Annotated in this window: 51 protein-coding genes and 1 tRNA gene (2 of these 52 only partly in view); 12 read left to right on the forward strand and 40 right to left on the reverse strand. The window is 70.2% G+C overall.

Annotated features, from left to right (window positions below; translation table 11 throughout):
* The 5 genes from ABEA10_RS05675 to rsmA all read right to left on the reverse strand — a co-directional run.
* Positions 1 to 1046, reverse strand: partial view of a S8 family serine peptidase gene (locus ABEA10_RS05675; protein ID WP_345458365.1) — the 5' portion only. It extends 145 nt beyond the left edge of the window; 1046 of the gene's 1191 nt are visible here — the first part of the coding sequence; the start codon lies at positions 1044 to 1046; its stop codon lies beyond the left edge, outside the window.
* Positions 1047 to 1072: 26 nt separating this feature from the next.
* A complete protein-coding gene (locus tag ABEA10_RS05680) occupies positions 1073 to 2344 on the reverse strand; it encodes a hypothetical protein (protein WP_345458367.1) in 1272 nt (423 codons plus the stop codon).
* A gap of 34 nt (positions 2345 to 2378) precedes the next feature.
* Complete coding sequence (locus tag ABEA10_RS05685; RefSeq protein WP_345458369.1) at positions 2379 to 2756, reverse strand: hypothetical protein; 378 nt, start codon at positions 2754 to 2756, stop codon at positions 2379 to 2381.
* A 267-nt stretch (positions 2757 to 3023) separates the two neighbouring features.
* Positions 3024 to 3914 (reverse strand): 4-(cytidine 5'-diphospho)-2-C-methyl-D-erythritol kinase, encoded by an 891-nt coding sequence (locus ABEA10_RS05690; RefSeq protein ID WP_345458371.1) that lies wholly within the window; start codon positions 3912 to 3914, stop codon positions 3024 to 3026.
* The gene (rsmA, locus tag ABEA10_RS05695) at positions 3911 to 4768 is read right to left on the reverse strand and encodes a 16S rRNA (adenine(1518)-N(6)/adenine(1519)-N(6))-dimethyltransferase RsmA (protein WP_345458373.1); all 858 of its coding nucleotides are present in this window, start codon (positions 4766 to 4768) and stop codon (positions 3911 to 3913) included. The genes ABEA10_RS05690 and rsmA overlap by 4 nt, the downstream gene beginning before the upstream one ends.
* Positions 4769 to 4835: 67 nt before the next feature.
* On the opposite strand from rsmA, the gene ABEA10_RS05700 reads away from it, so the two are divergent.
* The gene (locus tag ABEA10_RS05700) at positions 4836 to 5339 is read left to right on the forward strand and encodes a SigE family RNA polymerase sigma factor (protein ID WP_345458375.1); all 504 of its coding nucleotides are present in this window, start codon (positions 4836 to 4838) and stop codon (positions 5337 to 5339) included.
* Positions 5336 to 6532 carry a hypothetical protein gene (locus ABEA10_RS05705; protein ID WP_345458377.1) on the forward strand — a complete coding sequence of 399 codons (1197 nt, stop codon included), beginning with the start codon at positions 5336 to 5338 and terminating at the stop codon, positions 6530 to 6532. The genes ABEA10_RS05700 and ABEA10_RS05705 overlap by 4 nt, the downstream gene beginning before the upstream one ends.
* Before the next feature lie 42 nt (positions 6533 to 6574).
* On the opposite strand, the gene ABEA10_RS05710 is transcribed toward ABEA10_RS05705, so the two are convergent.
* The 6 genes from ABEA10_RS05710 to ABEA10_RS05735 form a co-directional block, all read right to left on the reverse strand.
* Entirely contained in the window at positions 6575 to 7390 is an 816-nt protein-coding gene (locus ABEA10_RS05710) for a TatD family hydrolase (RefSeq protein ID WP_345458379.1), read from the reverse strand.
* A gap of 52 nt (positions 7391 to 7442) precedes the next feature.
* Positions 7443 to 9233 carry a methionine--tRNA ligase gene (metG, locus tag ABEA10_RS05715; RefSeq protein ID WP_345458381.1) on the reverse strand — a complete coding sequence of 597 codons (1791 nt, stop codon included), beginning with the start codon at positions 9231 to 9233 and terminating at the stop codon, positions 7443 to 7445.
* 69 nt (positions 9234 to 9302) lie between these two features.
* Entirely contained in the window at positions 9303 to 10103 is an 801-nt protein-coding gene (locus ABEA10_RS05720) for a CDP-alcohol phosphatidyltransferase family protein (RefSeq protein WP_345459002.1), read from the reverse strand.
* Positions 10104 to 10353: 250 nt separating this feature from the next.
* A complete protein-coding gene (locus ABEA10_RS05725) occupies positions 10354 to 11523 on the reverse strand; it encodes a hypothetical protein (RefSeq protein WP_345458383.1) in 1170 nt (389 codons plus the stop codon).
* Between the two features lie 35 nt (positions 11524 to 11558).
* Complete coding sequence (locus ABEA10_RS05730) at positions 11559 to 12098, reverse strand: RNA polymerase sigma factor (RefSeq protein WP_345458385.1); 540 nt, start codon at positions 12096 to 12098, stop codon at positions 11559 to 11561.
* Positions 12099 to 12228: 130 nt separating this feature from the next.
* Complete coding sequence (locus ABEA10_RS05735) at positions 12229 to 13599, reverse strand: glycosyltransferase family 2 protein (protein ID WP_425550873.1); 1371 nt, start codon at positions 13597 to 13599, stop codon at positions 12229 to 12231.
* Between the two features lie 316 nt (positions 13600 to 13915).
* Here ABEA10_RS05735 and ABEA10_RS05740 point away from each other — a divergent pair, with 316 nt between their 5' ends.
* Entirely contained in the window at positions 13916 to 15433 is a 1518-nt protein-coding gene (locus tag ABEA10_RS05740) for a hypothetical protein (protein WP_345458389.1), read from the forward strand.
* 18 nt (positions 15434 to 15451) lie between these two features.
* Here the strand turns inward: ABEA10_RS05740 and ABEA10_RS05745 are convergent, their stop codons facing one another.
* Positions 15452 to 15751, reverse strand: a complete 300-nt coding sequence (locus ABEA10_RS05745; protein ID WP_345458390.1) for a hypothetical protein — start codon at positions 15749 to 15751, stop codon at positions 15452 to 15454.
* A gap of 110 nt (positions 15752 to 15861) precedes the next feature.
* Complete coding sequence (gene rsmI, locus ABEA10_RS05750; RefSeq protein WP_425550878.1) at positions 15862 to 16719, reverse strand: 16S rRNA (cytidine(1402)-2'-O)-methyltransferase; 858 nt, start codon at positions 16717 to 16719, stop codon at positions 15862 to 15864.
* 125 nt (positions 16720 to 16844) lie between these two features.
* On the opposite strand from rsmI, the gene ABEA10_RS05755 reads away from it, so the two are divergent.
* On the forward strand, positions 16845 to 18404 hold the full coding sequence (locus tag ABEA10_RS05755) for a dolichyl-phosphate-mannose--protein mannosyltransferase (protein ID WP_345458394.1): 1560 nt from the start codon (positions 16845 to 16847) through the stop codon (positions 18402 to 18404).
* Entirely contained in the window at positions 18395 to 19375 is a 981-nt protein-coding gene (locus tag ABEA10_RS05760; protein WP_345458396.1) for a magnesium transporter CorA family protein, read from the forward strand. The genes ABEA10_RS05755 and ABEA10_RS05760 overlap by 10 nt, the downstream gene beginning before the upstream one ends.
* Here ABEA10_RS05760 and ABEA10_RS05765 read toward each other — a convergent pair.
* A complete protein-coding gene (locus tag ABEA10_RS05765) occupies positions 19372 to 19977 on the reverse strand; it encodes a Uma2 family endonuclease (protein WP_345458398.1) in 606 nt (201 codons plus the stop codon). The genes ABEA10_RS05760 and ABEA10_RS05765 overlap by 4 nt on opposite strands.
* Before the next feature lie 90 nt (positions 19978 to 20067).
* Positions 20068 to 20982: a threonine/serine dehydratase gene (locus tag ABEA10_RS05770; RefSeq protein ID WP_345458400.1), complete on the reverse strand. Its 915-nt coding sequence runs from the start codon at positions 20980 to 20982 to the stop codon at positions 20068 to 20070.
* 160 nt (positions 20983 to 21142) lie between these two features.
* On the opposite strand from ABEA10_RS05770, the gene ABEA10_RS05775 reads away from it, so the two are divergent.
* Complete coding sequence (locus tag ABEA10_RS05775) at positions 21143 to 21544, forward strand: luciferase domain-containing protein (RefSeq protein ID WP_329242511.1); 402 nt, start codon at positions 21143 to 21145, stop codon at positions 21542 to 21544.
* On the opposite strand, the gene ABEA10_RS05780 is transcribed toward ABEA10_RS05775, so the two are convergent.
* Both ABEA10_RS05780 and ABEA10_RS05785 read right to left on the reverse strand, forming a co-directional pair.
* Positions 21545 to 22651: a glycosyltransferase gene (locus ABEA10_RS05780; RefSeq protein ID WP_345458404.1), complete on the reverse strand. Its 1107-nt coding sequence runs from the start codon at positions 22649 to 22651 to the stop codon at positions 21545 to 21547. It lies immediately after the preceding gene.
* The gene (locus ABEA10_RS05785; RefSeq protein ID WP_345458406.1) at positions 22644 to 25466 is read right to left on the reverse strand and encodes a bifunctional glycosyltransferase/CDP-glycerol:glycerophosphate glycerophosphotransferase; all 2823 of its coding nucleotides are present in this window, start codon (positions 25464 to 25466) and stop codon (positions 22644 to 22646) included. The genes ABEA10_RS05780 and ABEA10_RS05785 overlap by 8 nt, the downstream gene beginning before the upstream one ends.
* Positions 25467 to 25587: 121 nt before the next feature.
* Here ABEA10_RS05785 and ABEA10_RS05790 point away from each other — a divergent pair, with 121 nt between their 5' ends.
* On the forward strand, positions 25588 to 26259 hold the full coding sequence (locus tag ABEA10_RS05790) for a response regulator transcription factor (RefSeq protein ID WP_425550879.1): 672 nt from the start codon (positions 25588 to 25590) through the stop codon (positions 26257 to 26259).
* A gap of 4 nt (positions 26260 to 26263) precedes the next feature.
* Here ABEA10_RS05790 and ABEA10_RS05795 read toward each other — a convergent pair whose 3' ends face one another.
* The 3 genes from ABEA10_RS05795 to ABEA10_RS05805 form a co-directional block, all read right to left on the reverse strand.
* Complete coding sequence (locus ABEA10_RS05795; RefSeq protein WP_345458410.1) at positions 26264 to 27562, reverse strand: sensor histidine kinase; 1299 nt, start codon at positions 27560 to 27562, stop codon at positions 26264 to 26266.
* Positions 27563 to 27632: 70 nt separating this feature from the next.
* Positions 27633 to 29147 carry an LCP family protein gene (locus ABEA10_RS05800; protein WP_345458412.1) on the reverse strand — a complete coding sequence of 505 codons (1515 nt, stop codon included), beginning with the start codon at positions 29145 to 29147 and terminating at the stop codon, positions 27633 to 27635.
* Positions 29148 to 29362: 215 nt separating this feature from the next.
* The gene (locus tag ABEA10_RS05805) at positions 29363 to 30931 is read right to left on the reverse strand and encodes an LCP family protein (RefSeq protein WP_345458414.1); all 1569 of its coding nucleotides are present in this window, start codon (positions 30929 to 30931) and stop codon (positions 29363 to 29365) included.
* Between the two features lie 233 nt (positions 30932 to 31164).
* On the opposite strand from ABEA10_RS05805, the gene ABEA10_RS05810 reads away from it, so the two are divergent.
* Positions 31165 to 33882, forward strand: a complete 2718-nt coding sequence (locus tag ABEA10_RS05810; protein WP_345458416.1) for a DEAD/DEAH box helicase family protein — start codon at positions 31165 to 31167, stop codon at positions 33880 to 33882.
* 36 nt (positions 33883 to 33918) lie between these two features.
* Here ABEA10_RS05810 and ABEA10_RS05815 read toward each other — a convergent pair whose 3' ends face one another.
* The 6 genes from ABEA10_RS05815 to ABEA10_RS05835 form a co-directional block, all read right to left on the reverse strand.
* The gene (locus ABEA10_RS05815) at positions 33919 to 34710 is read right to left on the reverse strand and encodes a sensor histidine kinase (RefSeq protein WP_345458418.1); all 792 of its coding nucleotides are present in this window, start codon (positions 34708 to 34710) and stop codon (positions 33919 to 33921) included.
* Positions 34707 to 35396: a response regulator transcription factor gene (locus ABEA10_RS05820; RefSeq protein WP_345458420.1), complete on the reverse strand. Its 690-nt coding sequence runs from the start codon at positions 35394 to 35396 to the stop codon at positions 34707 to 34709. Before ABEA10_RS05820 ends, ABEA10_RS05815 begins: the two co-directional genes overlap by 4 nt.
* A 5-nt stretch (positions 35397 to 35401) precedes the next feature.
* On the reverse strand, positions 35402 to 37552 hold the full coding sequence (locus ABEA10_RS05825; protein ID WP_345458422.1) for an MMPL family transporter: 2151 nt from the start codon (positions 37550 to 37552) through the stop codon (positions 35402 to 35404).
* Between the two features lie 133 nt (positions 37553 to 37685).
* Entirely contained in the window at positions 37686 to 37769 is an 84-nt protein-coding gene (locus ABEA10_RS51015) for a DUF397 domain-containing protein (protein WP_425550880.1), read from the reverse strand.
* Positions 37753 to 37854 carry a DUF397 domain-containing protein gene (locus ABEA10_RS05830; RefSeq protein ID WP_345458424.1) on the reverse strand — a complete coding sequence of 34 codons (102 nt, stop codon included), beginning with the start codon at positions 37852 to 37854 and terminating at the stop codon, positions 37753 to 37755. Before ABEA10_RS05830 ends, ABEA10_RS51015 begins: the two co-directional genes overlap by 17 nt.
* Positions 37847 to 38722, reverse strand: a complete 876-nt coding sequence (locus ABEA10_RS05835) for a helix-turn-helix domain-containing protein (RefSeq protein WP_345458426.1) — start codon at positions 38720 to 38722, stop codon at positions 37847 to 37849. The genes ABEA10_RS05830 and ABEA10_RS05835 overlap by 8 nt, the downstream gene beginning before the upstream one ends.
* Positions 38723 to 38860: 138 nt before the next feature.
* Here ABEA10_RS05835 and ABEA10_RS05840 point away from each other — a divergent pair, with 138 nt between their 5' ends.
* The 3 genes from ABEA10_RS05840 to ABEA10_RS05850 all read left to right on the forward strand — a co-directional run bounded on the left by ABEA10_RS05840 (position 38861) and on the right by ABEA10_RS05850 (position 40704).
* Positions 38861 to 39310, forward strand: a complete 450-nt coding sequence (locus tag ABEA10_RS05840; protein ID WP_345458428.1) for an ATP-binding protein — start codon at positions 38861 to 38863, stop codon at positions 39308 to 39310.
* 2 nt (positions 39311 to 39312) lie between these two features.
* Entirely contained in the window at positions 39313 to 39666 is a 354-nt protein-coding gene (locus tag ABEA10_RS05845) for a helix-turn-helix domain-containing protein (protein ID WP_345458430.1), read from the forward strand.
* Between the two features lie 303 nt (positions 39667 to 39969).
* Positions 39970 to 40704, forward strand: coding sequence for a nuclease-related domain-containing protein (locus ABEA10_RS05850; RefSeq protein ID WP_345458432.1), 735 nt, complete (start codon positions 39970 to 39972; stop codon positions 40702 to 40704).
* Between the two features lie 148 nt (positions 40705 to 40852).
* On the opposite strand, the gene ABEA10_RS05855 is transcribed toward ABEA10_RS05850, so the two are convergent.
* From ABEA10_RS05855 to ABEA10_RS05905, 11 genes are all read right to left on the reverse strand, one after another.
* Positions 40853 to 41887: a DUF4037 domain-containing protein gene (locus tag ABEA10_RS05855; RefSeq protein ID WP_345458434.1), complete on the reverse strand. Its 1035-nt coding sequence runs from the start codon at positions 41885 to 41887 to the stop codon at positions 40853 to 40855.
* A gap of 90 nt (positions 41888 to 41977) precedes the next feature.
* On the reverse strand, positions 41978 to 43267 hold the full coding sequence (locus ABEA10_RS05860) for an ATP-grasp domain-containing protein (RefSeq protein ID WP_345458436.1): 1290 nt from the start codon (positions 43265 to 43267) through the stop codon (positions 41978 to 41980).
* A gap of 31 nt (positions 43268 to 43298) precedes the next feature.
* A complete protein-coding gene (locus ABEA10_RS05865; RefSeq protein ID WP_345458438.1) occupies positions 43299 to 44558 on the reverse strand; it encodes an ATP-grasp domain-containing protein in 1260 nt (419 codons plus the stop codon).
* A gap of 25 nt (positions 44559 to 44583) precedes the next feature.
* Positions 44584 to 45846, reverse strand: coding sequence for an MFS transporter (locus ABEA10_RS05870; RefSeq protein ID WP_345458441.1), 1263 nt, complete (start codon positions 45844 to 45846; stop codon positions 44584 to 44586).
* Positions 45843 to 47105 carry an ATP-grasp domain-containing protein gene (locus ABEA10_RS05875; protein WP_345458443.1) on the reverse strand — a complete coding sequence of 421 codons (1263 nt, stop codon included), beginning with the start codon at positions 47103 to 47105 and terminating at the stop codon, positions 45843 to 45845. The genes ABEA10_RS05870 and ABEA10_RS05875 overlap by 4 nt, the downstream gene beginning before the upstream one ends.
* A 42-nt stretch (positions 47106 to 47147) precedes the next feature.
* Positions 47148 to 48248 carry a hypothetical protein gene (locus tag ABEA10_RS05880; protein ID WP_345458445.1) on the reverse strand — a complete coding sequence of 367 codons (1101 nt, stop codon included), beginning with the start codon at positions 48246 to 48248 and terminating at the stop codon, positions 47148 to 47150.
* Positions 48245 to 49660 carry an iron-containing redox enzyme family protein gene (locus tag ABEA10_RS05885; protein WP_345458447.1) on the reverse strand — a complete coding sequence of 472 codons (1416 nt, stop codon included), beginning with the start codon at positions 49658 to 49660 and terminating at the stop codon, positions 48245 to 48247. The genes ABEA10_RS05880 and ABEA10_RS05885 overlap by 4 nt, the downstream gene beginning before the upstream one ends.
* 8 nt (positions 49661 to 49668) lie before the next feature.
* The gene (locus ABEA10_RS05890) at positions 49669 to 50784 is read right to left on the reverse strand and encodes a 50S ribosomal protein L11 methyltransferase (protein WP_345458449.1); all 1116 of its coding nucleotides are present in this window, start codon (positions 50782 to 50784) and stop codon (positions 49669 to 49671) included.
* A gap of 49 nt (positions 50785 to 50833) precedes the next feature.
* The gene (locus tag ABEA10_RS05895) at positions 50834 to 51226 is read right to left on the reverse strand and encodes a Rieske 2Fe-2S domain-containing protein (protein WP_345458451.1); all 393 of its coding nucleotides are present in this window, start codon (positions 51224 to 51226) and stop codon (positions 50834 to 50836) included.
* Between the two features lie 77 nt (positions 51227 to 51303).
* Positions 51304 to 52623, reverse strand: a complete 1320-nt coding sequence (locus ABEA10_RS05900) for an iron-containing redox enzyme family protein (RefSeq protein WP_345458452.1) — start codon at positions 52621 to 52623, stop codon at positions 51304 to 51306.
* Positions 52624 to 53511: 888 nt separating this feature from the next.
* On the reverse strand, positions 53512 to 53985 hold the full coding sequence (locus ABEA10_RS05905; protein WP_345458454.1) for a carboxymuconolactone decarboxylase family protein: 474 nt from the start codon (positions 53983 to 53985) through the stop codon (positions 53512 to 53514).
* Between the two features lie 166 nt (positions 53986 to 54151).
* Between ABEA10_RS05905 and ABEA10_RS05910 the strand changes: the two genes are divergently transcribed.
* Positions 54152 to 54973: an SAM-dependent methyltransferase gene (locus ABEA10_RS05910; RefSeq protein WP_345458456.1), complete on the forward strand. Its 822-nt coding sequence runs from the start codon at positions 54152 to 54154 to the stop codon at positions 54971 to 54973.
* A gap of 200 nt (positions 54974 to 55173) precedes the next feature.
* On the opposite strand, the gene ABEA10_RS05915 is transcribed toward ABEA10_RS05910, so the two are convergent.
* The 3 genes from ABEA10_RS05915 to ABEA10_RS05925 form a co-directional block, all read right to left on the reverse strand.
* Positions 55174 to 55247: transfer RNA gene (locus ABEA10_RS05915), tRNA-Ala, on the reverse strand.
* Between the two features lie 150 nt (positions 55248 to 55397).
* Positions 55398 to 56027: a divisome protein SepX/GlpR gene (sepX, locus tag ABEA10_RS05920; RefSeq protein WP_345458458.1), complete on the reverse strand. Its 630-nt coding sequence runs from the start codon at positions 56025 to 56027 to the stop codon at positions 55398 to 55400.
* Between the two features lie 169 nt (positions 56028 to 56196).
* A protein-coding gene (locus ABEA10_RS05925; protein WP_345458460.1) for a GNAT family N-acetyltransferase crosses the window boundary here: on the reverse strand, positions 56197 to 56620 show its 3' portion. The gene runs 191 nt beyond the window's last position; the window shows 424 of its 615 coding nt (coding positions 192–615); its start codon lies off the right edge, out of view; the stop codon is at positions 56197 to 56199.

Raw genomic sequence — 56620 nt, forward strand, 5'->3', positions numbered from 1 at the left:
TGCGCCGACGACACCGGCGTTGGTTGCGCGGGAGTGCCATAACGGGTGCTGCGCCACTTGTCCAGCGCGGCGTACACCGGGTTCGGGGCACTCGCCGGTACCGGATGGCGCTCCGGGTTCATCGCGCTGGTGATCTGGATGGCCCCGTAGCCGGTCTGGTCGTTCCACCCCGGTCCGCCCAGCGGTCGTGCGGTCGCGATGAGGCGCTGCACCACCGTGCGCGCGGGCATCTGCGGGTTCCTCGACCGGATGAGCGCGACGGCGCCGGATGTCAACGCGGCCGAGGCGCTCGTTCCCTCCCCGTCCGGAAAGAGTTCGCCCTTCTTCCCAATGCTGGGGATCTTGGCTCCGGGAGCCGACACGGCAACGTACGGCTGCCGTTGCGTTCCCTTCCACGGCCGCAGCTCCGGATCGATCGCCCCGACCGCCAGCACACCGGCGCACGATCCCGGTAGCTGCGGCCAGTTCGACGTGTCACCGTTGTTGCCCGCACTCGCCACCACGACCACGTCGTGGTCGGCCGCGTACGAAATCGCGTCCTGGACGCCTGAGTCGCAGTGACCTTCCATCGCCGCCGACGTGATCCCTTGCGACATGTTGATGACCTTGGCGCCATAGTCGGTGGCGAAGCGGATCGCCTTGGCGTAGGACTCGAAGGCGCCGTTTCGGTCACCGAGCCGGGAGGTGTCGTGGATCGGCAGGATCTTCGCCTCCGGCGCTATGCCAACGAAGCCCGTCCTGCCTCCGCCCTGGCCGACGATCAGTGCCGCCATCGCGGTGCCGTGACCGCCATCGTGATCGTCGAGGTCACGGCGTCCGTCGGTCCTCTCCCCAGTGGTGTCCGTGCCCTTGACGACGGCCCCGGACAGCTCTGGAAGGGCGGCGTTCACTCCCGAGTCGAGAACGGCGACCGTTACGCCGGCGCCCCTCGTCACCGGCCAGACGTCACTCTCGACACCCCAGACCGAGAACCACCACTCGTCCGAGCGCGGGTGTGGCGTCGTCGCGGCGTCGGCCGGATGGGCGAACGTCAACAGCGTCATCATCACCGCGAAGGTATGGACGACCCGTCTCAAGCGTCGTCTCCCCCGGGCCAGTCACCGGCGGGATCCTCGTCACCGACCACGGACAGGCCGCGTTCGGCGTCACGCTGCCGCTCGAGTCTGGCCAGTTGGACTCGGAGCTCGCTGATCTGCGTTGAGACGTCCTTCACTTCGGAGTCGGCGGATTCGGCACTCGTATCGGCGTCCAGTCCGGCGAGGATCTCGCTGATCACGTCGCTGTCGGCGGAAAGGTCGATCTCCACAGGAGCGTCGACCGGCTCGGCCTCCTCCTGAGCGACGACCGGGTCGCCTTCGATCAGGCCGGGCGCGAACTCGACGCCGTCCGTCCAGACCTCTTCCTCTTCGGCGAGCCACGACCGCCGAGTACGCTCTCGTTCCTCTCTCGCAGCGCCGGCGCCCACCACCGAGCCCATGGCAGGAGCCTCGGCGGCCGCCTCGGCCGACTGTGCTTCGGCGACCGCCTGAGCTCTTACCGCCCCGCTCACCCTCCCGGCACCGCCGACGCCAGCCCCTTCCCCAAGAACACCACCAGGCGATATCAGTCCGAGCCCTGACGTTCCAACGCCTGATGGCGACGATCCCCTTACTCCGCCAGGCACGCCCAGGAGTGGCCCGCCGTCCAGCCCGTTGTCGCCACCGACCATGGTCGACGGTGTGGATCCGGCGAGGTTCGTCCCGAGTCCGGTGCCGTCGCCGCCGACGACATCGGGCTCGGTCGACGAATGGTGATGTCCCGAGTCGCCACCGTCGGTCAGACCCTCCGGCGTGGCGTCACTGCCACTCGCGTCGTAAGTGCCGCTCGACGGTTCGTCGCTCGCCGGCCTGCGCCTCAGATCGTGCTGACCGGGCGGGAGGGTTGTGGACAGGTCCTGGGGTAGGGAGCCCCACGCCTGGGCGACGCGTTCGTTGGCTCCGGTCATCCAGCTTTGCGCTTCTGACAGTGACTTGGACGGGGGCTTGTTGTACTTGTACCAGGCCAGGTGCTCCGAGCCGTGACGCTCGATCGTCACGCCGAACGTCTTCGCGGCCTCGCGGACCGCCCCGGCGGTGGACCACATCTCTCGCAGCTGTGACTGGGCGGCAGCCGCGTCCTTGCCAGCCCACGCGTCGTGGAGATCCGTTCGCATGTCGAGCAGGACGCCGGCGATCTTCTCGTACGCCTCGGCGAACTTCTGGTAGCCGCGGCCCGAGGCAGCGACCGCCTCGGGGTCGCTGGACTTCAGCAGGGCGTCGATGCTCTTGGGGTCGGTGTACTGCGACGGCGACCCCGTCGGGGCCATGGATCGCATCGGGGAGACATAGGAGTCGACCATCTCAGTCCCTCGCGTCCGGGTTCAGCGAGTTCGGAGACGCGGTCGGTGGCGGGGAGGCCGGCGAGCCGTGCTGGAACAGGTCGGTGGTCGGCACGGCGTGCAGGCGCTTGTCGACGGCGGCGATTCGCCGTTCGAGGTCGGCCTCGGTCGCGTCGTACATGTGGGCCGAGGCATGCAGCTTTTTAATCATGTCGAGCACAGCGTGCAGGAAGCGGCTGTGCTGGTCCACGAGTGTGTCGTGGCCCGACTGGACGCTCGGGTAGAACGCCTGGGCGGCGTCCCAGGCGCCGTACGCCGCCTTGCTCGCCGGCTTCAGGTGCTCGTCCACCGTCAGCATGTCCTCCAAGTGGGAGGTCAGACGCTCGGCGATGGCTCGCACTTGGTGACGATCCATCTTGGCGTGGGCGGACGCGTCAAGTCCGGGCCATTCGCGGTACGGGCCCAGTGGTACGGGTCCCTGATCGACAGGCGACATCGCACTTCCCCTCAAACGCGCACAACGCGCCAAGGCCGCACACCCCCGTGTAAAGCCCCCAAGACTTTACAAAGCTCGACACACAGAGTCCAGGTGCCGCTTGACCAACTTTACCGTTCCGTGACGCTCAGTACCGAAAGACAGCAAAGAGCCACTTATCGGTCGTCCGAATTAGATCAAAACAGCACCTGACACAGGGCCCCGAGCCTGGCGGACGGCGGAGAAGCGGCCCGTGCCCGACAGGGTCTTCCCCAAGGCCGCGGCGTGCGCGGACGACGAGGCCAGGAAGGCGCACGTCGGGCCCGAGCCCGACACCAGGGAGCCCACCGCACCGCTCTCCACGCCCGCGGCCAGCGCGGCGGCGAGCGACGGGCGCAGGCTCAGGGCCGCGGGCTGCAGGTCGTTGGTGAGCGCTCGCCCGAGCGCCAGAGGATCGCCCGTCTTCAACGCGGCCATCAGATCGTCCGACACCACCGGCCACGCGGCCGGCGCATCGGTCCGCAGGCGGTCGCATTCGGCGTACACCGCCGGCGTCGACAGGCCGCCGTCCGCGTACCCGAACACCCAGTGGAACTCCCCCACCGCCTCGACCGGGGTCAGCCGCTCGCCCCGGCCCAGCCCCACGGCCGTACCGCCGAGCAGGGCGAACGGCACATCGCTGCCGATCCGCGCGCCCAGCTCCAGGAGGGTCTCCCGGCTCATGCCCGTCCCCCACAGGGCGTCACACGCCACCAGGGCCGCCGCCGCGTCGGCGCTGCCGCCGGCCATTCCGCCGGCGACCGGGATGTCCTTGCGGATGTGCAGGGCGACCCGGGGTTCGACGCCGGCGTGCGAGGCGAGGAGCCGTGCGGCCCGTACGGCCAGGTTGTCCGGGCCGACGGGAACGCCCGCCGGACCCTCCACAGTGATCGTCAACGTGGCGGCCGGGGTGGCGGTGACCTCGTCGAACAGCGAGACGGCGTGGAAGACGTTGACGAGGTCGTGGTAGCCGTCGTCACGGACCGGGCCGACGCCGAGCTGAAGGTTGACCTTGGCGGGTACGCGAACAGTGGTCACGGTCACGGAATGCTAGGGGATGCTCGTCGCCGTCCGGCGATCCGGGTGAAGGCCGCGACGTCGAGCGACTCTCCGCGCGCGCCCGGGTCGACGTCGGCGGCGCGCAGGATTCGCTCCGCCGCGGCGGCCGAGCCCGCCCACCCGGCCAGGGCCGCCCGCAGGGTCTTGCGGCGCTGCGCGAAGGCCGCGTCCACCACCGCGAACACCTCCGTACGGGGGACCCCCTCCGGCGGCTCGCGCCGGGTGAAGGCGACCAGGCCCGAGTCAACGTTCGGCACCGGCCAGAACACGGCCCGCCCGACGTTGCCCGCCCGGCGCGTCTCGGCGTACCAGGCCATCTTCACCGACGGCACCCCGTACACCTTGCCGCCCGGGCCGGCCGTGAGCCGGTCGGCGACCTCGGCCTGGACCATGACCAGCCCGTGCCGCAGCGTCGGGAACGCCCCGAGCAGGTGCAGGACGACGGGCACGGCCACGTTGTACGGCAGGTTCGCCACGAGAGCGGTCGGGGGTTCGGGCAGCTCGGTCACGCGCAACGCGTCGCCGGTGACCACCGACAGGCGGTCGGCGAGCGACGGCGCGAACTCGGCCACGGTCCGCGGCAGCCGCCCCGCGAGCACCTCGTCCACCTCGACCGCAATGACGCGGCGGGCCTCGGGCAGCAGGGCCAGGGTCAGCGAGCCGAGGCCGGGCCCCACCTCCAGGACCACGTCTTCGGCGCCGACCTCGGCGTCGCGGACGATGCGCCGCACCGTGTTCGCGTCGATGACGAAGTTCTGGCCGAGCGTCTTGGTCGGGCGGATGCCCAGGTCGGCGGCGAGCGCGCGGACGTCCGCCGGCCCGAGTAGTCGTTCACCCACACCCCCAGTGTCCCGTACGTGCAACAGTTCCGGCGCCGGGCCCGTCCCCGTACCTGAGGAGGGTGCCTTGAATGGAGCACTGAGCTTCGAAGAGTTCGTCGGATCCCGCGCCGACGCGTTGATGCGCTACGCCTACGTGCTGACCGGCGACCCGCACGACGCCGCCGACCTGCTGCAGGAGGCGCTGGTACGCGTACGCGCCGCCTGGCCCGGCGTCGTCAACAAGCGCGAGCCGGAGGGATATGTACGCACGACCATGGCCCGGCTGCACATCAGCATCTGGCGGAAACGCCGCCGCGAACGCCTGATGCCCGAGCCGCCCGAGCGGGCCTACGACGACACGGCGCTGGCGCGGGCCGACGGCGACGGCGGCCTGTGGCGGGCGCTCTCCGGCCTGCCGCCGAAGCAACGGGCCGTGCTGGTCCTTCGCTACTACGAGTCGCTCAGCGACAACGAGATCGCCGAGGTGCTCGGCATCTCCCGCGGCACCGTACGCAGCCAGGCGTCGCGTGCCCTGGACAAGCTACGGACGACCTGGCGTCCGTCCGTGACGAACGGGAGTCTGCGATGACCGAGGAACTGGAGCAGGCCCTGCGGCGCACGTTCGCCGAGGCCGCCGACCGCGCCCCGAAGGCCCCGCCGGGCATCGGCCTGGAGGCACGTCCCGCGCGGCGAACCCGCGCCTATCCGCGCGTGGCGATGGCCGCCGCCGCCGTGGCCATCGCCATCGGGGGCGCCACGGTCGGCGGCCGTGCGCTGCTGACCGGCACGCACGCGCCCGGCACCGCCAAGGCGGGGGCCTCACCCGCGCTGCACCGCCTGAAGAAGACCGCCGTGCCGCCGATGGAGAAGGTCTGGCCCCAGGCGATCCACCGGCTGTCCAAGAAGCTGCCGAACGGGCACGCGTACCATCCGCTGACCTTCCTCGACGATCACACGCTGCTCGTCAGCACCGAGTCCTCCTTCGAGAAGGCCGACGCCCTCTACGCCTACGACCTGCACAAGCACACGGCGAGGCAGATCACGACGGTCGTCACGCCGCCGAAGACGCAGATGTTCGCGTCCTACTTCACGACCGGCGACGGGTACGTCGCCTGGGCGATCGCCGGCCACTACGGCGGCGAGGTGTGGGCCGCGCCGCTCACGGGCGGTAAGGCGCACCGGGTCGCCCGGACGGGCACGTCCACACCGGACCACCTCGCCATCGACGGCGGGAACGTCTACTGGTCACTCGTCCGCAGCCCCGGCGTCTACCGCGCCCCCATCGCGGGCGGCGACGCCCGGCTGGTCGGGGGTACCGGCTCGGAGTACATCCTCCAGTGGCCGTGGGTCGGCTCGCCCCGCGACTCGCTCGGCACCGCCGCCGGCGTCCGGTTCGCGACCGCCAAGAACGTCAAGACCGGCGAGACCCGGTCGGCACGTCTCACCGACCGTGCCGCATGGCACTGCGGACCGACCTGGTGCGTGGGACAGAAGAACTTCGTCACCGAAGCCCAGCGCCGCGACGGCAGCGGACGCCACGCGATCCCGGACGTCGAGTCGATGTCCGCGGTGCCGCCCTCCCTGGACAGGTTCGTGATCACCAGTCCTGCCGGGGGGACCATCGCCGTGTACGACCTGGAGACGGGCCGCATCGGTGATCTCGGCGTCACCTCCGAGAAGAAACTCCCCAGCACATGGGTGCGTCCGCAGGAGCCGGGCAACCCGCTCTACTACACGGTGACGGACGGCGGATACGTGCTCGTCGACCTCGCCGCCATCTGATCGCTCGACCGCCGGAGTAGCTAGGAGCAGGTAGACGCCGGGTCACCAGGGCCCGAACACCCGCTCGCCGTTGCGGCTGATGGTCTCGCACAGCTCGGCCAGGTCGATGCCCTTGACCTCGGCGAGGCAGCGGGCGGTCAGCGGCACGAGGTACGGCGCGTTCGGCCGGCCGCGGTGGGGCACCGGCGTGAGGTACGGCGCGTCGGTCTCGACCAGCAGCAGCTCCGGCGGCGCGACCTCCGCGGCCTCGCGCAGGTCACCGGCGTTCTTGAACGTGACGTTGCCGGCGAAGCTCATGACGTAGCCGCGGTCGGCGCAGACCTTGGCCATCTCGCGATCGCCGGAGAAGCAGTGGAAGACGACCTGCTCCGGCGGGCCCTCCTCGGCCAGGATGCGCAGGACGTCGTCGTGGGCGTCGCGGTCGTGGATGACCAGCGCCGTGCCGGTGCGCTTGGCGATGTCGATGTGCGCGCGGAAGGACCGGTGCTGGTCGCCGGGGTCGGCCCAGTCACGGTAGTAGTCGAGCCCGGTCTCCCCGACCGCGCGGACGTGCGGCAGCGCGGCGAGGGAGGCGATCTCCTCGAGCACCTCGTCGGTGGCGTCGCCCGCGTCGTTGGGGTGGATCGCGACCGCCGCGTAGACGTCGTCGTGGGCCTCGGCCGCCTCGGCGCACCAGCGCGAGGACGCCAGGTCGTACCCGACGGTCACGGCCCGGCGGATCCCGACGGCCTGACCCGCCGCGACGACCTCCGGGACCGGCGTCTTGAGGATGTCGAGGTGGCAGTGGCTGTCGAACACCTCGGCCGGCAGCGGCTCGGGAGGCGGCGGTGCCGCCTCCCGCGAGTCGCCGCGGCTCACGAGGCCTCCTCCGCCTGCCGAGCCTCCGTGCCGACCGAGCGGGCCGAGCCGCTCACGACTGCTCGAGCCGGGCCAGCTCCTCGTCCACGACCGAGGGGTCCAGCTTGGTGAAGAGCGGTTTCGGCGGCGCCAGCGGGACACCCGGCGTGATCGGCCGGGACTCCCAGCGCGCGGCCGTGTCGTACGTGCCGGTCAGCACCTGGTAGCCCGGGCCACCGTCCTCGTCGACCTCGCGCAGCTCCGGCATGCCGCTCCAGTCGCCCTCGCCGCCGAGCATCTTGTACACCTTGTCCGAGGACTTCGGCAGGAACGGCGTCAGCAGCGACTTGGCGTCGTCCACGAGCTGCAGCGCGACGTGGAGGATGGTCTTCATCCGCTCCGGGTCTTCGCTGCGGAGCTTCCACGGCGCCTGCTCGGACAGGTACTTGTTGGCCTCCGCCACGGTGCGCATGGTCTCGTTGACGGCGTTCTTGAACCGCGAGCGGTTCAGCTCCGCGCCCACCGCGTCGAACGCCGCGCGCGAGCGCTGCAGGATGGTGCGGTCGGCCTCGGTCAGCTCGCCGGCGGCCGGGATCTCGCCGATGTTCTTGGCCGCGAACGAGATCGACCGGTTGACCAGGTTGCCCCAGGCGGCGACGAGCTCGTCGTTGTTGCGCCGGACGAACTCCGACCAGGTGAAGTCGGTGTCCTGGTTCTCCGGGCCGGCCACCGCGATGTAGTAGCGCAGGGCGTCGACGTCGTACCGCTCGAGGAAGTCGCGCACGTAGATCACGACCTGCCGCGAGGAGGAGAACTTGCGCCCCTCCATGGTCAGGAACTCCGAGGAGACCACCTCGGAGGGCAGGTTGAGGCGGCCCAGGGAGCCCGGCTCACCGCCCTTGTCGCCCTCGCCGTTGTAGCCCAGCAGCATCGCCGGCCAGATCTCCGAGTGGAAGACGATGTTGTCCTTGCCCATGAAGTAGTACGACCGGGCGTCGGGGTCCTGCCACCAGGCGCGCCAGGCGTCCGGGTCTCCGGAGCGCCGGGCCCACTCGACCGAGGCCGACAGATAGCCGATCACCGCGTCGAACCAGACGTACAGCCGCTTGTCGGGCCGGTCGATCCAGCCCGGCAGCGGCACCGGCACGCCCCAGTCGAGGTCACGGCTGATCGGGCGGGGCTGCATGTCGTCGAGGAGGTTGCGGGTGAACTTGTAGACGTTCGGCCGCCAGAGCCCCTCCTTGCTCTGCAGCCACGACCCGAGTGTCTCGGAGAACGCGGGCAGGTCGAGGAAGAAGTGCTCGGTCTCCACGAACTCCGGCTTTTCGCCGTTGATGCGGCTGCGGGGGTTGATCAGGTCGACCGGGTCGAGCTGGTTGCCGCAGTTGTCGCACTGGTCGCCGCGCGCCCCGTCGTAGCCGCAGATCGGACAGGTGCCCTCGATGTAGCGGTCCGGGAGGGTGCGGCCGGTGGAGGGGGAGATCGCGCCCATCGTCGTTTTCTCGAAGACGTAGCCGTTGGCGTGGAGCCCCTTGAAGATCTCCTGGGCGACGGCGTAGTGGTTGCGCGTCGTCGTCCGGGTGAACAGGTCGTAGGACATGCCGAGGCCGTGGAGGTCCTGGCCGATCACCTTGTTGTAGCGGTCGGCGAGCTCGCGGGCGGTCACGCCCTCGTTGTCGGCCTGGACCTGGATCGGCGTGCCGTGCTCGTCGGTGCCGCTGACCATCAGGACCTGGTTGCCCGCCATCCGCTGGTAGCGGCTGAACATGTCGCAGGGCAGCGCGAAACCGGAGACGTGCCCGATGTGGCGGGGCCCGTTGGCGTACGGCCAGGCGGGCGCGGTCAGGATGTGACGGCTGGACATGCCCTAAGCCTAGAGGCCCTGCCCCGATGTATCAGCACGATATCCGCCGACCGGCGACCGGGCGCGCCCTCACACCGGCGACCGCGAGGTCTCGGCCTCGCCGAGCGCCCGGGTGAAGTCCTTCGACGACAGCCACAGCTTGTAGACGATGCCCACCTCGAAGACCAGCATCAGCGCCCCGGCCACCACGGTCACCGGGATGATCGCATGACAGAGCGGGCCGACGATGAACACGGCCATCTGGAACTCGATGCCGCTGACCAGGTGCGTACGGACCCGGTGGCGCAGCAGCCAGTCGCGTACCCGCAGGTACCAGGAGAACCGCTGCCGGAAACCCCGCTGGAGGTCGACCGCGACCCGCTCGGGCCCGTCCGCGGGGACGGCGTCGCGCAGCCGGCCGTTCATCTCCCGGCGCACGGCCGCCACCTTCAGGGCGTCGAGATAGCGGAGCATGTCGAGGAAGACGATCGCGATGCCCAGGCCGAGGTAGACCGGCCGGCCGGTGGCCGCGTACTGCCCGGCGGTCAGGGCGACGGCGCAGGCGAGCACGCGGATGCGGTCGAACACATAGTCCAGCCAGCCGCCGAAGACGGTGCCGGTGCCGGTCAGCCGGGCGAGCTTGCCGTCCACGCAGTCGAGCACGAAGCTCAGGTGGTACAGGATTGCGCCGGCGATCAGCCACGGCCCGGCCTTCCAGAAGCAGCCCGCGGCGCCCAGGCCCAGCAGCAGCGCGCCGAGCGACACCTGGTCCGGGGTCAGCGACGTGCGGTTCGCGGTGAACCGCACGAGCCGCCCGGCCAGGGGATCGACCAGGAACACGGTCCACCACGCGTCGCGCGCCTTGTACGTGCGGGTCCGCACGTCGTCCATCGTGAAGTCCGTCGTGAACGACGGGTTCACCACTCCTCGCCGTCCTCGTCGCCGAGCGCGTGGCTGTCGTCCCCCGAGTGCAGGTCCGGGTCGGGACCGAGGAGTACCGCGATCTGCTCCAACAGGTTCTTCAGCATCGGAACCACCGTTCATGCTCGCTGTGCTCACATCTGTACTTGGCCGGTCCGTCCCGTCCGGTTCTCCCTTTTTGACGCTTCCGAGGTGGCGTCGCTATGCCGGCACCGGGCGATCAGTCGTGGGAGGGCACGCCGATGCGGTCGGTCCAGCCGTCGGTGATCATCAGCGTGGAGTGGTCGGGCTCGCTCGCGACCGTGCCGTCCGCGCCGATCGGGTAGTACTCGAACGCCAGGATCCGGGCGGAGCCGGGGTCGATGATCAGATGTTCCTCGCTCCGCTGAATGCCGTGCAGCGTGTGTTCCTCGATACGGACGGCCAGTGCCACACCGGACCGGCCGAGCCCGTCGCGGGCCGGGCCGATGCCGCGGATGCCCTTCTGGGCGGCGAGCATGCGGTACGCCGCCGCGCGCGCCTTCGGGGGCGCGGGCGCGTTGATGACCGCGACGCCGGCGTCCAGGATGTCCTCGGTCAGCGAGAGCTCCTGGCTCTGCGCGTGGTACTTCCGCAGTTCGGCGATCCTGCGGTTCCGGTCCGCCTGGACCATGCGCCGGAGTCCAGCGGCGGTGGTGGGCAGTTTCGCCAGGCCGGCCATTGTGGTGCCCTTGGGCCCCAGCTCGAGGTAGGGATCGTCGTCCGTGTGGGAGTCGGCGGAGAAGGGCTTCATGTCGGTCAGCGACGGTGACCCCGCCCGCTGCCAGGCGGCCTTGTCCGCCGGGGTGGCGAACCGGGTCTGGATGTCCCGATCCACCGTCCGCGAGGGCCGGCCCTGCTGGTACGGGTCCCAGTTCTCCCAGGTGATGCTGACGTACGCGTGGAAGGGGAAGTAGGGTCCGCTCCTCGGCGCCCCGTTGGCGAGCGTGCCGTGGCCCTTGACGCCCTTTCGGCGCTGCCGGGCCCGCTCCACGTCGCGGATCTGGGAGTACCAGTAGGCCCCGTGCGCCGTCGCCGGCTGCTTCGCGGCGTACTCGGCTCCGGCCAGCAACACCGACCGGGCGTCCAGCGGCGTGGAGACAGGTGGCGTCGCCCGGCCGTGCCGGGGCGTGTCGCCGGGCAGGGCGAGGACGCCGGCGGTCACCGCCGCGGCGGCGGCCACGGCCACGCCCGCCAGGATGGGCCGGGTGCGACGGCGTTGGGCGGGAAGGATCCGGTGGTCGGCCCGGGCCGGCGCGCGCCCGGCGGCCGTGATGCGGGCCAGGTCCGCGTCGCGGCGGCGCCGGTAGCCGTCTTCGGCCAGCGTGCCGACGTGGTCGGTGAGGATCGTCATCGGGTCGGTGAAGGTCATCTCGGCTCCTCTGTCGTGGCCGGTCTCGTCGGGGTTCATCGGGCCCTCTGCTGGATCAGTGCCGTACGGGCCGGGGCGGCCGGTGACGTGCGCAGGGCGCGGGAGAGGCGTTTGCGGGCCCGGTGCAGCCGTACGGCGAAGGTCGTGGTGGAGCAGCCCATGACGCGGGCGGCGTCGCGGGGCGCCAGGTCGTACCACGTGGCCAGGACGATCGTCTCGACGTCCCGTTCCCCCAGCGCCGACAGCGCGGCGCGGACGGTGGTGCGGTCCACGATGCCTTCGGCCACGTCGGGGCCGGCCAGGTCGTCCGCCGTGGTCGCCGAGGCGATCCGGTCGGCGAGCGCCTGCCGGCGGCGGCCGGCGTCGTACTGCTTGTGCAACAGGTTGCGCGCCACTCCGAGCAGCCACGGCAGCGGCGGGTCGGGCAGGTCGTCCAGCCGCCGCCAGGCGACCAGGAAGACCTCGCTGACCACGTCCTCGGCGGCGTCCTGGCCGGCTCGCAGCAGCGCGTAGCCGAGCACGCTCCGGTAATGCCGGTCGTACAGGGCCGTGAATCGTTCGGCGGGGTCGTTCACGCCTGCGTCCTTCGGGGTCGTCGGTGGCTGACGCGAAGTACTCCCTCCGGCCGGAACGCCGATTACACCGAGACGGCACGCGAACGAGAAAAGGCCCCGGCGAACGCCGGGGCCTTCTCGCGAACCGTCGTCAGGCGGTCTCGGCCGGGTCCTTGCTCTCCTCGTCGGCGGCGGCGTCCTCGTCCGCGGGCGCGTCGACCTCCTTGAGCTTGAGGGTCTTCGCCTCGCCCGCGACCTTGACGACCGCGGCGTCCACGACGTCGGCGGCCTCCTCGGCCGGGTCGGTGACCGGCGGGTGGGAGCGGCGGCGGATCCCGAGGATGCTGACGAACAGCGACGCGAAGATCATCTGGAAGCTCATGATGAGCGCGGTCGCGGCGGGCACGACGATGCGGAGCGAGTCGCGCGGGTTCAGCTCGCCGAAGCTGTGGCCCTGCCAGTGCACCAGCGAGGCCACCAGCCCGACGAGGCCGGCGAGCGCGAGCAGACCGCCGACGACGAGGCCGCGTTCGAGGCTCCAGGAGTCGACGACGCGCTGCACCCGCCGGTCATGGGGAAGGAAACCCTCCTCCATGGCGTACACCTTGGTCAGCAGCGCGAACAGCACCGCCTGGAAGCCGATCACCAGCATCGCGGAGGCCCCGACGAGGGTGTCGACGTCGAAGGCGATGTCGCCGACCCGGACGGGGCCGGTGGACAGCGCGACGCCGCCGATGAGCCCGAGCGTCATCAGCAGCAGGCCGGGGATCAGGAACAGCCAGCGCGGGCTGTAGAGCATGAGGAAGCGCAGGTGACGCCAGCCGTCGCGCCAGGTGCTGAGGTGCGGGGCGCGGGAGCGGCCGTCGGGCGAGAGCGTGGTGGGGACCTCGCGGACGTCGTACTTGGCGAGCGTGCAGCGGACCACCATCTCGCTGGCGAACTCCATGCCGCCGGTCTGCAGGCCCAGCCGCAGGATCGAGTCGCGGCGGAACGCGCGCAGCCCGCAGTGGAAGTCGCCGATCTTGCTGCGGAAGAACAGCCGGCCGACGAAGCTGAGCACCGGGTTGCCGAGGTACTTGTGCAGCGGCGGCATGGCACCGGGCGCGATGCCGCCCTTGAAGCGGTTGCCCATGACGAGGTCGGCGCCGTCCCGCAGCTCGGTCAGGAACGGCATGAGCGAGGTGAAGTCGTAGGAGTCGTCGGCGTCGCCCATGACGACGTAGGTGCCGCGGGCCGCGCGGATGCCGCCCATCAGGGCGTTGCCGTAGCCCTTGGAGGTCACCGGCACGACGCGGGCACCCGCCTCGCGGGCGAGCTGCTGGCTGCCGTCGGTGCTGCCGTTGTCGGCGATGACGACCTCGCCGTCGACGCCGTGCTCAGCGAAGAATCCGAGGGCCTTCCGCACGCATGTCTCTACGGTCTCCGCCTCGTTCAGGCAAGGCATCACCACGGAGAGTTCCACGTCGCGTCCTCCATTACCCCTCCGCAACCAAGCTTCGGGGGTTTCGACTAACCTCGTCATTGTTCCGACAAGTGGCGTGTGTTACCCATGATGCCCGCCGGCGAGCGGCTGCGTGTTGCAAAGCCGCAACCTTTGACTTCACATGAAGCACCCTGCTGACGGCAGGCTGGGGATACAGGATAAGGGCTGTGCTGTCCAGAGAGGTCGGTCCGACTTGACTACCGCGGGAGAACAGAGCGGGGAATCCGCCGTGACAGGCGCGCCGCCTGACACGTCACCTGACGGGTCCGCGGATGAAAAGCCGCAGGTCAAAGCGGTTGAGGCCGTTACGGAAGAGGAGGCCGCGCCGGAGAAAGGGCGCGCCCGCCGTGTCGGGTTGGTCTCATTCGGTGTGCTCCCGTTCCTGCTCTCGCTCGTCCGGCGTCACAAGACGTTCACCGCCGTGCTCGCCGGCGGCGCCTTCCTGCGCGCGCTCGCCATGCTGGGCTACCGGCCCGCGTCGTGGTTCAACGACTCGTTCGACTACCTGCACGTCGCGATGGCCCCCTACCCGCACCCGATCCGGCCGGACGGCTACTCGTTCCTGCTGTGGGCGCTCAAGCCGTTCCACAGCTTCGCCCTGGTGGCCGGGCTCCAGCACCTGATGGGGCTGGCCGGCGCGGTGATGATCTACGCGCTGCTGCGCCGGAAGTTCGGCCTGCCGAGCTGGGGCGCGTCCCTGGCGACCGTGCCGCTGCTGTACGACGGCTACCAGATCCAGCTCGAGCACCTGATCCTGTCCGACATCCCGTTCGAGTTCATGATCCTGTGCGCGGCGACGATCGTCCTCTGGCACGGGAAGGCGATCACCTGGAAGGTCGCGGGAGTGGTCGGGCTGCTGGTCGGGCTCGCCACGCTGACCCGCACCGTCGGCGAGCCGGTGCTGATCGCCATCGTCGTGTACTTCCTGATGCGCCGCTTCAACTGGCGCGTCCTCGTCGCGACGGTCGTCATGTGCGCGCTGCCGCTCGGCGCGTACGCCGGCTGGTTCTGGGCCTGGTACGGCAAGCCGGGCATGACGACCAGCAGCGGCGTCTTCCTGTACGCCCGGGTCACGGAGTTCGCCGACTGCAACAAGATCAAGCCGCCGGTCTCGGAGTACCCGCTCTGCAAGGACAGCCGGACCTCCCACACACCGCTGACCTTCTCCCAGGACGCCATCTGGGACCGCAACTCCCCGTTCCACCGGGTGCCGGCCGCGCGGTTCACCGACTACCAGAACAAGCTCGCCGGCGACTTCGCCAAGCGCGCCATCATGGCCCAGCCGTTCGACTATGCCGTGGTCGTGATGAAGGACTTCCTCTACACCTTCAAGTGGCACCGGTCGGTCTTCCCCGACAAGGCCACCTACCAGATGTATGAGTTCGGCAAGAAGTCCGCGGCCCTGCCGACCTGGCGGATGAGCCGTGACCAGACGGCCTCGTCGGAGGCGCACCGGTACGAGGACGGCAACGCGCGCACCCGCATCATCACGCCGTACGCCACGGGCATCCGCACCTACCAGGACGTGGCGCACATGCCCGGCACGGTGCTCGGCGGCATCCTCATCGTCGGCCTGGCCGGGCTGGTCCCGCTGTGGCGGCGCTGGGGCGGCGAGGCGTTCCTGCCCTGGATCCTCGCGACCGGGCTCCTGCTGGTGCCGCCGGCCACCGCCGAGTTCGACTACCGCTACGTGCTGCCGACGGTGCCGCTCGCGTGCGTCGCCGCCGCGATCACCTTCTCCCGCGAGCCGCGCGAGAAGCTGACGCGGCTCCTGTGGTGGCGCGGGCGCGCGTCCGAGAAGACCAACGGCTCCTCCGGCGAACCGGAGGAGCCGGGGAAGCCGGCCGCTCAGAACGCGGTCACGGCGTCCTGAGCCGCCTTTCAGCGACTTCTAGTAGGCGTGAAGGCGGCGGAGCCGGAAGATCATCTCCAGCTCGGTGCTCCGCTGGCGGGGAATCGGCGCGACGACGGTCCACCCGGTGGGCAGGATCTTGACGTCGTAGCTTCCGCAGGACGGGCACACCGGCTCCGCCCACGGTGAGGTGCAGCGCTGGCTCAGGTGGTGGTAGACGACGACCTCCCCGCCATGGCCGTCTGAGGAGCGTCCGACCTCGAACTCCTTCTGCCACTCGTGCAGGCAGCCGAGGCACTCGTACTTCCACGTCTCGTGCGAGATCATGGATTCGTACATTTTCCCGTCACCCCCGGGCGAAACCATCGGATTACGTCCCGCCACGAGTTTTCCCCATTAAGTCTTGTTTGAGGGGCCCTGAGCTGCGTAAAGATTACGTCAAATAATCGTCATCGCCTGGTTTTTCGTGCAATAACTGCGTCATAAAGGTCCCTTTTTGGTACACGATGTTCTCGTGCAACCTCGCCAATCGCGTCTTTTCTGGCCGCGCCATCGGTGACGCGCCGCTCGACCTCGTCCGCCAGTGCGGCCAGGTCCGCCGGACCGGAACGCTCGGGCGCGCCTCCGACGACGATCGTGATCTCACCGCGCACACCGCCGGAGGACCACGCGGCCAGCTCGCCCAGCGGCCCGCGGCGCACCTCTTCGTACGTCTTGGTCAGCTCGCGGCACACGGCGGCGGGCCGGTCGGCGCCCAGCGCGCCCGCCATCGCCTCCAGCGCCGCGGTCAGCCGGTGCGGCGCCTCGAAGAAGACCATCGTGCGCGGCTCGTCGGCCAGCGCGGCCAGCCGCGACGCGCGCTCCCCCGCCTTGCGCGGCAGGAAGCCCTCGAAGCAGAAGCGATCGCTGGGCAGCCCCGAGATGACCAGCGCGGTCGTCACCGCGGACGGCCCGGGCAGGACGGTGACCGGCACCTCGGCCTCGATCGCGGCGGTGACGAGCCGGTAGCCCGGGTCGGAGACCCCCGGCAGGCCGGCATCGGTGATGACCAGCACGTCGCGGCCCTCGCGCAGCTCCTCGACCAGTTCGGCGGCGCGGGCGCGTTCGTTCGCGTCGTAGTACGACACGATCCGCGCGGCGGTGGTGACACCCAGGTCGGCGGTGAGGCGCCGCAGACGGCGCGTGTCCTCCGCGGCGATGATGTCGGCCGCGCCCAGCGCGCCGCGGAGGCGTTCGGATGCGTCCTCCGCGCGGCCGATCGGCGCGGCGGCCAGCGTCAGCGTCCCAGATGTTCCCACAGCACCCATCTTCGACCCCGGTGTCACCGTCTCGCACCTCGGAGACCGCCGGGCCGTGACGATCTCGTGAGGGCAGGCAGTTCGAAGTGCACAATCGGCCCGGTATCCCCCCGTACGATGTCGGGGTGGTGGCGATGACAGGACTCGAACCCGCTTCTCGGTCCCAGCGCGACGGGCGCCCGCCATCGCTGCGCCAGTGGATGGCGTCGGCGATTCCGGGCAGCAGGCTGATGGGGTGGCTCGGCCCGCTGCTCGTGACGCTGTTCGCCGGCGTGCTGCGGTTCTACGACCTCAGCAAGCCGCGCGCGGTGATCTTCGATGAGACCTACTACGCCAAAGACGCGTACGCGCTGCTGAAGTTCGGGTACGAGCACAACACGGTCAAGAACGCCGACAGCCTGCTGCTCCAGTACCCGCCGAACCTCGACATCTGGGCGAACGGCGGCAGCTTCGTCGCCCACCCGCCCGCCGGCAAGTGGCTGATCGCCATCGGCGAGTGGATGTTCGGCATGAACCCCTTCGGCTGGCGGTTCGCCTCGGCGGTGATCGGCACGCTGTCGGTGCTGATCCTGGCCCGGGTCGCGCGCCGGATGACGCGCTCCACCCTGCTCGGCACGGCGGCCGGCCTCCTGCTCGCACTGGACGGCATGCAGCTGGTCACCAGCCGCACCGCGATCCTGGACATCTTCGTGATGTTCTGGATCCTGGCCGGGTTCGCGTGCCTGGTCATCGATCGCGACCGCACCCGCGCGGCGCTCGCGGCCAAGGTCATGGAGACCGGCAACGAGAGCGAGCTGGGCCCGTTCGTCATGCACTGGTGGCGCCTGGCCGCCGGGCTCTGCCTGGGCACGGCCGTGGCGACCAAGTGGACCGGGATCTACTACATCGCGGCGTTCGGCATCATGGTCCTGATCTGGGACATCGGCGCGCGGCGCGCCGCCGGGATCCGCCAGCCGTACGCCGGGGGGTTCCTGCTCGACGCGGTGCCGGCGTTCGTGTCGCTGGTGGTGGTGAGCGGCGTCACGTACCTCGCCTGGTGGAGCGGCTGGATCTTCAACGCGGGCGGCTGGGGCCGCGGCCGGGTGTCCGGCAACCCGATCACCGCGTTCTTCCAGGCGATGCCGCGCCTGTGGGACTACCACCAGCAGATGTGGCACTTCCACACGACGCTCACGGTCAAGCACGACTACCAGTCGTGGCCGTGGAACTGGATGTTCCTCAAGCGGCCGGTGGCGTTCTACTACAACGAGCCGACGGGCTGCGGCGCGAGCAAGTGCTCGCGCGAGGTGCTCGGCATCGGCACCCCGGCGATCTGGTGGATCTCGATCATCACCCTGCTGGTCATCACCGGCTGGTGGCTGGTGCAGCGCGACTGGCGGGCCGGCGCGACGGTCGCGGGCTTCCTGGCCGGCTGGCTGCCGTGGTTCTACTTCGGCTTCGGCCACCGGACGATGTTCCTGTTCTACGCCACCCCGATGCTGCCGTTCATGGTGCTGTCGATCGTGCTGGTCATGGGCATGCTCATCGGCCCGGCCGACACGATGCCGATGAGACGGGTGTTCGGCGCGGCCGCCTGCGGGGCGTACGTCCTGCTCGTGCTGGCCAACTTCTACTTCCTGTATCCCATCCTCACCGGCCAGATCCTGCCCTACGACGCATGGCACAGCCGCATGTGGTTCGACTCGTGGATCTGAACGCCCGCACCCGCGTGTGGCGCGGCGGGAGGCTCGAGAAGGAGAACTTCCCCGCCGCTCGGATCAGCGACTACCTGGCCGAGCCGGACACCGTCGTGTGGCTGGACCTGTGCGAGCCGGACGAGGGCGGCCTGGAGGTCATCAGCCAGGAGTTCGGCCTGGACCCGCTCGCGATCGAGGACGCCCTCAGCAAGCACGAACGACCGAAGCTCGACCGGTACGAAGGCCACCTGTTCTTCAACGCCTACGACGTTCGGCTGAGCGAGGAGACCGGCGAGCTGGCCACCCACGAGATCTCGGCGTTCGTCACCGAGCGCGCGCTGGTGACCGTACGGGGCGATGAGGAGTTCGACCTCGACGCGCTGCTCCGGCAGTGGGACTCCTCCCCCGACCTGGCCGGGTACGGCGTGGCGTACCTCCTGCACGGGCTGATCGACCTGATCGTCGACGGGCACTTCGCGGCCGTCCAGGCGCTGGACGGCGCGATCGACGACCTGGAGGAGCGCCTGTTCGGCGACGAGATGCCCACCCGGGAGACCCAGCACCGCGGCTTCCGCCTGCGCAAGAGCCTGACCAAGCTGCGGCGCGTGGTCCTGCCGATGCGCGAGGTCGTCAACACCCTGCTCCGCCGCGACCTGCACGTGGTGCCGGACCCGATGACGCCGTACTTCCAGGACGTGTACGACCACGTGCTGCGCGCCACGGAGTGGACCGAGAGCCTGCGCGACGTCGTCACGAGCCTGCAGGAGACCCGCATCGCGCTGCAGGGCAACCATTTGAACCAGGTGATGAAGAAGCTGACGGGCTGGGCCGCCGTCATCGCGGTCCCCACGGCCGTGACGGGTTTCTACGGCCAGAACGTCCCGTTCCCGGGCTACGACAAGCAGTGGGGCTTCGTGGTCAGCCTCGCCATCCTCATCGCCACCGCCGTGGCCCTGTACACCGTCTTCAAAAAGCGCGACTGGCTCTAGATACGGTCCATCTGCGTGAGATCGATGTCGATATCGAACGGAACCGTCAGCTTCAGCAGGTCGTGGTGAATGCCGGTAAGCGAGTACGCGTTGTTCGCCGGGTCAAGCTCGTACACGTAGATGGTAGGCCGGCCCTCCGCGTTCTCCACTCTCCAGAAATGGGCTATCCCCGCAGCCGCGTAGAGCTGCGGTTTCCGTTCTCGGTCCCTGACCTCCGAGTCCGGCGAGACGACCTCGACCGCGAGCACGACATCGGAGGGCTGGAAACTGGTCTTCGTCGTGTCGAGGGCCTCCTCGGCCCGGACCACGACCAGGTCCGGCTCGGGACGCTGACGCTTCCCCAGTGTGACGGTCATCTCCCGGCGAACTCGCAGATGCCCGGGGGCCAGCCCGCGAAGCACGCTCTCCAGCAGGGAGATCACCATCGTGTGGAAGTTGGCCTGGGGGCTCACGAAGACAAGGCTGCCATCGATCAGCTCTGTGTGACGGGGCAATTCCGGAATGTGATCGAGATCCTCAGCCGTGAAACCCTCTGCTGGAGGCACGAACCATGGCCGCTTTTCTGGCGTTGGGGGCATCTCGGGCATAGGCGCCGCCGTCATCAGCTCTCCTCCACGGAGACGACCTTACGTGGTACTCACGCTATCAAGTCCTACCCGGAGTGAAAGGTGATCGACCAACAGTGACGATGATCAGGCGAGATCGGTCGGGTCGGTGTTGGCGCCGCAGCAGATGACGGCGACGCGTTCTCCCTCGGACGGGGTGTAGGCGCCCGTCAGGAGGGCGGCGTAGGCGGCGGCGGTGCCGTGTTCGACCACGAGGTGGTGGTCCTGCCACAGAGCTTGCCGGGCGGCGATCACGTCCGCGTCGCTCACCAGCACCGACTCCACGCCGGTGCGGCGGGCGACCGCGTACGGGATCTCGCCCACGCGGCGGGCGCCCAGGGAGTCGGCGGCCACGCCTCCCACCGGCGCGTCGACCGGCCGGCCCGCCGCCAGTGCGGCGTGGAACGTCGGGCAGCCCTCCGGCTCCACCGCGACCACGTGCGACCGGCCCTCCAGCGCCGCCGCGATGCCGGCCATCAGCCCGCCCCCGCCGACCGCGACCAGCACGGTGTCGACGCCGCCGGCCTGTTCCTCCAGCTCCAGGGCCAGCGTGCCCTGGCCCGCGCAGACCTCCGGCTGGTCGTAGGGGTGGCCGAACAGGGCTCCCGTGTCGGCCACGCGCTTGGTCGCGGCCTCGTAGGCTTCGGCGTACTCGCACCCGACCTGGTGTACGGAGGCGCCGAGCGCGCGCAGCCGGGCGACCTTCACCGCCGGCGCGGTCTCCGGCACGAACACCTCCGCCCGCGCGCCCAGCTCGCGGGCGGCGTAGGCGAAGGCCAGGCCCGCGTTGCCGCCCGACGCCGCGATCACTCCCGCCTCCGGGAGACCGCCCGCCTCGACCGCCGCGAGAACCTGGTTGAAGGCGCCGCGCGTCTTGAACGAACCCGTGTGCTGGAGCTGCTCCAGTTTCAGCCACAGCCGGTCGAGCCGGAGTACCGGCGTCCGCAACACCCGGGAACCGATCCGCGTCCGAGCCGTCTCCACATCACCACGAGAGATCACCCATCCACCGTACCGGCCGGGCCGAAGGCCGCATTCCGGTCGACCGCCCACGGACGGTCGTCGCCACGGTTACCAAGAAGCGAAAAACGGCCGAGTGCACTCATAACAATTGGGATGCGGACTCTTATGGAGAATGACCGCGACACGGGATGCTGGTGCCGTGACGGGCTCAGCGAAGACCCGCAGCGCGGCCGAGCGAGTGGCCGCGCAACTGGTGACATGGCCCGGCCTCGCGGCCGGCCGTCCCTCCTGCGGCACCGGCCGGAGCTTCAACTTCCGCGGCGGCGAGATCCTCCACCTGCACACGGGCGAGGAGGCCGATCTCCGCCTGTCCCGCGGCTTCGTCGAACGCCTGGACACGGTGCTCGTCGAGAGCGGCCAGGTCGTCGTGCGGCCCGGCGACGACTGGGTGACCGTGCTGCTCGACACCGACACGGCGGGCGCCCTCCTGATCAGCCTGACGAGCCTGGCGATCCGCGCCGCCGAGGAGCAGGCGCCGGCCCGGCCGTGCACGTGGGAGCGCACCCGCCCACGGCCCCGGCTCAAGGCTCCCTGGTCCTGATCACTGGTCGACCAGTTCGAACATCCGCTCCCAGCGGTCGGTGACCATGTCGGCGGAGAACCGGCGCACCGAGGTACGCGCCCGGCTGCCGAGCTTGGCCCGCAGGTCCTCGTCGCTCATCAGACGGGCGAGCTGTTCGGCGAACTCCGTGGTGTTGCCCGGCCGTACGAGCAGCCCGTCGGCCTCGTGCGTGATGAGTTCGCGGACGCCCGGCGCGCAGTCGAACGCCACGGTCGGCAGGCCGTACGCCATCGCCTCCATCACCGACATCGGGAAGCCCTCCATGCGCGAAGACAGGGCGAAGATCGACGCTTCGTTCAGCGCGGCCTCGACGTCGGCGGTCGCCCCGGCGAACTCCACGGTCTTGTCGACGCCGAGGTCGGACGCCTGGCGGCGCAGAACCTCCTCGTCGGGCCCGGAGCCGTACAGGCGCAGCCGCCAGTCCGGGAAGGCCCCGGTCACCTCGGCCCACGCCTCCAGCATCATGTCCTGTCCCTTCTCGAAGGACAGCCGGCCGAGCAGTTCGACCACGGGCCGCGACAGGTCCGGCAGGACCGACGGGCTGACGTGGAGCGGGTTCGGCATGAAGTCGGCGTTGGACATGTGGTCGCGGGCCCATGAGTCGGCGTCCTCGGTGCTGAGCACGAGGAACCGGTTCACGTCGGTGAAGTAGCGCTTGACCCGCTGGTACCGCGAGGAGGCCTTGGTCGCCTGGTAGGACTCGTGGCTCATGCCGATGACCGGCATGCCGGCCGTGTCGGCGAGCGCGACCCATTCCATCGCCCACACCTGCGCGGCGATGATGACGCCGCCCGGCCGGGCGGCGCGGAACAGACGGCTCAGCTTGGCCGCTCCGTGCCGCTGCACCGAGCGGAAGCGCATCGCGCGCAGCCATCCGCCGCTCCGGGACGGCGGCGGGGTGTCGTGCAGGACGCTCAGCTCGTACGGCAGGTCGCGGCCGTAGTCGTGCCGCTCGGCGGCGTGCGTCACGCCGATCACGTGCACGCGGTGGCCGCGGGCGGCGAACAGCCCGCCGACGTGGTGGACCCATCGCTGCAGGCCGCCGAGCTCTTCGTGGTTGTTGCAGACGATGAAGATGTCACGCATTCGGGTCCCTCGTGAAGAAGCGGTCGACGACCTGCTTGGCGGCGGTACCCCGGTCGTATTCCCCGTAGCGCTCGACGAATTCACGCCGTTTCCCGGCGTAGCGCGCGGTGAGGCCGGGCAGGTCGGCGAGCGCGGCGAACAGCTCGTCCGGATCGCTCAGCACCGGACCGGGCCCCTCTTTCCGCAGGTCGAAGTAGGTGCCGCGGGAGCGGACGTAGTCCTCCAGGTCGGGGGCGAAGAACACCGTGGGGCGGTCGAGCAGGGCGTAGTCGAACATCAGCGACGAATAGTCGGTGACAAGGGCGTCGGAGAGCAGCAGCAGCGAGGTGACGTCGTGCACCGCGCCGACGTCGCGGACCACACCGCGCAGGCTCGGCGGCACGACCGCGGTGTTGAGGTAGTGCGGGCGGACCAGGAGCACGTGCGTCTCGCCGAGCTCCTCGGCGAACTCCTCCAGGTCGAACGGCGGCTCGAACCGTTTTTGCGCCTTGCCGCCCGCCCCGGCGCGGAACGTCGGCGCGTACAGCACGACCGTGCGCTCGTCGCCGGTCAGCTTCAGCCGCTCGGCCAGCTCGGCCGTGTCACCCCCGTTGACCAGGGCGTCGTTGCGCGGGTAGCCGCTGCGGATCAGCTCGGCGCGCACGCCGAGGCCCTTGGCGAGGGTCCGCGCGTCGTGCTCGGAGCGGATCAGGAAGGCGTCGTAGCGGTCGATCGCCTGTTGGAAGCGCGCCCGCCGGGTCTTGCTGCCGCGCTTGAGTTCCGGGTCGTCGAACCCCATCCGCTTGTACGCCGAGCCGTGCCAGGTCTGGATGTAGGTCGTCTGGGGGCGTTTGACGGCGTCCCGGGGAAAGCCCTGGTTGTCCACCCAGTGACCGGCCCGCGCGAGCGCCAGGTAGTACTGCCAGGAGCCGCGGCGGACGAGCTTGGCGTCCTTCGGGAAGCCGGCCGGGCTCTTGGCGTAGGACCAGATCGCGGTGAACTTCGCACCGGACCGGCGCAGCTCCTCGTAGATGTACTTGGGGTTGTCGGAGTACTGCTTGCCGAGGTGGCTCTCGAAGACGATCGTGTCGCGCCGGATCGGCAGCCGGACGAACAGCCGGTTGTAGACGGCGATCTTGGTCTTCCGGCGGGTGAAGACCTCACGCCAGCGTCGTTCGGCGCGCAGCAGCGCGGTCCACCACCGGCGCCCGCGGCCGGTGGCGGCGAACCGGCGGAGCGCGGCGATGGTGACCCGGCCGGCCCAGCCGTACGCGACGAGGCGGAAGGCCATCTCCCCGTTCTCGGGGACGTACGCCTCGAAGTGGTCGCCCGCGAGACGGGTCAGGCGCGGCCGTACCGGCACCGACATCTCCATCGGGTCGCTCGCGAACAGCCGGATGAACAGCTCGTCGTCGCCGGCCCTGAGTCGGAGCCGCAGGCCCCAGCTCTGGTCGAGGAAGCCGAGCGGCCGCACGTCGCGGCCCGGCACGACCTCGGCCCTCCAGCGCAGCCGCCCGTCCGCGTGCGTCACCTCCGCGGGCACGGCGAAGAACCGGCCGGTCCGGCTGCGGTCGCGGAACTCCAGCCGCGCGCTGAGCGGGACGCCGGCGCCGATCCGGTTCAGCGGGTTGACGACGTCTCCGGCGAGCCGGAGCGTGTGCCCGTCGCGCGTCATCTCGGTGACTTTTCCGCCCGGGTTCAGCGACTTGAGCGGCAGCGAGTGGATGCCGAGCTCGGTGACGTCGAGGATCCGGCGCCCCTGCTCGGTGTCGAGGTGGTCGCCGGACCAGTAGATCCGTCCGTCGCGCTCGACCAGCGGCGTGGTCAGCCGGGGCTTGCCGGTCTTGCCCTTGCCGACGTAGTCCGCCGCGCTCACGGCCCCCTCGTAGTCGCCCTGGGCGACCATGAAGCCGATGATCGCCTGGAGCTCGTGGGCCTCTTCGTACGCACGCGGGTCGATCGTGGCCATGTACGCGCGGGCCAGGGCGAGGAACGCCTCGCGGTAGTCGTCGTCGCGGCTGCGCAGGCCCCGGACGTACAGCAGCAGGTCGTGGTTGAGGAACTTCACGTCCTTGGACAGCTTCAGGTCGCCGGCCCCGTACCGGGCGTACACCGCGTCGATGCGCCGGAAGATCTCCAGCCGGTCGGAGAAGTTGCGCAGCTCGGCCCGCTGGTTGGTGATCGAGAGCGTCTCGGCCTTCTCGTAGATCATCCAGTTGTAGACGCGGTGCGGGATGATGGCGATCTTCCGGGCGGCCAGGTACGCCTGCGTGCTGAACAGCAGGTCCTCGTAGTGGAGGCGTTCGACGAACCGCAGGCCCTCGCGGTCGAGGAAGTCGCGCCGGTAGAGCTTGTTGGTGGACAGCGTGTCGTAGAGCAGCTCGGGATACTCCCGCACCGAGGCGTACACTCCACGCTCGCGGTAGACGCCGCGATACCAGACGCGCTCCTCGCCCTTGTCGGGGTAGACGCGCCAGCAGCAGCCGGAGACGAGTTCGGCCTCGTGCTCCTCGGCGGCGGCGACCAGGTTGCGGCAGGCGTGACGATCGAGCGTGTCGTCGCTGTCGAGGAACATCAGGTACGTGCCGCGCGCCGCGGCGATGCCGTCATTGCGCGGCTGCCCGCAGCCACCGGAGTTCTCCGCCCGGTGGATCACCCGTACACGGTCCTCGGTCATCGCGAGCTCGTCGGCGACCACCGGGGTCCGGTCAGTGCTGGCGTCGTCGACGATCACCACCTCGACGTCACGGTGGGACTGGCCGAGCGCGGAGCGCACGGCGGTCGGCAGCCGATCGGCATCGTTGTACACGATGACGATCACGCTGACGTCTGTCATGGAGGAAACCCCTCGAACTTCCAGAGAACGAACACTTTTCTCGGACAAGTACGTAACCGACTCAACGAATGATCACCTTGAGGGGATCCTTAGGATCTGGGGTGTGCCGCGTGAACGCATCCTGATCGTGGAGGACGACTCCGTCATCGGGGCCGAGTTGTTCAAGGCCCTGTCCGCGAACGGCTATGAGGCCGGCCTCGCCACGACCGGCGGGGCCGCGGTGGCCGACGCCCTCGACCATCCGCCGGATCTGATCCTGCTCGACCTCGGCCTGCCCGACATCGAGGGCGTCGAGCTGTGCCGCCGCCTGCGCGCCGACCTGCCGCAGACCGTGATCGTCGTGCTCACCGCCCGTACCGAGGAGTTCGAGGTCGTGGTCGCCCTCGACGCCGGGGCCGACGACTACCTCACCAAACCGTTCCGGCTCACCGAGCTGGTCGCGCGGATCCGCGCCCACCTGCGCCGCCAGGGCGCGGCGCCGGGCGATTCGGTCGTCTCGGTGGGCCGGGTCCGCGTGGACCTCCCCGCGCGCCGGGTGCACGCCGGTGACGCCGAGGTGCTCCTGCGGCCGAAGGAGTTCGACCTGCTGGCGGCGCTGGTGACCCGCGCGGGCGAGGTGGTCACCCGCGAACAGCTCATGGACGAGGTCTGGGACGAGAACTGGTTCGGCCCGACAAAGACGCTCGACGTGCACGTCTCCACACTCCGCCGGAAGCTCGGGACATACGCGCAGATCACGACTCTCCGCGGGCGCGGCTACCGCTACGAACGCGACGCGGACGGGGAGAGATGAGCGATCAGGACGGTGACTGATGGCGGCTACCGTATCCGCCCGCAGGCAAAAGCAGGCTAAACGTGGGGGGCGAAGACCGCCGCAGGATCAGGCGGCCGCCCTCCGCTTCGGCCAAGGAACGGGCAAGCGCCAGCCCGATGCCGTGCCCGTCCGCCGGCGCGCGGAAGACGTCCGCGCCGTCGGGAACGCCCGGGCCGTCGTCGGTGACGTCGATCGCCAGACCGGACCCGAGGTCGGTCGCGGACACCGTGATCGGCGGCCGGCCGTGCGTGACGGCGTTGTCCAGCAGGACGTGCAGGATCTGGCGTACGGCCGCGAGTGAGGCCCGCACCTCCGGCAGCTCGTCCGGCACTCGCACGGTCACGTCCGTACGGGACCGGACCTCGCTCAGCAGGGCCGGCACGTCCAGCACGCCGCGGTCGCCCACGCTGCCGCGCGACAGCCGGACCAGGTCCTCGATGATCTCCTGCAGGTGCTCGCCGCGCTCCAGCGCGGTACGGATCACCGCCCGGGGGTCGTCCTCGGCCAGGCCCGCCTCCAGACCCAGGAGCAGGCCGGTCAGCGGGGTGCGCAGCTGGTGGGAGACGTGGGCGCTGAAGGCGCGCTCGCGGTCGAGCACGTCGCCGAGCCGCCGGGCGGTCGCCTCCAGGGCACGGCTCGCGGCGTCGGCCTCCCGTACCCCGACCGTCCTGGCCCGGATGGAGAAGTCGCCGCCGCCCAGGGCCTGCGCGTCCCGCGTGAGGCGTTCGAGCGGCGCGGCGAGGCGGACCGCCTGCCGCCGCGCGACCACGGCCGCCAGCCCGACCACGAGGAGCGCCAGGGCCGCCATCAGCAGCCACGCCCGTTCGACCCGCGCCGAGATGCGCTCGTACGGCGTCGCGACCCGGATCACCGCGACGATGGACTCGTCGGAGGGCACCGGCGCGGAGACGGTCAGCAGCCCGTGCTCGACCGCTTCGTGGACGTGGCCGTCGTCCGCGTTCCCGGCGACGGGCGAGTGCTCCGGCCCGCGGCCGGTGACGCGCCGCCCGTCCAGGGTGTAGACGCCGACGCTCAGGCGCCGCGACATGCGGGTCACGATCGGCACCGGCCGGGGGTCGCGCGCGATGGTGTCGGGGACCTCGGCCGAGATGCGGGTGGCGTCGCGTTCGAGTGAGACGATCGCCTCGTCGCGGTACAGCCGCTGCAACACGACCGCGAGCGGCAGCGCGAACAGCACGACCGCCGACGCGGCGACGCCGACGATCGTGACCAGCACACGGCGCCGCAGGGGACGGCCCTCTGCCGGGGGGTTTCCGGTCATCCGGTCATTCTGCCCCCGGTCCGGCGGTGGCCCGGCCGGGGACCGTGTCGGCGGCCGTCCGTACCGGGCGTCAGCCGCAGGCGTTCTTCAGCGACGTCGCGCCGCCCGAGGAGGACTTGTGCGAGGGCGAGGCGCCGGCGCCGGTGTGCCTGGTCTTGGCGGACGTGCTCGCGCTCGGGGAGCTCGCCGGTGTCGCCGTCGCGGGTTTCGTGCTGTTGGCGATGGCCTTCGCCGCCGCCGCGCGCATGACCCTCAGGCTCGGCTCATAGACGTGGAATCCCGGGATCTTGCCCGGGTTGTACGGCATGCTCTGGATGTCGGCACCCTTCTTGACCGTGCCGGACAGCTTCACCAGAGCGGGCAGGAGCGCCACCGGGATGTTGGTGGAGATCGTGCTCTTGGCGGCCTTGGCCAGCTTCTGGAAGTGGGTGACCACCTTCTGCGGGTCGGCCTGGTCCGCGATGTCCTTCATCAGGCACTTCTGCCGGTCCATCCGGTGGAAGTCGTCGTCCGCGTCGCGGGAGCGGCCGTACCACAGGGCCTGCGTGCCGTTGAGGTGATGGGTGCCGGCCGGGAGGTAGCCCGTCGGCTGCTTCGTCTGGACGCCGTTGACGATCTCGCCGCCGATCGGCAGGCGCTTCTCGACGTGCACCGTGACGCCGCCGATGGCGTTGACGATGTCCTTGAACCCGTTGAGGTTGACGAGCACGTAGTAGTCGATCTTCAGGCCGGTGAGGTAGCCGATGGCGTCCTCGACCAGGTGCGGGCCGCGCTGGCCCTTCTTGTATCCGGGCTCGAGCTCGGGATGCCGCTCGCCCTGGATGTACAGCTCGTTCAGCAGGCCCTCGCCGCCGGGGTGCTGGGGGTTCGGGGCGTCGCCGGTGTAGCCGTAGGGCCACAGCTTCTGCATCTTCGGCGGCACCGGGAACTTCTGCAGGCTGCGGGGCAGGCTGAGCAGCACGGTGTTGCCGGTCTTGGTGTCGATGCTCGCGACCGTCATGCTGTCGGTGCGGATGCCGGTGCGGTCGGCGCCGCCGTCGCCACCGAGCAGCAGCACGTTGATCCGCGGCTTGTTCTTCCAGGGGTCGGACGCGTTGACGGCGGTGTTGCCGTCGCCGGCGAAGATGCTCGACAGCGTGTCACGCAGCACGTACGTCGCGTTCGCCGCGTACACCAGGGGCGTGCAGACCATCAGCGCCATGATCACGACGAGGGTGCCGGAGGTGATCCGCATCGCCGTCGGCAGCCCCGGCGGCCGCACCACCTGGAACGAGCGGATCACGATCACCGCCCACGCGACGGCCAGGATGAGGATGCCCGCGATGATGACGTTCAGCCAGGTGTCCTGGACCACCATCTGCTTGAGCTTCTCCTGGAAGGCCAGGGCCGCCGTCACCGTCCCGAAGACGAGGACGGCGAGAAGTCCCATGAGGGTGAAGCCCACCGCGCGGCGGCCCGCCCAGATGTGCGCTATCCCCCAGACGACGGCCGAGGCGACAGTGAGTCCCAGGGCGCGCCAGAGCCCGGCGACCGGGATCGGCTCACGGCCGTTCACCGCCCGTCCTCCGTACTGCCGCGATGCCATGAAGTCTCCTGCTCCTCTGCTCGTGGCCGGTCACAACTGTGATGAGCGCGCGATGCAACACCGTGCGGTATGCAAAGTGATTGACTGGAAGCGGTCAGTAACCCTTGGCGAAGTTTGATGGATCGTACCGTACGTATGACCCCACCTGCCTCGATTGCCCGGTAAGGCCCGGTCACCGCCTTCATCACGTGACGCATCGTCAGCGCCGCCCGGTCTCAGCCGCAGGCCGCCGTCAGCGAGACGGCCTTGCTCTTGTGCTGACTGGAGCTCTTCGAGGCGTTCGGGCTCGCGCTCTTGCTCGGGTCGGCACTCGTCCTCGGATCGGCACTCGTGCCCGGGTCCGCGCTGACTCTCGGCCCGGCGCTCGTGCTCGGGTCGGCGGTCGCGCCGGGCGTGACCGGGGTGGCGGACGACGTGCGCCGCGCGGCCTCGCTCTCGGCGATCGCCTTGGCCGCCGCCTGGCGCATCACCCGCAGGTCCGGCCGCACGTTCTGGAACTGCGGCGGCACGTACATCAGGCTGGTGACCTGCGCGCCCTGCTTCATCGTGCCGGACAGGCGGATGAGCGCGGGCAGCATCTCCGCCGGAATGTCGGTGGAGATCGTCTTCTTCGCCGCCTTGGCGAGCTTCTGGAAGCTGGTCAGCACCCGCTGCGGGTCGGCCTGCTCGGCGACGTCCTTCATCAGGCACTTCTGCCGGCCCATGCGGACGAAGTCGCTGCTCATGGTGCGCGACCGCCCGAACCACAGGGCCTGCTTGCCGTTCAGCTTCCGGTTGCCGGCCTTCAGCACACCGGTCGGCGCGCTGCCGTCCTCCGGCCCGCCGTACGGGATGTCGTGGGCGATGTGCACCTTGACGCCGCCCATCGCGTCGATGATGTCGGCGAACCCGAACAGGTTGACCAGGACGTAGTAGTCGATGGGCTGGCCGATGAGGTAGGAGATCTCCTCGCTGACCAGCGCGGGGCCACGGCGGCCCTTGGCGTAGCCGGGCATCAGCGACTTGTCGTCCTCGGCGTCCTGGAACAGCTCGTTCAGCAGCCCCTCGTCGCCGGCCGACACCCCGGTGAAGCCGCTCGGCCACCGCTTGCGCAGCCGGGGGATGATCGGAAAGTACTGCAGGTTGCGGGGCAGGCTGAACAGCACCGTGTCACCCGTGTGGGTGTCGATGCTCGCGACGGTCATGCTGTCGGTCCGCACGCCGACGCGGTCTCCCGCGCCGTCGCCGCCGAGCAGCAGGATGTTGACGCGCGGCTTGTCCTTCCACGGATCGGCGACGTTCTTGACGACCGGCGGCTTGGTGTCGTCGGCGTGGAAGATCGTGCTGATGGTGTCGCGGAGGGTGTAGGTGTCGCGGGCCGCCCAGACGAGCGGCGTGCACACGCCGATGACGAGGACGACCACCACCGCGCCGGCGAGCATCCGCGGCACCACGGACATCCCGCTCGGACGCACGATCACGTACGAGCGGACGACGACCGCCGACCACACGAGCGCGAGCAACAGGATGCCGCCGATGATCCCGGCCAGCCAGTCGCTCTGGACCGCGATCTGCTTGAGTTCCTCGCGGAAGTCCAGCACGACGATGACGCCGCCGCCGATGACGAGTGCGAGGAGCGCCATGAGGAGCCCGCCGACGACCCGTCGTCCGGTCGCCAGGTGGGCGACGCCCCAGACGACGGCCGAGGCGATCGTCAGTCCCAGGGCATGCCAGATGGAGCCTTCCGGCTCCTCACCGGATTCGTCGTCCAGGCCATCGTTGACCCGGGAATCGACTCGCCCCATACGCACTCCTCTGTCCCGGACTGGGAGCATAGGTCCCAACCTGTACTGGACGCGTAAAAGCTCCGTCCAGATTGCGAGGTGAACGAGCCAACACGAACGGTGACCGGAGCGGCTGATCTACGCCGATACCGACATCCTCGGCGGACGCGAAGGTGTTACGACGATCCGGGGTTGTTTTTGTCACTTTCTGGGATCCGTACCGGCGAGCGCGCCATACGGCGCGGACTGTCATCATGACCCGCGTGACCGCCGGCTTCTCCCGTACGCACTGGCCCGGAAAACTCCGGCCCTACCAGGCGGCGGCGCTGGACCGGCTCGACGCGGCCTGGGCCGGCGGACGCCGGCGTGCGTGGGCGGTGCTCCCGCCGGGGGCGGGCAAGACGCTCATCGGCCTGGAGGCCGCCCGGCGCCTGGCGCGGAAGGTCGTCGTTCTGGTCCCCAACACCGCGATCCAGAACCAGTGGATCGCGCACTGGCGGCGGTTCACCCCCGCGACGGCCACCGCGGACGCGGACCGTTCCCTCGGCGCGGACGTCACCGTGCTCACCTACCAGTCGCTGGCGATCTTCGATCCGGACGCCGAGACCGACGAGGAGGGCCGCGCCCGCGGCCCGATGCGGCGGCTGCACGTCAACGGCCGCGAGCTCATCGAACGGCTGGCCGCCGCCGGGCCGCTCACCCTCGTGCTCGACGAGTGCCACCACCTGCTCGACGTCTGGGGCCGCCTCGTCGCCGAGGTCCTCGAACGGCTTCCGGACGCGATCGTCCTCGGCCTGACCGGAACCCCGCCGGAGTCGCTCTCCCCTACCGAGGCCGCGCTGGTCGACACGCTGTTCGGCACGCCGATCCTCGGCGCGTCCACTCCGGCGCTCGTCCGCGAGGGCCACCTCGCGCCGTTCGCCGAGCTGGCCTGGCTCACCCCGCCCACGGCGGTCGAGGCGGACCACATCGCGGGCGAGACTGAGCGCTTCGCCGAGCTCACGACCGACCTGGTCACCTCGACCGGCTTCCTGACCTGGCTGGACGCCCGGTTCACCGCGAACACGCACGCGGTCCCCTGGACACGCGTCGAAAGGGACGAACCACGGCTGGCCGCCGCCGCGCTGCGCATGCACCACGCGGGGCTGCTCGGCCTGCCGCCCGGCGCCCGGGTGCGCGAGGAGCACCGGCACGCGCCGTCCGCCGACGACTGGGTCGCGCTGCTGGACGACTACGTGAGCAACGCCGCGCCCGGCGCGGACACGGTGGAGGCGATCCGGCGGGCGCTCCCCTCGGTCGGGTACACGCTGACCCGCCGGGGCGTACGGGCCGCGCGGTCGCCGGTGGACCGGGTCCTGGCGCGCAGCGCCGCCAAGACGCACGCGACCGTGGAGATCGCCGCGGCCGAGGGCGCGGCGCTCGGCGAACGCCTGCGCGCGCTCGTGCTGTGCGACCACGAGCGCGCCGGGGCGCGGCTGCCCGCCCGGCTGCACGGAGTGCTGGAGCCGGAGGCGGGCTCGGCCTGGCTCGTGCTCGCCAACCTGGTGGCCGACGAACGCACCGCCCCGCTCGGGCCGATGCTCGTGACCGGCCGTACGGTCGCCGCCGGACCGGCCACGGCGCGGGCGTTCCTCGCCTGGGCGGACCGGCCGGACCTGGCGCTCACCGAGGACGGCGGCGTGTGCGTCATCGGCGGCTCCTGGTCGGCCCGCACCTGGGTCCGCCTGGTCACGGCGTTCTTCGAGGAGGGACGCTGCCGGATCCTCATCGGCACGCGCGCCCTGCTCGGCGAGGGTTGGGACGCCCGCGGCGTCAACGCGCTCATCGACCTGACCTCGGCCACCACCACGACCTCGGTGGTGCAGACGCGCGGGCGCGCGCTTCGGCTCGACCCGTCCTGGCCGGAGAAGGTGGCCAACGTCTGGAGCGTCGTCTGCGTCGCCGACGGTCACCCCAAGGGCGCGGCGGACTGGCAGCGGTTCGTCCGCAAGCACCGCGGGTACCTGGCCGCCGCGCCGGACGGGGAGATCGTGTCCGGGGTGGCGCACGTGGACGCCACGTTCTCCCCGTACGCCCCGCCGGACCCGGGCGAGCTGGACGCGGTGAACGCCGCCATGCTCGCGCGGTCCTCGGCGCGCGAGGAGACCCGCGAGGCGTGGCGGCTCGGCACCGGGTTCCGCGACGAACTCGTGCACACCCTCCGGGTCCGCGCGGCCCGTACGGCTCGCGCGCCGGTCTCCGCGGAGACGGCGCGTCCGGAGCCGCCGCCGGTCGTTCCCGCCGCGGCGTGCGCTGCCCCGGCCCCGCCTCGCCCGGTGCGCGCCGGCGTGGCGCTCGCCCTGGCGGGTGGCGGTGTGGCGGTACTGCTGCTGACCGTGCTGACCTGGGTCGCCGTGCTGCTCGGCCTGCCCCTGCTGGCGGCCGGGGCGTACCTGGGCGTGCGCCGCACTCGGGCGCTACGACGGGCGGAACGGCTGCTGGAGGAGGCCGCGGGCGATCCTCCGCTGCTGCGGTTCGCCTGCGCCGTGGCCGACGGGCTACGCGCCGCGGACCTCTCCCGGCGCGGTGCCGAGGGCGTGGTCGCGCGAGCCGAGCCGGACGGGACCTACCGGTTCTCCCTGTCCGCCGTGGACACGGCGACCTCCGAACGGTTCGCGCTCGCCCTGGACGAGGTGCTCTCCCCCGTCGCCGCGCCGCGCTACGTCATGCCGAGGTACGTCCTGCGGTCCGCTCCGGTGCACGAGTGGCTCGCGGGCACCGCGCGGGCGGACGGCGTCGTCTACCACGCGGTACCGGCGGTGCTGGGCCAGAACCGCGGCCGGGCCACGGCCTTCGCGCAGGCGTGGAACACCTGGATCTCCGCCGGCGAGCCGGTCTACGCCAACACTCCAGAAGGAGAAGGCGTCCTCGCCACCCACCGAGGCGAGAACCCACTGTCCGCCACGACCGTCCTGCGCGTCGCCTGGGACTGACTCAGGCCTCGACCACCGCGACCTCGGCCTGGTCGGTCAGGGAGCCGTTGCCGGGAAGGTGACCTGGACGGTGGTGCCCTGCCCGGGCGCCGAGGTGACTCCGACCGTGCCGCCGTGCGCGGTCACGATCGCCTCGACGATGGCCAGACCCAGACCCGACGAGCCACCGCTGTCGCGGCTGCGGCTGGGGTCGGCGCGGTAGAAACGCTCGAAGACGTGCGGCAGATGCTCCGGCGCGATCCCCTCACCCTCGTCGTGTACCGCGATCGCCACTTGCCCGTCCTGGGAGCCGACGGTCACCGTGACCGGCGTGCCGGGCCGGGTGTGCTGCACCGCGTTGCCGACGAGGTTGCGCAGCACCTGCTGGATGCGCGGGCTGTCCCCGTCGATGACCGCGTGCGCCACCCCTTGCAGGGTGATGGCCCGGTCGGCGCTGACCACCTGGGCGTCGTCCACCACCTCGCCGGCCAGCGCCACCACGTCCACCGGCCCGCGGTTCAGCGGCTGGGCCGCGTCGAGGCGGGCCAGCAGCGCCAGTTCGTCGACGAGCAGCCGCATCCGGCCCACCTCGGCCTGCATCCGTTCCATCGCGTGGTCGAGCTGGTCGGGGTCGCGCAGGCCGCCCTGGACGTACAGGTCGATCCAGCCGTGCATGGTCGCCAGCGGCGTGCGCAGCTCATGGCTGGCGTCGGCGACGAAGCTGCGCAACCGGTCCTCGGCCCGTCGCTGGGCGTCGAACGCCTTCTGGAGCCTGGCGGTGAGCACGCCGGCTCGCGGGCCGGCGAGCAGCGCGACGAGGACCGGCCGCCACCGCGAGGACCGGTTCACCGCCGCACCGGCCGCAGGCTGTACCCGAACCCCCGTACGGTGTGGATCAACGACGGCCCACCGAAGTCGATCTTGCGACGCAGGTTGGAGACGAAACGCTCGACCACGCCCGCGTCGCCGCCGAAGTCGTACTGCCAGACGTGATCCAGGATCTGCGCCTTGGAGACCACCCGCCCGGTGTTGGCGAGCAGGTAGCGCAGCAGCCGGAACTCGGTGGGGGAAAGCTCGACCGGACGCCCGCCCCGGGTCACCACGTGCCGGGCCTCATCCATCTCCAGGTCGCCGCAGCGCAGCACTCCCTCCGGCACCGCCGGCGGTACGCGGCGGGAACGCCGCAGCAGCGCCTCCAGCCGCGCGGCCACCTCGACGACGTTGAACGGCTTGGTGAGGTAGTCGTCGCCGCCCAGGCGCAGCCCGCGCACCCGGTCGTCCAGCTCGTCGCGGGCGGTCAGGAACATCACCGGCACGTGGACGTCCCGCGAGCGCAGCAGGTGCAGCAGGTCGAAGCCGTCCGTGCCGGGCAGCATCACGTCCAGCACGATCGCGTCCGGCGTGCGCGCCTCGATCGCGGCCAGTGCGGCCGGCACGTCACCGGCCGCCTCGACCTCGAACCCCGCGAACCGCAGCGCGGACAGCAGCAACTCCCGCAGCCCCGGGTCGTCGTCCACCACCAGAATGCGGTCCACGTCCTCTATTCCACCATCAGGAGGGAAGCCCGCCCGCTGAGACGCGCGCCCTCCACATCCAGGTCCGGCAGCACCCGGCCGAGCCACCGCGGCAGCCACCAGGCGCCGTGCCGGGCCAGCGCCAGCACCGCCGGCACGAGCGTCATCCGGATCAGGAACGCGTCCAGCAGCACGCCCACCGCGAGCGCGAAGGCCATGGGCTTCAGCGTGGCGTCGCCGTTCGGGATGAAGCCCGCGAAGACCGAGGTCATGATCAGGGCGGCCGCCGCGACCACGCGCGCCGAGGCCCGGAACCCCTGCCCGACCGCGCGTTGCGGGTCGCGGCTGTGGGAGTACTCCTCGTGCATGCGGCTGACCAGGAAGACCTCGTAGTCCATCGCCAGGCCGAACAGCACCGCGATGAGGATGATCGGCATGAAGCTGATCACGGGCCCGGTGCGCGAGACCCCGATCAGATCGGCGAGCCAGCCCCACTGGAACACCGCGACCACCGCGCCCAGCGTCGCGCCGACCGACAGCAGGAAGCCCAGCGTCGCCTTCAGCGGCACCACCAGCGACCGGAAGGCCACCATCAGCAGCAGAAAGGCCAGACCCGCGACGACCAGGGCATAGGGCACGAGCTCAGCGCTCAGCAGCTGGGAGATATCGATGCCGATGGCGGTCACGCCGGTGACCCCCGCGGACTCCCCGCCCGCGGCCTCGAGGCCGGTCACCACTTTTTCGGTACGTTCGTCGCGCGGCCCGGTCTCGGGGATCACCGTCAGCAGCGCGTACCGGCCGTTGGCGGACAGTTGCGGGCGTCCGGCGGCGACCACCCCGTCCACCGCGCCGAGCCTCTCGGCCAGCGCCGTGGCGGCGGCCCGCTTGTCGCCTTCGTTGGCCAGGTCGGCCAGGACCAGCAGCGGGCCGTTGAAGCCCGGTCCGAACGCGGCGGCCGTCAGGTCGTACGCCTGCCGCTGCGTGCTGGCCGCCGGAGCGGAACCGTTGTCGGTGAGCGCGAGGCGCAACCCCGCCGCCGGCAGGGCCATGACGCCGAGCGCCGCGACGACGGCGAGCGTCGTGACCAGCGGTCGGCGGGTGACCAGCCGGACCCAGCGCGCGCCCATGGTGGGCCGGCCGTCGGCGGCCTCGCGCCGGACGGCCCGCGAGCCGGGCTTGGGGCGCAGCCGCTCCCCGGCGAAGCCCAGCACGGCCGGGATCAGGGTGACCGCCACCAGCACCGCGACGATCACGGCGGCGGCCGCGGCCAGTCCCATCGCGGTCAGGAACGGGATCCGGACGATGGTCAGCCCGGCCAGGGCGATGACCACGGTGAGGCCGGCGAAGACCACCGCGGCGCCGGCCGTGCCGATCGCACGGGCCACGGACTCGTCCACGGGTACGCCGGACGCCAGCTGCGACCGGTGCCGGGCGACGATGAACAGCGCATAGTCGATGCCGACCGCCAGCCCCAGCATGAGGGCCAAGGCCGGCGCGGTCGTCGGCAGGGCCAGCATGCCCGCGACGGTGGCCAGGCCGGCGACGGTCGCGCCCACCCCGAGCAGCGCGGTGAGCAGAGGCAGCCCGGCCGCCACCAGAGAACCGAACGTGATGAGGAGGATGACCAGCGCGATCAGCAACCCTGCGGCCTCGGCGCCGTGGCCGTCATCACCGGAGCCGTCGCCGTACGCCGACCCGCCGGCCTCCACCCGTAGCCCGGCTTCACGGGCCGGCCGGAACACGTTCTCCAGCGCTTCGAGGGTGCCGTTCTCCAGGTGGGTGCGGTTCTCGTGGTAGTGCACGTACGCCAGGGCGACGCGACCGTCCGGCGAGACCGTGTTCGTGGTGAACGGGTCCACCACCCCGGCCACCTGCGGTGCCTTCGTGGCGGCGGCGAGGGTCTGTTCGATGACGGCTTCGTGCTCGGCGACCTGGTGACCGGCGGGCGCGACGAACACCACCTGCGCGGTGGCCCCCGACGAGGCGGGGAACTGCTCGGTGACGGTGTCCAGGACCCGCTGGGCACGCGAGCCGGGGATCGAGAAGTCGTCCTCGTACGAGCCGCCGGCGGTGGCGGCGAGTGTCCCGGCGACGATGAGGGCGGCCAGCCAGGCCACCAGGACGGCCCGGCGGCGCCGATAGGCCGAGGCACCGAGCCGGTAGAGCAGTGCGGCCATGACGGTGGACTCCCAACGATCGTGAATCAGGGAGCCTCATCACACCGCCCATACCTGACGACCTGACGCCCGCGAACCTGACGGTCGCCTGACGGTCGATCCCCGGCGTTCCCCCGCGTGGCCGGGGACTGGCTCAGGCGCCGACCACCGCGACCTCGACACACTGGCCGTTAGAGCTTGAACGGCTGCTCTTCCGCCACTCAGTCACGGTCGGCACCGCCGATCACCGCGACCTCGACGCACTCGCCGTTAGAGCTCGAACGGCTGCTCTTCTGCCACTCGGCTTTGGACAGGTCAGTCATCGCCTGTCTCTCCTCTCGCTTGGTACTGACCAGCTACGCGAGTCAGCAGTCGCCGCGTCGCGTCCGGGTTCAGCGCCAAGGCTCGAAGGTGCTCGTAAAAGCCAGTGTATCGGCGCAATTCGGCATCCTCTTCCAGAAAGCGGTCACCTGCCATGCTGTCGATATAAACCACCTGCGGATCGTCCGCGAAGTTCATCACGACGAACGAGCCATGCATCCCCGGGTGCGCGCCGGCGGCGAAGTCGACCACCTGAAACGTCACGTGGGGCGACTCCATCGCATTGATGAGATGGAGAAGTTGGTCGCGCATCACCATCGGCCCACCGACGGCCCGATGGAGCGCCGCCTCGTCGCAGATGGCCCAGAGCCGCAACGGGTCGTCACCCTGGAGCACCGCTTGGCGCTCAATACGAGCCTGGACTCGTCGATCGACCTCGGCTCGGGTCAGTGACGGCATCCCGCCGGGGATGACTGCCCGCGCGTACTCCTCCGTCTGGAGCAGGCCGGGGACGTAGAGGCTCTGGTAGTTCCAGACGGAGCGGGCCTCCTGTTCGAACTCGATGTAGGTGCCGTACTCCTCGGGCAGGTCGTCCGTGTACGGCTGGAGCAGGCCCGGGAAGGCGGCGTCCCTAAGGAGCTTCATCAGGGCGGCGTGCTGGTCGTCCGTCACCTCGTACACGGCGAGTAGGGCGTCGAGCGTCCGTACCTGCGGGCGCGCCCTCGCGGTCTCGATGCGGTACAAGGTCGCGGGGTTGATGCCGGTCTTCTCGCTGACGTAGTCGCGGCTCAGTTCCCTCTCCGCGCGAAGGCGACAGAGGGTTCCGGCCAGACGGCGAAGACGAATTGTCGGACGGGGGCGCGCGGACATTGAGAGACCTCCGAATCTAGAATTTCTCTATAAAACACGCAATATCTTGCGTTGATCTTGAATGCGGTACCAAACTGGCCCACAGCTAGAGCCTGCCACATGCCATATGGCGGCGTGTGGCAATTCGGAGGTGATCACATGGGAATGCCTCGACAGGCGTTCTTTCCGGTAGAAGAAGCCGAGTCGGTAGCGCTTGCCGCGACATCCGAGGCCGTGCCGCTCGCGCGGCGGCTCGTCATCGATGTCGCACGTCAGTGGCGCCTGCCCCGCGGGTTCGCCGATGACGCCGAATTGGTCATGTCGGAATTAACGACCAATGCCATAAAGGCAACGCATCTCTTCTACGCGACCCACGGCCTGGCCGAGACCGGGAACATCAGAATCCGGCTGCGCTGGACGACACCGAGCCTCTTCACCGAGATATGGGACGTCAATCCAATGCTTCCCACCCCGAGGAAAGCGAGCGAGGACGACGTCGGCGGACGCGGCCTCGGCATCGTCGAATTCATCTGCGCGCGATGGGCCGCCGAGCGCTGCGAAGACGGCGGCAAGCTCGTCTGGGCCGAACTACGTCTGCCGAGGACCTGACGATGTTCCCCGCACGCCCCGCCCCCGACACGCTGCTCAAGCCGAGCGAGGCCGCACGGCTCCTGGGAGTCCGGCCGACCACGCTGGCGAGCTGGGCCCGGGCCGGCCGGCTCACCGCCCAGGCCACCCCCGGCGGTCATCGCCGCTACCGGGCGGCCGACATCTACGCCATCATCGAAGCGTCCGGCGGTACGGACGCGGACGCCTGGAAGGACGACGCCGTACGCCTCTACGAACAGGGGTGGAGCATCCGCCAGGTCGCGGAGAAGTTCGACCGCGACTACGGCTCCATTCGCCGCCTGCTCCTCAGGCGGAAGGTCGGGTTACGGCACCGGGGACACGGTCACCGACCATGACCGGGCCGTCACGCGCGACAGGGCCGGCCGCCCGATAAAAAAGGCTTACCGTACGCAACAAAAATCTTACGGTACGACACCTTTCTCGGCGTGCGCCTTCGTGTGGTATCAAATGCTTACTTCGCGCTTCTACGGGAATGCTGGCCAACAGCCTAGGCGATACGTACAGCAACGACATTTCAGGCAAAGAGGTCAGCGATGCCTGGACGATCTATCTACAGCAAGAACCGAGCCACTGCGGCCGGAGAATCGACGCAGGGGTATTACGAAGCACGATGGATTCGCCGCCGCCCTCGCCGGGTCATGATCCGACTGCTGGTGTTCCTCATTCCGTTCATTTTCTTCACGCTTGTGCTCTCGTGGCGGAACGGGTTGGTGATCGGCTCGCTCGCGGTGGCGGCGGAGTTCACCTACGTGTGGCGTCGTCATCGGATGGCGACCGAGATGTTCAAATCGAAGCGCGCGGCGCGGACGACGGTCCGGGCGCTGTACCGGCTGGATCGGGCAGGCTACTACGCGTTTCATGACTGTCTTCTGGAGGGGAAGGAGACCGCCGAGCACATCCTCGTCGGGCCGACCGGGATCTGGTTGATCGATAGCGAGACCTTCCGGGCACAACCCCTTCTTTGGCCGGACGATAATCGCCTCGACGCAGACGAATTTCCGCCGGTTTCGCCGATCACGACGGTCCGGAAACACGCGCAGACCATGGCGAGGTTCGTCCGCGGCGCCCTCGGTAAAGACATCGTCACGCACGCGATACTCGCCGTGAGCGGGGCACCCTGGAGGCGTCTCAAAGTCGAGGAAGTGAAGGGCGTACCGGTCATCCACAGCCGATTAGTCGCATCGTGGATTCTGCGTAACGGCGACCCGATCTACTCGCCGGAAGATGTCGAGCGGATCACCACTACCGTGGCGGGCCGGCTATCGCTGCGCAGACAAACCAGCGACGATGCGATTCCCTGGCTGACCAGGGCACTGCGGCTGCGACGCCCCGACACCCGCGCTCGCCGCCCGTCCCGGCGCTACCTCCCATAGCCCGGCCCCCACGCTGAACCACCCTCACGAACAGGCGTTCTGACCGTCCAAAGTGGGGCTCGATCAGGCGTTCGGCCTGTTCGCGTCACCCCGACCGAACCGGCGAACGCCGCGACGGGCGCGCTGGGGGGACGCCGCAGACCGCCGGCTAATTCCAGTGTTCGTAGACGTCCCGCAGCGACGCTCTCCGCCCCGCGTGTGAGAGCACGTCCACGCAGCCGACCCACTGTTCGACCGATCCGGCCGGCGGCAGCCTCCGGATCTCCGGATCGGCGATCTCCGCCAGCAGGCCCCGTACGACCTCCTCATCGATCGTCCGGTACGGCCGGTCCCAGAACGGTGTGACGGCGCGCGCGGGCGTCGGCAGGCCCCTCTGCCGCTGGACGTCCAGCAGAGCCTCGGCGGCCTCGGCCAGCGCCTGCTCCCGTTCCTTCCAGCCGGACGCCGCCACCACCCGCCGCAGATCCAGCCGGGCGGCCACCGGAAGTGTCGCGAAGACCGTGCCGCGCCACTTGGCGTACGGCTGCCAACGCCGGGACAGCGTGAAGGCCAATGAGACCACGTCGGCGGCCAATTCGGCGCAAAGGAGGCGAGAGCCCAGCTCGTCGCCGCGCTCGGCGGTCCGTCCCACGAACGGCATCTGCTGAGCGAGGCGTTTCCACCCCGCGGCCAGGACGTACCGCTCGACGTCGGGCGGGTACCAGCGCAGCACCTGCCGGCACCGGGCGAGCGTGGTGGTCCGGTCGGTGAACACGGGGCCGGCGGTGACTTCGAGCACGCTCTGCCCGGTGAGGCTGAGCCAGTCCACTGCCGAGAGGCCGCCGAGCGGGTCGACCCCCAGCCTGCCGACGGCGAAGTCCCTGACCGTGGCCGTGTCCACGTTGTGCCTGCGCGCGGCGTCCCACGTCACCGGAAATCTCACCGGACGGCCCTGGAAGGTCTGGGGCAGCTCTCGCTCGAGTACCTCGATGATCCGTGGGACCGGCGCTCCGTCCTCCACGAGCAGCGTCAAGCGGCAACCCCAGTCATGGTCACGGCTCATCGTGTCGTCGAGGCCGAGAACGTCCGAACCCGAGCCGAGACGTGCCGTGGCGTACGACAGCCCGGGAAAGACCCGGTCGAGAAGGGGCTCGACGACCTCGGCGGCGAAAGAGCGAGCCAGCCCGGCTCCGGAGACGTCCACCGCGCCACCGCAACAGAAACAGGCCACCGCACGCAAGCCATTAACCGTCCGCGGGGTGCCTTCACAAGCGGCCGGATGCGCCGAGATTTCTCAGTAGTGGAACGCCGAGGCCACCTTGGCTCCCTTGCTCTGCAGGTTGACGACCGAGCCCTCGCCGGGCGGCAGGGCGCGGCAGAGTACGCCGCCGTACCCGGCCGGGAAGGCGAAGATGCCCCAGACGGCCCGCCAGTTCTCGACCTCGCCGGTCTCGGGGTTCATGACCGGTTCCGAGGCCGGGTCGACGCGGCGCTGGACGATGTGGTCGCCGCCCTGGCACTCGGCGACCGTCTCGGCCCACTCGCGGTCGGTCTGCTCCCAGCCGACGCGGATGCCCTGGCCCGCCAGGCCCGCGAACGGCTTGAGGATCATCTGGTCGCGTTCGGCGCGTACGAGGTCGGCCAGCTCCGGCGTGAGGGTCCGTGTCCAGGGCAGGATGCGGTCGATCAGGGCGTTCTCCTCCGCCGACAGGTCCGCCCGGAAGTCGGGGTCGGAGACCAGCGGCAGGCAGGTCTTGAACGAGAGCAGCGCGCTGTTCAGGGGCGTCCACAGGACGACCTGGCCCTCTTCGTGCGCTCGGGTGACCGCTTCGACGTACTCGTCGTTGCGCGGGTCGCGTGCCACCTGGTTGACCGAGAAGTAGCGCAGGAGGAGGTCGATCGGCCGGTCCCGTACGTACACCCGGCCGCCCTCGACCCGTACGTCGTCGAGCTCTCCGTACACCGTCTCGACGCCGTACCCGCGAATGGTCTCCTGGAAGGAGCGGTGCAGGGACTCGTAGTACGGCGACATGCCGCCGACGGCCTCCACCGTCGCGACGACGGGCGATTCCTTCCCCGTCACCGCGGCGAACTGCCGGGCCATGGCCGCCGGGGTGTCGACGTGCGTCAGGCCGTGTTCCGCCGCGAACTTCGCGAACGGCTCCATCGCGAGCAGGGAGTGGTTGATCTGGCTGACGTCGACCCCGCCGAGCTCGCTGCCGACGTTGAACTCCAGCAGGCGGAAGCTCTCGCCGTCGTCGTAGAGGTCGGCCCGGCCGTACAGCGGCTGCTCGCCGGTGAACCGGGCCATCAGCTCGGTGCGCCGCTCGTCGGCGCCGATCGCGGCGCAGTACTTGCGGACGTCGCCGCCGAAGAGCCGGTCCGGCAGCGACACCATCAGGTCGAACAGGCCGGCGACGTCGGCGGCGGCGCGGCGGATCCGGTCCTCGGCGCAGAACAGCGGACGCGGCAGGAAGTACTTGCCCCACGCCGCGTACAACGCCTCGGGGAACTCGGCGTTCGCCATCACGTCGCGCAGGCCGGCGTCCGCCGCGCAGGCGTCCAGGTACTTGTCGGTGACCATCCGTGGGCTCCTCATCGTCGGGGGGTGGTGGTCAGGCGTCCGGGGTGACGATCAGGTCCTTCTCGATCTTCCGGATGGCCTCGCGGTCGGCGTGGATCTGGTCGCTGCTCTCGTGCGCGAGGATGATGTAGCCCATGGTCATGCTGGCGAGCAGGTCGGTGCTGGCGTCCACGTGGTCGCCGGTCCGTACGACGTGCACCGGGGAGTGGTAGCTCGGCAGCTCGCGAGCCTGGTCGTAGATCTCGGCGTTGCGCACGATCCCCGTCGAGTGCGACATCAGGAACACCGCCATGACGTTGCGCCGGAGCGTGTAGCCGGGCGGCAGTTCGGCGCCGAGGCCCCGGCACACGTCCACGATCCGGGTGACCTGGCTCCCGCCGGTGGCGATCTCGGTGACGGCGGGGTTGCCGGCGCCCGCGAGGCGGGCGTTGACCTCCACCAGCCGCGGTCCGTCGGGCGTCATCATGATCTCGGTGTGCGCGGCCCAGTTCTTCAGCCCGACCGCGTCCAGCGCGCCGAGCCCGTAGTCGATCAGGTCACCGTACGCGTCGCGGTCGTAGGGCAGCCACTCGACGCTGTCGTAGACCGCGATGCCCTCGCCGAACGGGACCCGCTTGTAGCGGATGATGTCGGTGATCGAGTGCCGTCCGTCGTGGCTGACGGTGTCGACGGCGTACTCGGTGCCGGTCAGCTGCTCCTGGACGAGGACCTCATCGGCCACCTCGTCGAGCTTGTTGCGGGTGCCGAGCAGCGCGTCGAACTGCTCGCGCCATCCGCGCCCGCCCGGCGCCCGGCTCACCCCGACGGTGCCCGCGCTGCTCGTCGGCTTGATCACCAGGTCCCGGCCGGTCAAGCCCTCGCGCTCGATCCAGGCGGCCACCTCGCCGGCGTCGCTGGTGCAGATCTGCCGGGGGATCGGCAGTCCCGCGGCGGCGACGGTCTGGTGCATGAGGTACTTGTGCCGGCGGGCGTTCACCAGCTCGGGAACGTTGGAGTACGCGGGCGTCAGCGCGTCCGAGAGGTCCTGCGCCAGGTGCAGCGCCGACTCGAGGCCGGGGATGACGGCCATCGGGCCCAGCGCCCGGAGCCGTTCGGTCGTCCCGGCCAGGTCGCCGTGGTGGTTGATGATCGCGTCGAAGTCACCGGGCACGTGCGAGGAGAACAGCGAGCCCCACCCCGGGACCGCGTAGTCGATCACCGCGACCGGGCTGATGCCCGCCTTCCGCAGCGCCGGCGCGATCATCGCCGCCGAGGTGAAGGGTTGCACGATCGCGACGACTGGTCTGTCCATGACGTTCACCTTTTCCTTGGGCGTCTTACTGGCTGTCGGCCGAGGAGGCCAGGGCGGGTTCGGCGGGCTCCGGCTCGACGCGCCGGCGGCGCAGCCCGGCGCCCGCCGCGACGAACACCGCGCCGGCCAGCGCGAAACCTCCGGTGAGCACCCACACGCCGGAGCCCCAGGCGTGCCATCCGGCCGTACCGATGAGGGGCCCGACGGCGTAGCCGACCTGCTGGGGCGTCGTCGCCGCGCCGATGTAGCGGGCGCGCAGGGCGGGCGGTGCGACGAGACCGGGGTAGGCCATCATCGACGGCGCGGCGACGACCTCCCCGAACGTCCACACCACGGTCGCGAGCACGAGCATCGCCACCGGGCTGGGCCCGGCGTAGATGAGGTGGCCGACCCCAAGCAGCGCCATCCCGGCCACCATGGGGACGCCGATCGGCAGCCGCTGCGTCCACTTGGACAGCAGCACCTCGCAGGCGATCACCATGAAGCCGTTGATGGTCAGCAGGGTCGCGTACACCTGCGCGCTGTGGCCCGACCCCTTGACGAACAGCGGCAGGGCGGCCGAGCTCTGGATGTAGGCGAGCGCGGTCAGGAACAGGCCGAGGACGACGAGCAGGAAACGCCGGTCGGCGAGCACCCGCCCGTAGCCGGGGCGTTCCTCCTGGTTCGCGGTCTTCCCGGCCGCCGCGGGGGCCGGCTCGCGGCCGGGCCCGAGCGCGGCGAAGGCGACGACGCCGAAGGCCAGTGAGGTCGCGGCGTCGACGTAGAACAACGCGTCGTAGGAGGCGTACGCCAGCAGGAGGGCGGCGCCCAGGGGGCCGACCGTCGAACCCACGTTGAACGTGAGCCGCAGCAGCGAGAAGACCATGACGTGCCGGTCCTTCGGCGTCTCCGCCACGATCCACGCCATGGCCGCGGGCCGGTACGCGTTCGCGGTCAGGCCCGCGCCGCAGGCCACCAGCGCGCCCACCCACACGTTGGGGACGTGCACGATGGCCGCGGTCAGCACGGCCGTCCCGGCCATCGAGCCGGTGACGACCCAGCGGTAGCCGACCCGGTCCGCGACCGAGCCGCCGACCGCGGATCCGGAGATCCGCCCGACCATCAGCGCCATGAGGACGACGCCGCTCTCCCCCGCGCTGAAGCCCTGCCCGGTCAGGAACAGCACCAGGAACGCGTTCAGGAACGCGGCGAGGTTGCTGATCAGGTTGCCCAGGACCAGGACCCGGACCGGCCCGCTCATGGTCCGCAGCGTGGACAGGACGGTCGGGTGCGGCGCCCCCGCGGTCATGACGCCGGCTCCAACGGGGTTCCGGTGAAGGTGAAGAACCGCTCGGTGCCGACGACGGCCGCGCGGCTCTCCGCGAGCGTGTCCGCGACCGCGATCACGTAGCCGCTGCGGGCCAGGCCGCGCGGCGGCAGCCGTACCTGCGTGCCGGGCTGCGTCCCGACCTGCATCTCGACGATCGGCGGGCGCAGGAACTCCTCGTGCGCCGTCGCCGAGGTGATCTCCATGTCGTACGGCGGATAGGCGAACCGGACCGACGCGGCGCGGAGCGGCCCGGGGTGCGTTACGTCCGGGGCCCGGCCCGCGACGGCGTCGGCCGCCGCGAGCGGCGCGTCGACGCCGGACGTCAGCCGGCCGAGGTGCGGGATCATCCCGCCGCCGAGCCGGGCGTTGATCTCGATGACGTGCATCGCGCCGCCGGTGAGCTTGAACTCGATGTGGGTGTAGCCGTCGGTGAACCCGACCGCCTCGTGCGCGCGGCGCGCCGTCTCACGCATCAGCGGGTCGCCCAGCAGCGGATCGTTCGCGTCCACGTCGTGGCCGACCTCCTCGAACGCGAACCTGCCCTCCCCCAGGAACTTGCGCGCCACGATCAGCGGTGTGCAGATGCCCTGGTGCAGCACGCACTCGACGGAGATCTCCGGGCCGTCGAGGAACTCCTCGACGATCACGTAGTCCTCGAACTGGCGGATGCGGCCCATCCGGACCCCGTCGGTCAGGGCGAAGGCGGCATCGAGCTCCTCCGGCCGCTCGACCTTGCGGACGCCCATGCTGCCGCCGAGGTTGCGGGGCTTGAGGATGACCGGATAGCCGATCTCGGCGGCGAACGCGCGGGCCTGCTCCAGGGACGAGACGGCCTTCGACGCGGGCTGCGGGAGCCCGGCCTTCCGCAGCGCCTCGCGGGTCGCGCTCTTGTCGCGGCAGCGTGCGACCGCGTCCGGGGTGAAGGTGGTGAACCCCAGCGCGCCGCTCAGGTGCGCCGCGGTCTCGACGTAGACCTCGTCGTAGCAGTAGACGCCGGCGATCTCGTGGTGGTCGGCCACCTCGCGGGCCGCCGCCGTCAGCTTGTCCAGGTCGAGGCAGTCGACCACGGTGTGGCCGACGATGTAGGGGTCCTCCCAGGTGGGCGGGGCCGGGTTCAGCAGCCACAGCCGGTACCGCGCCGACACCGACTCCAGGATGTAGGCACGGTAGACCCAGTAGCTGCTCGCGACGAGGAGAAGGAGCGGGCGGTCGTCGCCCGCCGGCGGGCGGTGTGACATGCGAACCTCGATCAGGGTTGGAAGGCAGGGGGGAGTCCCGGGCTAACCGGTGAAGTAGTCCTCCGGTCCGCCCCGGCGGCGGACGTCGAGGGTGGCGCAGTGGAAGCCGCCGCCGAACGTGTTGACCGTGCGGAACGGCACCGGGATGGGCGTGAACCCCTCCTTCTCCAGCAGCCGGAGCAGCTCGGTCTCCTGGGCCTCCACGAAGATCCGTTCCTGGTCGAGCATCAGCGTGTTCATCGCGATCCAGCGGCTGCAGAAGTACATGGTCTGGTCCGCCGGGATGGCCGGCTCAGGGCAGACGATCATGTCCCAGCCCTGGAACATCTCCGGCGGCTCCGGCACCCGCTCGGGGTTGATGAGCACCTTGCCCGGCCGCAGCGGGACGAACGTGGCGTTCATGTGCATCGGGTGGTCGTCGACGAAGGCCACCTCGCGCACCCGGAACCGGTCGCCGAGCAGCCGGCGTACCCACTCGATGCCGAACCGGTTCGTCACGTGGCTGCGCTGCACGAGGATGTCGCGGCCGAACCGCATGAAGTCGCCGGCGTCGAGGATCGGCTCGAACTCGGTGATGACCGAGGTCTCCGGCGGGAACGGGTTGTCTTTGGACGGCCCGCCCGCGGGCTTGGCCTCGGCGTATCGCGGGTTGAAAGAGTCGTCGGTCAGCTCCGGCTTGGGCGCCGCGACCCAGCCGGCTCCGCGCCGGAAGTAGTCCTTGAAGATCGTGCGGAAGGGATGGGTGGCGAAGTAGTACGACCGCCAGCCCATCGTCGCCTCGACGATCGTCTCGCCCGCCACCAGCGCGATGTCGCGCGGGAACGTGTGCGACGAGCCGCCGGTGGACTGCCACGCCTGGGTGCCGAAGGAGCGCGACTGGTCCACCGGGTCCGGGCGGCGTACGGTCACGCCCTCGGCCTCCAGGATCCGGACGAACCCGTCGAGCTCCTCGCGTGCCGCCTCGACCTGCTCGGCCGGGAACGCCCCGCCGCCGTTCCGGCGGTAGAACTCCCAGGCCTCCGGCGGCACGGTCGCCTCGATCGCGGGGTGCCACGGCGGCACGGCGGCGCCGTCGATGACCCCGACGATCACTTCCTCCAGCGGGTCCCACTCGTTGTACGAGCCGACCGGGTTCGTCGTCACGCCGGGTTCCCTTCGACGGTCCGTACGGCCACATCGGCCGCCCCGGAGACGGCGGTCAGGCCGTGCAGCCGCGCGCGCGGTACGAGCAGCGCGTCGCCCCTGCCGAGGCGGTGCGGCCGGTCGGTCGCCCACGCGTGCACGTCGACCTCGCCGCCGGTCACCTCGATGACCCGGTCGGCGTCGTACACGCGGGTGGTGAACGGGTCGCCGGGCCGCAGCCTGCGGACCTCGGCGTCGTCGCGCGTCGAGGTGGCCAGGGAGGCGCCCAGGCGGGTGTGCTCATCCAGCGTGTCCGCCCAGCGGATCTGCGCGCGGAAGTCCTCATCGCCCAGGCGCAGCAGCAGCTTGGTGTCCTCGATGCCGCGGACGAGCTCGGGGATGACCAGGTCGCCGTGCGCGCGGGCGAAGCCGAGCAGCAGGTTCTCGTAGGTCATCCGGCCGTGGTGGACGTCGATGTGGGCGTGCTCGTCGCAGTACTTGGTGTCGACGCGGTCGCCGAACACCGCGCGCAGCATGGCACCGGTGTCGGCGAAGCCCTGGGCGAACAGCCACTCCAGGTAGGTCACCGCGGCCATGTAGCGGAAGACGCCGCGGTGGTCCTCGGTGAGCCAGTTGAAGTAGTTCACGCCGACGAGCGAGCTGGTCAGGTAGAAGTTCCAGTACGCGTGCAGGTCCGTGCGCAGCCCGACGCTGGCGAGCATCCCCTTGAAGATCGTGCTGTGCTTGGCGGGGTAGAGCCCGTACCCGAACTCGTCGTTGAAGATCTTGAACAGCTCCGACTGCTCCACGCCGTACGAGCCGCCGAGGTTGCGCGCCATCGCGGACGCCTCGGTCAGCGCGTCGAGGGCGAGCTGGATCAGGTGCATCCCGGCCGCCTCCTCCGCGTGGCGGCACTCGGTGATCGCGCGCATGGTGCCGCTCACCGGCGCGGTCTCGTCGACCGCCGGGTTGTTCCCGGTGTGGTCGGCGGGCGCGCCCGCGCCGCTGACCTCGCCGAGGAAGTACGCCTGCAGCTCCTCCAGGGTCCGTACGGGCGGCACGGTCACCGCGTCGTCGAGGAAGGAGAACGCGTAGCGCTCCAGGCCGGGCCGGATCGTGTCGCGCAACCCGCGTACCTCATCGGAGTAGAAGAGGTCGAAGTCCTCCTTGGCCGTGGCGAGACCGCCCGGCGGCAGCAGGATCATGTCGCTCTCGTACGCGTTGCACAGGATGCGGCCGGCGATGAGCTGGCGGTACCCGAGGAACTCCGCCTCCGTGGCGGGCACCGAGAAGTCCAGGTCGCCCACGCCGGCCGGGCCGACCGGCCGGCGGTAGGGGTTGCCGGTGATGTAGATCTCCGGCCCCGGCCGGAAGACGCGCTGCGCGCAGTAGGCCTCGATGGGGCCGGTGTCCACCCCGGTGACAGTCATCATTCCGCGCGTCATTCCGCGGCTCCGTCCGTAAGAGTGCGTACGCCGCTGGCGACGGCGGTGAAGTGGATGTTCACGCCGTCGTGCCGGGCGTCGAGCAGGAGTGGTTCGTCCGGCTGGACGCTGATGGGGACGGGCAGGCACTGGACGGCCTGCTTCCAGTGGGTGTTCGGGGTGCTCGGGGCGTTGGTGAGGCTGAGGCCGGGCACCAGGTCGAGCTCGAACCAGAACGCGACCGCGTGGCAGGTGCCGGCCACCGACGGCGGCACGACGAACTCCGCGCGCCGTGGCTCGGCGGTGTCGCGGTAGAAGTCGAAGCGGAAGACCTCGATCGGCTCCGACAGCATGCGGTGCTCGTGGTGGCGGAGCCGCGAGTCGAAGTACTCGATCGAGGACAGCTGGTTGAACTCGGTGAAGTCGAAACCGTACAGCTGCCCCACGTGGTTCTTGCGGTACAGCGACGGGCTCTCGACGAGCTGGGCGAACACGCGCCCGCCGCACGGCAGGATGATCGCGTCGTCGGTGAGCAGGTGCTCGCGGGCGTGCGCGATCGTGGGCAGGATGCCCTCGCCGAGCAGCGCGCAGTCGACCGTCTCGGTGACCAGCACGTCGGCGCGGCGGGGCAGGTCCTCGGGCACGCGCATCCGGGTGGACATCTTCGGCACGACCGTGATCACGTCGTCGTGCCCGGCCTTGCGGATGACCCGCCGTGCGACCTCGGCGACCGGGTGCTGGGCCTCACAGGCGACGATCTGCCGGGCGCCGGCGCGCGCGGCCATCATCGACAGCAGCCCGGAGCCGGCGCCGACGTCGAGGACCAGGTGCTCGGGCGAGACGATGTGCCGGATCGCCTTGTCGTACAGCTCCGAGCGCAGCTCGTCGTGGAGCATCTCCCAGTGCCAGCGCGGCACGCTCCGGCGGATCGCCCGGTTGCGGCCGATGAGCGCCCGCCAGTTGCCGCCCTCCACGTCGAGGACGAACTCGAACGCCTTGGCCGCCTCGTCGTACCGGCCCTCCGCGTACAGGGCGTGACCCCAGTCGATCAGGCCCTCGAGGTTCGGTCTCCCGGCCTCCCGCCGAGCCTTGGCGGCGTCGACCAGGCTCCCGGCCTGGACGTCGTCTTCCATCTTCGATCACCCGTCTTCTCTGCCGTTCACCCGGCGAATCGTCGATCGGCTACTCGTGTACGCCCGCCGCCCGCGCCGGGCAGGGCTCCGTCCTCGCCTGCTCGGCCTCCGGCGGCAGGTTGGCCAGAATGCGCTTGTGGATGACGGTGATCGGCGTGTCGTCCGCCACGTCGGGGAGCAGCACGACCGCCTCGTCGCCGCTGCGCACCATCGGCACGGAGGTACGTTTCACGGCCGCGGTGCCGACCTTGGTGCCGTGCCAGGGGCAGACGAGCCGGCGGCCGTCCGGGGTCTGACGGCTCAGGCTCAGCGGCCCGCCGCGGTGGGGGCACCGGTCGTGGACGAGCAGCGGCCGTCCGTCCGGCTCGAACACGAAGTAGCGGTTGTGCCCCACCAGCACGGTGTTGTGCCTGCGCAGGTCCATCACCACGACACGACTCATCGGCTCCTCCTTCGGGCGTGGGTGCATGCTCGGATCGGGACACGCCGGTCGGCGTGACCCGTGAGGGAAACCCGGGCTTATGCCGTGGGCTCGTCCACGACCGGGTGCAGCAGGTAGCGGCACTCCGGCGACACGGCCTTGACCCCGTACACCCGGCCCGCGGGGATCAGCACGGCGTCGCCGCGTACGAGCCGCTCCGGCTCGCCGGTCGCGCTGGTGACCAGGTCGGCCTCGCCCGTGTCGAGGGTGAGGACCACCGCGCCGTCGTGGCTGCGGGTGCCGAAGGGGCCGTCCGCGCTCGCGCGTACGGGCCGGGGCTCGCCGGTACGGGCGGCGGCGGCGAGTTCGCGGTGGCGCGGGATGGTGTCGGCCCACCGGATCTGGGCCGCGGTGTCCTCCTCGAACCAGCCGCCGACGAGCCGCGCCTCGGCGATGCCGCGCATGAGCTCGGGCACCACGCCCGGCCCGTGCTTCTCGGCCAGGGCCAGCAGGACCTGCTCACGGGTGATGCGCCCGTGGTGCTCGTCGATGTGGGCGTGCTCGTCGCAGTAGTGCAGGTCGACGTCCTCGCCGAAGATCTCGCGGTAGACCTTAATCATCTTCACGAACGCCGGCGCGAAGACGGCCTCCGCGTACGTGACCGCACCCGCGTAGCGGAAGAACTTCGCGTGGTCGCGGGAGAGGTAGTAGTAGAAGTTGTTGGTGGCGAGCGGCCCGGCCAGATAGAAGTTCCAGTACGCGTGCACATGCGTCGCCATGGCGCGGCTGCGGAGCATCTTGGCGAAGATCGTCGTGTGCTTGGTGTCGTAGACGCCGTAGCCGAACTCATCGATGAAGATCTTGAACAGCGCCGACTGTTCGGGACCGTAGGCCCCGGCGAGGTTGCGCGACATCGCGGACGCCTCGGTGAGTCCGTCGAGCGCGAGCTGCACGAGGTAGGTGTCGGCGGCCACCTCGGGGCGCCGGGCCGCGGCGATGGCGTTCAGCGCCGGCGACTCGCCCTGTTCGGACTCGTCGGTCACGTGCTGGAAGTACGCGTCGAGGACGTCGACCGTGCAGTTCCCGCTGACGTCCACCTCGTCGGTGAGACAGTCGAAGGCGAACCGCTCCAGGTCCGAGATGGTGGCCTCGCGCAGATGGCGGAGCCCGGTGCCGTAGAACTCCTCGAAGTCGCCGCGGAGTTCGGTCAGCCCCTGCTCGGGCAACAGCACCGTCTCGGACTCATAGAACGTGCCGAGCAGCCGGTGCGCGGCCAGCGACCGGTACGTGACCCGGTCGCGGGCGGTCAGCGGGCGGCCGAAGTCGATCTCACCGAACGTCTCCGGTGCGAGCATCCGACGGTACGGGTTGGGACCGTGCAGCACGTGACGGTCGCCGCCGAACAGCGGATTTCGCACGAACGAGAGGGCACGCTCGGAAAGGGTCTCGGTAACGGCTCCCAGCGGTACCGAGACATGCCGAATTGTCATTTATCAACCGTCCAACAAGTCTAAATCGATCAGGCTTAGACGATGATCGCGTTGTCGAGGATCGCCCAATAACGCGAGACAAGGACTCAGCTCAGGCACGGCACAACAATGTTGCGCTGCGCAATGGATGTATTACCCAAAGAGAGACCCGCCCCTTGGGTCGATCTGGCGGGCAGATTAACACTCGAAATGCGCCCGCCGGTATAACGTTCCGGAAACACAAAAATAAGACACCAAACCATCTTCCGGACATTCTTCGCATACCAGGCGAGAGGCTTCATTCCGCCGCCGCGCCGGAGCGACGCCCGCCCCGCCGCGCCCGGGAGCGCCGCCCGTACGCGGGAATGACGAGAGCAATGACCGCATGGTCAGGGGCGCAGTCGAGGGATGTCGAGCGTCCCACCTGCGCGGACTCGGGACGCCACCGGCCGGCGCGACAGACCTGACGCGGTGCCGCGGACACCTACACCCGTGGTCAGGCCCGCTGACCACCATGGTCAGGTAAAGAAATCGAGAACGTCCGAGGCGATTGCTCGATCCGCAGGCAAGAGAAGGATCCCTGAAACGGTGGCCATATCCGGCCGATTCGCGCCCTTACCCACTCGGTGCGGGCCGAGAAAACCCCTGACGAACACACCCAACAACTCGTGACGAAAGTTTCACCGACGGCTCCTCCCTATCCATTCCGTATAACCACCGTCACGGAATGAAAAGCATCTTCGCGATGTCTCAGGCCGGGGAAGCCGCCGTCGAGACGACGTCAGGCCGGGCCGGACTCCGAACGTCCGGCCCGGCCTGACGCGGCGCCGGGACGGCTCAGCCGAACTGGCCCGGCTGGTAGTCGCCCGCCGGCTGCTGGACGATGACGTTCAGCCGGTTGTAGGCGTTGATGAGGGCGATGAGCGCCACCAGGGCGGCGAGCTGCTCCTCGTCGTAGTGCTTCGCGGCGTTCGCCCAGACCTCATCGGGGACGCCACCGGCGGCGTCGGCGAGGCGGGTGCCCTGCTCGGCGAGCTCCAGGGCGGCCCGCTCGGCCTCGGTGAAGACCTTCGCCTCTCTCCACGCCGCGACGAGGTTGAGGCGCACGGAGGTCTCCCCCGCGTGCGCGGCCTCCTTGGTGTGCATGTCGAGGCAGCCGGCGCAACCGTTGATCTGGCTGGCGCGGATCTTCACCAGCTCCTGCGTCGCCGCCGGCAGCGTCGAGTCGGTCACGACCTTGCCCGCCGAGTTGATGTACTTGCCGAACTTCGTCGCGACGGGGCTGCCGAAGAGGTTGAGACGGGCTTCCATGGTGATCTCCTTGCCGTTCTCGGGATACAACCTCGTTGACGGGAGGGCGCGCCAGAATGTGACATGCCCGCGATGTGACCCACGTCTCCCCAAGAAGGCCGGCCGGTCACGAACCGGCCGCGACAAATCCCCCATACCGGGATGCCCTTGTGGAAGGTTGTTCCCTATGGAACGTCAGGGCAACGATCCCTCCGCGGATTCCCCGGTCCGTGCCCTCGCGATGGACCGCCCGCACTCGGCACGCGTGTGGAACTACTGGCTGGGCGGCAAGGACTGCTACCAGGTCGATCGCGAGCTCGGCGACAAGGTCGCGCGACTGGTGCCCGGCATCGTCGAGTCGGCACGAGCGGACCGGGACTTTCTCAACCGCGCGGTGCACCACCTCGCCGAGCAGAAGGGCATCCGGCAGTACCTCGACATCGGCACCGGCCTGCCCACCATGGAGAACACCCACGAGGTGGCCCAGCGGATCGCCCCCGAGTCACGGATCGTGTACGTCGACCACGACCCGATGGTCCTGTCCCACGCCCGCGCGCTCCTCACCAGCGCCCCCGAAGGCGCCACCGACTACATCGACGCCGACCTTCGGGAACCCGAGAAGATCCTCGCGGCCGCCGCCAAGACACTGGACTTCGACAAGCCGATAGCACTGATGCTCCTCGCCGTAGTCCACCTGATCGTCGACGACGACGAGGCCTACGGCCTGGTACGGCGCCTGATGGCCGCCCTACCCCCGGGCAGCCACCTGGTGCTGACCCACGCGTGCACCGACGCCCCGACAACGCGAACAGCCGTCCAGGCCTACAACGAGAGCGCCATCCCCACAGAGATCAAGGGCCGCAGCAAAAGCGAGATAGCAGCGTTCTTCGAGAGCCTGACCCTGATCCCCCCAGGCATCGTGCCCTGCCCAGACTGGCACCCCACCCCAACCCCGCAAAGAACCCCACACGAGGTCATGACCTACTGCGGAGTCGCCACAAAACCCTAGACCCCAACCCAGCCGAGGAGCCGGGACCCCGAACAGAGCATCCGGCAAGATCCCCTCCTCCGACAGCAACCGGCCGGGGGGCGTGGGGGGCGAAGCCCCCCCACATGGGGGGTTCCAGGGGGTCACCCCCTGGACAAAATGACAAAGGACCAGCGGGGAAGGCGACAAACGTCGCCAACCACACTGGCCCTAGGTCCGCGTGGAGCTGAGGGGATTTGAACCCCTGGCCCCCTCGATGCGAACGAGGTGCGCTACCGGACTGCGCCACAGCCCCAACGACGCAGTAAGGCTAGCAAACATTGGGCACTCCTCGCGCACCTGAGGGGGCCGCGGAGGGCACCACGCCGAAAAACCTCGCGGGCCACCGGGACGATGCCGAGGCATCGAACACGGTGGCCCGACGGTGTGAAGCCGCCTGTGGGGATCAGTCGCCGACGGCGCGGCGGTCGGTGTACTGGTCGTAGACCTCTTCCTGGGCCCAGGCGGGGAGTTCGATGACCTCCGCCGTACGGGCGGCCTCGACCTCCCTCGCCCGCTGCTCCTCGCGGGCACGCCTGGCCGCCTCCGCGCGGGCCGCCGCGGCCCGGCGACGCATCTCCTCGCGGCGGGCCTGGTCCATGCGGACGGCGACGCGCAGCAGGGAGAGGTGTCCGGCCAGCAGCACGGCCGGCGGGACGGTGAACCACCACGGCGCGGCGTGCGACGCGGTGACCACGATCGCGGTCAGCGTCAGCAGGCTCAGGCCCAGCGTGCGGCGACGGCGGCGGGCGATGACGGCGCCCCGGGTGGCCCGGCGCCGTCGCACCGCGGGCGCCTCAGGCTCCCCAGAGGCCACAGGCGCCGCGGACTCCTGGTGGGAGGGCGGCACGTCCGCCTCTGGGACGCTCTCGTCCGCCGCGTCCGGCTCCTCGTACGCGAGGTCGTCAGTCGCGAGCGGCTCGCCCCGGCGGTGCAGGAGACGGCCGATGCCATCGCCGTCGCGGCGGAGCCACATCGGCACGAGAACGACGCCCCAGACGGCTACGATCGCCAAATAGAGGACTGCACTGCTCATCAGCCCTCCCCATTGCCGCGTCCAGGCCCGCGCCGACCTTGGATACGCGCGCGCTCACGTCCCGCACGCTAGGACCCACCGTCAGTGGTTGACGAGTATTCGGGGCGGTGTGTCGCGAGATCGGGCCGCACATAAACGTCGGGATACCAATCTTTTGCGATCTGCCGGTTCAGCGGGGGAAAGGCTGCCGCGTGCTCGCCCGCCAGCGGGACATCAGTCCACCAGGCACATCCTCGGTGGTGAGGGCGTAACAGATGTGGTCGCGCCAGGCTCCGTCGATGTGCAGATGCCGCTGGCGGACGCCTTCCTCGCGGAACCCGAGCTTTTCCACGACGCGGCGGCTCGCGGCGTTCTCCGGCCGGATATTGGCCTCCACGCGGTGGAGGCCGACGTTGAAGAAGCAGTGGTCGACGGCGAGCGCCACCGCGGTCGGCATCACCCCCCGGCCGGCGACGTTCTTGTCGATCCAGTAGCCGACCTGCGCCGACCGTGCGGAGCCCCACACGATCGCGCCGATGGTGAGCTGACCGGCGAAGTCACCGTCGTAGGTGACCACCCAGGGCAGGGCGAGGCCCTGACGTGCCTCGCGGCGC

Source organism: Actinoallomurus oryzae, assembly GCF_039541955.1.
GTDB lineage: Bacteria > Actinomycetota > Actinomycetes > Streptosporangiales > Streptosporangiaceae > Actinoallomurus > Actinoallomurus oryzae.

Bases quoted from the DNA above. Each gene is read 5' to 3' on its own strand.
- ABEA10_RS05680 (WP_345458367.1), bottom strand. From the start codon at position 2,344: ATGGCCCCGACGGGGTCGCCGTCGCAGTACACCGACCCCAAGAGCATC.
- ABEA10_RS05705 (WP_345458377.1), top strand. From the start codon at position 5,336: ATGACCGAGGAACTGGAGCAGGCCCTGCGGCGCACGTTCGCCGAGGCC.
- metG (WP_345458381.1), bottom strand. From the start codon at position 9,233: ATGTCCAGCCGTCACATCCTGACCGCGCCCGCCTGGCCGTACGCCAAC.
- ABEA10_RS05720 (WP_345459002.1), bottom strand. From the start codon at position 10,103: ATGGACGACGTGCGGACCCGCACGTACAAGGCGCGCGACGCGTGGTGG.
- ABEA10_RS05725 (WP_345458383.1), bottom strand. From the start codon at position 11,523: ATGACCTTCACCGACCCGATGACGATCCTCACCGACCACGTCGGCACG.
- ABEA10_RS05735 (WP_425550873.1), bottom strand. From the start codon at position 13,599: ATGACGAGGTTAGTCGAAACCCCCGAAGCTTGGTTGCGGAGGGGTAAT.
- ABEA10_RS05745 (WP_345458390.1), bottom strand. From the start codon at position 15,751: ATGTACGAATCCATGATCTCGCACGAGACGTGGAAGTACGAGTGCCTC.
- rsmI (WP_425550878.1), bottom strand. From the start codon at position 16,719: ATGGGTGCTGTGGGAACATCTGGGACGCTGACGCTGGCCGCCGCGCCG.
- ABEA10_RS05755 (WP_345458394.1), top strand. From the start codon at position 16,845: ATGACAGGACTCGAACCCGCTTCTCGGTCCCAGCGCGACGGGCGCCCG.
- ABEA10_RS05765 (WP_345458398.1), bottom strand. From the start codon at position 19,977: ATGACGGCGGCGCCTATGCCCGAGATGCCCCCAACGCCAGAAAAGCGG.
- ABEA10_RS05780 (WP_345458404.1), bottom strand. From the start codon at position 22,651: ATGCGTGACATCTTCATCGTCTGCAACAACCACGAAGAGCTCGGCGGC.
- ABEA10_RS05785 (WP_345458406.1), bottom strand. From the start codon at position 25,466: ATGACAGACGTCAGCGTGATCGTCATCGTGTACAACGATGCCGATCGG.
- ABEA10_RS05795 (WP_345458410.1), bottom strand. From the start codon at position 27,562: ATGACCGGAAACCCCCCGGCAGAGGGCCGTCCCCTGCGGCGCCGTGTG.
- ABEA10_RS05800 (WP_345458412.1), bottom strand. From the start codon at position 29,147: ATGGCATCGCGGCAGTACGGAGGACGGGCGGTGAACGGCCGTGAGCCG.
- ABEA10_RS05805 (WP_345458414.1), bottom strand. From the start codon at position 30,931: ATGGGGCGAGTCGATTCCCGGGTCAACGATGGCCTGGACGACGAATCC.
- ABEA10_RS05810 (WP_345458416.1), top strand. From the start codon at position 31,165: ATGACCCGCGTGACCGCCGGCTTCTCCCGTACGCACTGGCCCGGAAAA.
- ABEA10_RS05825 (WP_345458422.1), bottom strand. From the start codon at position 37,552: ATGGCCGCACTGCTCTACCGGCTCGGTGCCTCGGCCTATCGGCGCCGC.
- ABEA10_RS05830 (WP_345458424.1), bottom strand. From the start codon at position 37,854: ATGACTGACCTGTCCAAAGCCGAGTGGCAGAAGAGCAGCCGTTCGAGC.
- ABEA10_RS05835 (WP_345458426.1), bottom strand. From the start codon at position 38,722: ATGTCCGCGCGCCCCCGTCCGACAATTCGTCTTCGCCGTCTGGCCGGA.
- ABEA10_RS05840 (WP_345458428.1), top strand. From the start codon at position 38,861: ATGGGAATGCCTCGACAGGCGTTCTTTCCGGTAGAAGAAGCCGAGTCG.
- ABEA10_RS05845 (WP_345458430.1), top strand. From the start codon at position 39,313: ATGTTCCCCGCACGCCCCGCCCCCGACACGCTGCTCAAGCCGAGCGAG.
- ABEA10_RS05850 (WP_345458432.1), top strand. From the start codon at position 39,970: ATGATCCGACTGCTGGTGTTCCTCATTCCGTTCATTTTCTTCACGCTT.
- ABEA10_RS05860 (WP_345458436.1), bottom strand. From the start codon at position 43,267: ATGGTCACCGACAAGTACCTGGACGCCTGCGCGGCGGACGCCGGCCTG.
- ABEA10_RS05865 (WP_345458438.1), bottom strand. From the start codon at position 44,558: ATGGACAGACCAGTCGTCGCGATCGTGCAACCCTTCACCTCGGCGGCG.
- ABEA10_RS05870 (WP_345458441.1), bottom strand. From the start codon at position 45,846: ATGACCGCGGGGGCGCCGCACCCGACCGTCCTGTCCACGCTGCGGACC.
- ABEA10_RS05875 (WP_345458443.1), bottom strand. From the start codon at position 47,105: ATGTCACACCGCCCGCCGGCGGGCGACGACCGCCCGCTCCTTCTCCTC.
- ABEA10_RS05885 (WP_345458447.1), bottom strand. From the start codon at position 49,660: ATGATGACTGTCACCGGGGTGGACACCGGCCCCATCGAGGCCTACTGC.
- ABEA10_RS05890 (WP_345458449.1), bottom strand. From the start codon at position 50,784: ATGGAAGACGACGTCCAGGCCGGGAGCCTGGTCGACGCCGCCAAGGCT.
- ABEA10_RS05895 (WP_345458451.1), bottom strand. From the start codon at position 51,226: ATGAGTCGTGTCGTGGTGATGGACCTGCGCAGGCACAACACCGTGCTG.
- ABEA10_RS05905 (WP_345458454.1), bottom strand. From the start codon at position 53,985: ATGGAAGCCCGTCTCAACCTCTTCGGCAGCCCCGTCGCGACGAAGTTC.
- ABEA10_RS05910 (WP_345458456.1), top strand. From the start codon at position 54,152: ATGGAACGTCAGGGCAACGATCCCTCCGCGGATTCCCCGGTCCGTGCC.
- sepX (WP_345458458.1), bottom strand. From the start codon at position 56,027: ATGAGCAGTGCAGTCCTCTATTTGGCGATCGTAGCCGTCTGGGGCGTC.